46 protein-coding genes and 2 pseudogenes (1 of these 48 running past the window's edge) are annotated in these 57671 nt (G+C 70.3%); 23 read left to right on the top strand and 25 right to left on the bottom strand.

Translation table 11 applies throughout. The features are described 5' to 3' along the window. Positions 1-94: 94 nt before the first annotated feature. Positions 95-934, top strand: coding sequence for an MBL fold metallo-hydrolase (locus ADL12_RS40370; RefSeq protein WP_244188238.1), 840 nt, complete (start codon positions 95-97; stop codon positions 932-934). Between the two features lie 21 nt (positions 935-955). Here ADL12_RS40370 and ADL12_RS40375 read toward each other — a convergent pair whose 3' ends face one another. After that, the gene (locus ADL12_RS40375; RefSeq protein ID WP_062712773.1) at positions 956-1576 is read right to left on the bottom strand and encodes a DedA family protein; all 621 of its coding nucleotides are present in this window, start codon (positions 1574-1576) and stop codon (positions 956-958) included. Then, positions 1573-2346: an MBL fold metallo-hydrolase gene (locus tag ADL12_RS40380; protein ID WP_062712775.1), complete on the bottom strand. Its 774-nt coding sequence runs from the start codon at positions 2344-2346 to the stop codon at positions 1573-1575. Before ADL12_RS40380 ends, ADL12_RS40375 begins: the two co-directional genes overlap by 4 nt. A gap of 84 nt (positions 2347-2430) precedes the next feature. On the opposite strand from ADL12_RS40380, the gene ADL12_RS40385 reads away from it, so the two are divergent. The 6 genes from ADL12_RS40385 (at position 2431) to dnaK (ending at position 10575) form a co-directional block, all read left to right on the top strand. Next, positions 2431-2838: a hypothetical protein gene (locus ADL12_RS40385; RefSeq protein WP_062712777.1), complete on the top strand. Its 408-nt coding sequence runs from the start codon at positions 2431-2433 to the stop codon at positions 2836-2838. 129 nt (positions 2839-2967) lie between these two features. Then, the gene (locus ADL12_RS40390; RefSeq protein ID WP_079052543.1) at positions 2968-5085 is read left to right on the top strand and encodes a phage holin family protein; all 2118 of its coding nucleotides are present in this window, start codon (positions 2968-2970) and stop codon (positions 5083-5085) included. 134 nt (positions 5086-5219) lie between these two features. Continuing rightward, the gene (locus tag ADL12_RS40395) at positions 5220-6281 is read left to right on the top strand and encodes an ATP-binding protein (RefSeq protein WP_062712781.1); all 1062 of its coding nucleotides are present in this window, start codon (positions 5220-5222) and stop codon (positions 6279-6281) included. Continuing rightward, positions 6278-8086 carry a vWA domain-containing protein gene (locus tag ADL12_RS40400; RefSeq protein ID WP_062712783.1) on the top strand — a complete coding sequence of 603 codons (1809 nt, stop codon included), beginning with the start codon at positions 6278-6280 and terminating at the stop codon, positions 8084-8086. The genes ADL12_RS40395 and ADL12_RS40400 overlap by 4 nt, the downstream gene beginning before the upstream one ends. 58 nt (positions 8087-8144) lie before the next feature. After that, on the top strand, positions 8145-8573 hold the full coding sequence (locus tag ADL12_RS40405; protein ID WP_062712859.1) for an OsmC family protein: 429 nt from the start codon (positions 8145-8147) through the stop codon (positions 8571-8573). Between the two features lie 133 nt (positions 8574-8706). Beyond that, positions 8707-10575 (top strand): molecular chaperone DnaK, encoded by a 1869-nt coding sequence (gene dnaK / locus ADL12_RS40410; RefSeq protein ID WP_062712786.1) that lies wholly within the window; start codon positions 8707-8709, stop codon positions 10573-10575. A 10-nt stretch (positions 10576-10585) separates the two neighbouring features. Here dnaK and narI read toward each other — a convergent pair whose 3' ends face one another. The 6 genes from narI to ADL12_RS40440 form a co-directional block, all read right to left on the bottom strand. After that, positions 10586-11308: a respiratory nitrate reductase subunit gamma gene (narI, locus tag ADL12_RS40415; RefSeq protein ID WP_062712788.1), complete on the bottom strand. Its 723-nt coding sequence runs from the start codon at positions 11306-11308 to the stop codon at positions 10586-10588. Continuing rightward, entirely contained in the window at positions 11305-11799 is a 495-nt protein-coding gene (narJ, locus tag ADL12_RS40420; protein WP_062712790.1) for a nitrate reductase molybdenum cofactor assembly chaperone, read from the bottom strand. Before narJ ends, narI begins: the two co-directional genes overlap by 4 nt. Further along, a complete protein-coding gene (gene narH / locus ADL12_RS40425) occupies positions 11799-13421 on the bottom strand; it encodes a nitrate reductase subunit beta (protein WP_062712792.1) in 1623 nt (540 codons plus the stop codon). The genes narJ and narH overlap by 1 nt, the downstream gene beginning before the upstream one ends. Further along, positions 13421-17065 carry a nitrate reductase subunit alpha gene (locus ADL12_RS40430; protein WP_062712861.1) on the bottom strand — a complete coding sequence of 1215 codons (3645 nt, stop codon included), beginning with the start codon at positions 17063-17065 and terminating at the stop codon, positions 13421-13423. The genes narH and ADL12_RS40430 overlap by 1 nt, the downstream gene beginning before the upstream one ends. A 416-nt stretch (positions 17066-17481) precedes the next feature. Next, on the bottom strand, positions 17482-18297 hold the full coding sequence (locus ADL12_RS40435; RefSeq protein ID WP_062712794.1) for an SAM-dependent methyltransferase: 816 nt from the start codon (positions 18295-18297) through the stop codon (positions 17482-17484). 114 nt (positions 18298-18411) lie between these two features. After that, positions 18412-19275: a helix-turn-helix domain-containing protein gene (locus tag ADL12_RS40440; protein WP_208614714.1), complete on the bottom strand. Its 864-nt coding sequence runs from the start codon at positions 19273-19275 to the stop codon at positions 18412-18414. Positions 19276-19501: 226 nt separating this feature from the next. Between ADL12_RS40440 and ADL12_RS40445 the strand changes: the two genes are divergently transcribed. Next, a complete protein-coding gene (locus ADL12_RS40445; protein WP_062712798.1) occupies positions 19502-19927 on the top strand; it encodes a hypothetical protein in 426 nt (141 codons plus the stop codon). Here ADL12_RS40445 and ADL12_RS40450 read toward each other — a convergent pair. Next, positions 19909-20739: a helix-turn-helix domain-containing protein gene (locus tag ADL12_RS40450; RefSeq protein WP_062712801.1), complete on the bottom strand. Its 831-nt coding sequence runs from the start codon at positions 20737-20739 to the stop codon at positions 19909-19911. The two genes, ADL12_RS40445 and ADL12_RS40450, sit on opposite strands and share 19 nt — an antisense overlap. 30 nt (positions 20740-20769) lie before the next feature. Between ADL12_RS40450 and ADL12_RS40455 the strand changes: the two genes are divergently transcribed. The 3 genes from ADL12_RS40455 to ADL12_RS40465 all read left to right on the top strand — a co-directional run bounded on the left by ADL12_RS40455 (position 20770) and on the right by ADL12_RS40465 (position 23016). Beyond that, positions 20770-21876, top strand: a complete 1107-nt coding sequence (locus tag ADL12_RS40455; protein WP_062712804.1) for an ADP-ribosylglycohydrolase family protein — start codon at positions 20770-20772, stop codon at positions 21874-21876. An 88-nt stretch (positions 21877-21964) separates the two neighbouring features. Then, positions 21965-22267, top strand: a complete 303-nt coding sequence (locus ADL12_RS40460) for a 4a-hydroxytetrahydrobiopterin dehydratase (RefSeq protein WP_062712805.1) — start codon at positions 21965-21967, stop codon at positions 22265-22267. Between the two features lie 5 nt (positions 22268-22272). After that, a complete protein-coding gene (locus ADL12_RS40465) occupies positions 22273-23016 on the top strand; it encodes a class I SAM-dependent methyltransferase (protein WP_062712808.1) in 744 nt (247 codons plus the stop codon). Here the strand turns inward: ADL12_RS40465 and ADL12_RS40470 are convergent. Continuing rightward, positions 22985-23461: a hypothetical protein gene (locus tag ADL12_RS40470; RefSeq protein ID WP_062712810.1), complete on the bottom strand. Its 477-nt coding sequence runs from the start codon at positions 23459-23461 to the stop codon at positions 22985-22987. The genes ADL12_RS40465 and ADL12_RS40470 overlap by 32 nt on opposite strands. Beyond that, positions 23458-23937 carry a hypothetical protein gene (locus tag ADL12_RS40475; protein ID WP_062712812.1) on the bottom strand — a complete coding sequence of 160 codons (480 nt, stop codon included), beginning with the start codon at positions 23935-23937 and terminating at the stop codon, positions 23458-23460. Before ADL12_RS40475 ends, ADL12_RS40470 begins: the two co-directional genes overlap by 4 nt. Positions 23938-23976: 39 nt before the next feature. Between ADL12_RS40475 and ADL12_RS40480 the strand changes: the two genes are divergently transcribed. Together ADL12_RS40480 and ADL12_RS40485 are read left to right on the top strand one after the other, a co-directional pair. Then, positions 23977-24927: a helix-turn-helix transcriptional regulator gene (locus tag ADL12_RS40480; RefSeq protein ID WP_062712814.1), complete on the top strand. Its 951-nt coding sequence runs from the start codon at positions 23977-23979 to the stop codon at positions 24925-24927. A gap of 40 nt (positions 24928-24967) precedes the next feature. After that, positions 24968-26842, top strand: coding sequence for a rhamnogalacturonan lyase (locus ADL12_RS40485; protein ID WP_062712816.1), 1875 nt, complete (start codon positions 24968-24970; stop codon positions 26840-26842). Positions 26843-26895: 53 nt separating this feature from the next. On the opposite strand, the gene ADL12_RS40490 is transcribed toward ADL12_RS40485, so the two are convergent. Both ADL12_RS40490 and ADL12_RS40495 read right to left on the bottom strand, forming a co-directional pair. After that, positions 26896-29583 carry a cellulose binding domain-containing protein gene (locus ADL12_RS40490; RefSeq protein WP_062712818.1) on the bottom strand — a complete coding sequence of 896 codons (2688 nt, stop codon included), beginning with the start codon at positions 29581-29583 and terminating at the stop codon, positions 26896-26898. A gap of 272 nt (positions 29584-29855) precedes the next feature. After that, positions 29856-32771, bottom strand: coding sequence for a glycoside hydrolase family 48 protein (locus tag ADL12_RS40495; protein ID WP_062712820.1), 2916 nt, complete (start codon positions 32769-32771; stop codon positions 29856-29858). 251 nt (positions 32772-33022) lie between these two features. Between ADL12_RS40495 and ADL12_RS40500 the strand changes: the two genes are divergently transcribed. The 4 genes from ADL12_RS40500 to ADL12_RS40515 all read left to right on the top strand — a co-directional run bounded on the left by ADL12_RS40500 (position 33023) and on the right by ADL12_RS40515 (position 38593). After that, on the top strand, positions 33023-34492 hold the full coding sequence (locus ADL12_RS40500; protein ID WP_208614715.1) for a cellulase family glycosylhydrolase: 1470 nt from the start codon (positions 33023-33025) through the stop codon (positions 34490-34492). A gap of 46 nt (positions 34493-34538) precedes the next feature. Further along, positions 34539-36257, top strand: a complete 1719-nt coding sequence (locus ADL12_RS40505; protein WP_062712822.1) for a glycoside hydrolase family 6 protein — start codon at positions 34539-34541, stop codon at positions 36255-36257. Positions 36258-36911: 654 nt separating this feature from the next. Further along, the gene (locus ADL12_RS40510; RefSeq protein ID WP_062712824.1) at positions 36912-37808 is read left to right on the top strand and encodes a class I SAM-dependent methyltransferase; all 897 of its coding nucleotides are present in this window, start codon (positions 36912-36914) and stop codon (positions 37806-37808) included. An 83-nt stretch (positions 37809-37891) separates the two neighbouring features. Further along, a complete protein-coding gene (locus ADL12_RS40515; RefSeq protein ID WP_062712865.1) occupies positions 37892-38593 on the top strand; it encodes an SDR family oxidoreductase in 702 nt (233 codons plus the stop codon). Positions 38594-38675: 82 nt separating this feature from the next. Here ADL12_RS40515 and ADL12_RS57350 read toward each other — a convergent pair. Next, positions 38676-38896: pseudogene (locus ADL12_RS57350) on the bottom strand (glycoside hydrolase family 75 protein); the annotation flags it as partial. A gap of 91 nt (positions 38897-38987) precedes the next feature. Here ADL12_RS57350 and ADL12_RS40520 point away from each other — a divergent pair. Then, positions 38988-39599, top strand: coding sequence for a hypothetical protein (locus ADL12_RS40520; RefSeq protein ID WP_062712826.1), 612 nt, complete (start codon positions 38988-38990; stop codon positions 39597-39599). A gap of 83 nt (positions 39600-39682) precedes the next feature. Here the strand turns inward: ADL12_RS40520 and ADL12_RS40525 are convergent, their stop codons facing one another. The 3 genes from ADL12_RS40525 to ADL12_RS40535 form a co-directional block, all read right to left on the bottom strand. Continuing rightward, entirely contained in the window at positions 39683-40519 is an 837-nt protein-coding gene (locus ADL12_RS40525) for an aldo/keto reductase (protein ID WP_062712828.1), read from the bottom strand. A gap of 166 nt (positions 40520-40685) precedes the next feature. Next, the gene (locus tag ADL12_RS40530) at positions 40686-42512 is read right to left on the bottom strand and encodes an AMP-dependent synthetase/ligase (protein WP_062712831.1); all 1827 of its coding nucleotides are present in this window, start codon (positions 42510-42512) and stop codon (positions 40686-40688) included. Between the two features lie 713 nt (positions 42513-43225). After that, positions 43226-44089 carry a LysR substrate-binding domain-containing protein gene (locus tag ADL12_RS40535; protein WP_062712833.1) on the bottom strand — a complete coding sequence of 288 codons (864 nt, stop codon included), beginning with the start codon at positions 44087-44089 and terminating at the stop codon, positions 43226-43228. Positions 44090-44283: 194 nt separating this feature from the next. Here ADL12_RS40535 and ADL12_RS40540 point away from each other — a divergent pair, with 194 nt between their 5' ends. Continuing rightward, entirely contained in the window at positions 44284-45321 is a 1038-nt protein-coding gene (locus ADL12_RS40540; protein WP_062712835.1) for a bile acid:sodium symporter family protein, read from the top strand. Here the strand turns inward: ADL12_RS40540 and ADL12_RS40545 are convergent. The 3 genes from ADL12_RS40545 to ADL12_RS55245 form a co-directional block, all read right to left on the bottom strand. After that, positions 45257-46492, bottom strand: a complete 1236-nt coding sequence (locus ADL12_RS40545; protein ID WP_062712837.1) for a DUF4185 domain-containing protein — start codon at positions 46490-46492, stop codon at positions 45257-45259. The two genes, ADL12_RS40540 and ADL12_RS40545, sit on opposite strands and share 65 nt — an antisense overlap. Before the next feature lie 10 nt (positions 46493-46502). Further along, entirely contained in the window at positions 46503-48392 is a 1890-nt protein-coding gene (locus ADL12_RS40550; RefSeq protein WP_062712839.1) for an exo-alpha-sialidase, read from the bottom strand. Between the two features lie 133 nt (positions 48393-48525). Then, complete coding sequence (locus tag ADL12_RS55245; protein ID WP_167364465.1) at positions 48526-48669, bottom strand: hypothetical protein; 144 nt, start codon at positions 48667-48669, stop codon at positions 48526-48528. On the opposite strand from ADL12_RS55245, the pseudogene ADL12_RS57360 reads away from it, so the two are divergent. Beyond that, positions 48631-48829: pseudogene (locus ADL12_RS57360) on the top strand (MarR family winged helix-turn-helix transcriptional regulator); the annotation flags it as partial. The gene ADL12_RS55245 and the pseudogene ADL12_RS57360 sit on opposite strands and share 39 nt — an antisense overlap. Before the next feature lie 71 nt (positions 48830-48900). After that, complete coding sequence (locus ADL12_RS40560; protein WP_062712843.1) at positions 48901-49428, top strand: isochorismatase family protein; 528 nt, start codon at positions 48901-48903, stop codon at positions 49426-49428. Positions 49429-49540: 112 nt separating this feature from the next. Here the strand turns inward: ADL12_RS40560 and fdhD are convergent, their stop codons facing one another. From fdhD to ADL12_RS40585, 5 genes are read right to left on the bottom strand one after another with little or no spacing between them, the layout of a single operon-like run. Further along, entirely contained in the window at positions 49541-50389 is an 849-nt protein-coding gene (gene fdhD / locus ADL12_RS40565; protein ID WP_062712845.1) for a formate dehydrogenase accessory sulfurtransferase FdhD, read from the bottom strand. A gap of 7 nt (positions 50390-50396) precedes the next feature. Next, a complete protein-coding gene (locus tag ADL12_RS40570) occupies positions 50397-51257 on the bottom strand; it encodes a 2Fe-2S iron-sulfur cluster-binding protein (protein WP_062712847.1) in 861 nt (286 codons plus the stop codon). Continuing rightward, entirely contained in the window at positions 51254-53086 is a 1833-nt protein-coding gene (locus tag ADL12_RS40575; RefSeq protein WP_062712849.1) for an NAD(P)H-dependent oxidoreductase subunit E, read from the bottom strand. The genes ADL12_RS40570 and ADL12_RS40575 overlap by 4 nt, the downstream gene beginning before the upstream one ends. 5 nt (positions 53087-53091) lie before the next feature. After that, positions 53092-55047: a molybdopterin oxidoreductase family protein gene (locus ADL12_RS40580; protein WP_062712850.1), complete on the bottom strand. Its 1956-nt coding sequence runs from the start codon at positions 55045-55047 to the stop codon at positions 53092-53094. After that, complete coding sequence (locus ADL12_RS40585) at positions 55044-56015, bottom strand: 2-dehydropantoate 2-reductase (RefSeq protein ID WP_062712852.1); 972 nt, start codon at positions 56013-56015, stop codon at positions 55044-55046. Before ADL12_RS40585 ends, ADL12_RS40580 begins: the two co-directional genes overlap by 4 nt. A gap of 257 nt (positions 56016-56272) precedes the next feature. Here ADL12_RS40585 and ADL12_RS40590 point away from each other — a divergent pair, with 257 nt between their 5' ends. Both ADL12_RS40590 and ADL12_RS57895 read left to right on the top strand, forming a co-directional pair. Then, positions 56273-57604: an OFA family MFS transporter gene (locus tag ADL12_RS40590; RefSeq protein ID WP_062712854.1), complete on the top strand. Its 1332-nt coding sequence runs from the start codon at positions 56273-56275 to the stop codon at positions 57602-57604. Beyond that, positions 57579-57671 carry the 5' portion of an MFS transporter small subunit gene (locus ADL12_RS57895; RefSeq protein ID WP_274245889.1) on the top strand. Its footprint extends 36 nt past the window's final position, so only the first 93 of its 129 coding nucleotides appear in the window; its start codon is at positions 57579-57581; its stop codon lies off the right edge, out of view. Before ADL12_RS40590 ends, ADL12_RS57895 begins: the two co-directional genes overlap by 26 nt.

Genomic DNA, 57671 nt, shown 5'->3' on the forward strand with positions numbered 1-57671 from the left:
CCAGCCCCGATAACTCGCCGACATCCGCAGACACCCGCACCACCCCCCGGGAAGCACTACGCAGCAGCGTACGCCCGCAACTAAAACAACGGCATTGGGCCTAGCCGACATCCCGCGGCTGCCCTTCGAACCGGCCCCGCTGCCCCGGGTGGACGCGCGCACGGTCGCCGTCTCCTGGGCGGGGCACGCCAGTTGGGTCGTGCGGATCGGCGGACTGACCGTCCTCACCGACCCCGTCTGGTCGCGCCGCATCCTCGGCACCCCGACCCGCATCACCCCCGTGGGCATCGCCTGGAGCGCCCTGCCGCGTGTCGACGCGGTCGTCATCTCTCACAACCACTACGACCACCTGGACGCCCCCACCCTGCGCCGACTCCCGCGCGACACCCCCGTGTTCGTGCCGGCCGGCCTCGCGGGCTGGGTCCGTCGCCGCAGGTTCGCGCAGGTCACCGAGCTGGACTGGTGGGAGGCGGCCGAACTGTCCGGCGTCCGCTTCGACTTCGTGCCCGCCCACCACTGGTCCAAGCGCACCCTGACCGACACCTGCCGCAGCCTGTGGGGCGGTTGGGTGCTCACCGCCCCCGACGGACAGCGCGTGTACTTCGCGGGCGACACGGGCTACGGCCACTGGTTCGCCCGCATCGGCGAGCGCTACCCCGGCATCGACCTCGCCCTCCTCCCCATCGGCGCCTACGACCCGCGCTGGTGGCTGAGCGACGTCCACTGCGACCCGGAGGAGGCGGTCCGCGCCGCCCAGGACCTCGGCGCGCGACGGATGGCACCGATGCACTGGGCGACGTTCGTGCTTTCGGCGGAGCCGGTCCTGGAACCGCTCACGCGCGTGCGGACGGCGTGGGAGAAGGCGGGGTTGGACCGGGAGGACTTGTGGGACCTACCGGTTGGTGGCTCACGGGTGCTTGATATTGCCGGGTAACCCGCACCCCGCGACGAAACATCACTTGGCAGATCGAACCCGCTTCCAAACACTCGGCGCCGCACTGATGACCAGCGTCAACGCAACGGCCGCGACCACACCCTCCCACGGCTCCGGAAACAGCGACCCCCCAAGAATCCCGATCAACTGGTACGTCACAGCCCAGGCCAGGCAGGCCGGCAAGTTACCCCGAGCAAATCGCCGCACCGGCCACTTCGCCAGCAGACAGGCCAGCATCACCGGCAGCCGCCCCGCCGGCACCAGCCGGGACAACACCAGCACGGCCACCCCGTGCTCGGCGAGCTTCCCCTGCGCCTGCGTGAGCCGCTCCTCCGGCGCGCGCGAACGCATCGCCTCCAGCCAGCGCGATCCGTTCTTCGAGCGCATCCCGCGCCGCCCCAGCCAGTACAGCGTCACATCGCCCAGGAACGCGGCCGTCGACGCCGTCACGAACACCAGCGCCAGCGCGAACGGCGCCGTCTGGTGGAACGCCACGACCGCCGCCGAACTCACCAGCGCCCCGGTCGGCACGATCGGCACCAGCGCCCCGATCAGCACCAGCAGGAACAGCGACGGATAGCCGATCGCCTGCTGCGTCGACTCCGGCGGCACCGTCGTGGCGGTGGCGGCCAGTATCGTCACCGGGCCACCCCCAGGCGCACGCTCTCCCCGTGCGCGAGCCGGTGCACCGACACGCCGGGGGCACGCTCCGCCGCGAGCCGCACGAACTCGTCGCCCGGCGCATGGAATTCATGGGGGCGCACGGCGTCCATGCCGATCGGCCAGTACGTGCCGTAGTGCACCGGCACCGCACTGTGCGGCACGAGCCGGGCCAGCGCCTCGACGGCCCGCCCCGCGTCCAGGTGGCCTTCCCCGAGATACGGTCCCCAGCCGCCCACCGGCAGCAGCGCCACGTCGACCGGCCCGACCTCCTTCGCCATCGACTCGAACAGGCCGGTGTCCCCGGCGAAGTACGTACGCCCCTCGCCCTCGATGACATAACCGAGGGCGGGAGAGCGGTGCGGGCCGACGGGCAGCCGCCGCCCGTCGTGCCGCGCGGGCACGGCCCGTACGGCCAGCTCGCCCACCGTGGTCACGTCCCCGGGCGCCATCTCGGTCACCCGCAGATGCGTGAGCCGGCGCAGCGCAGGCACCGCGCGGAGCGCGCCCCGGGGCACGAGCAGGCGGGTGCCCTGCGCCAGCCTCGCCAGTGACGGAACGTGGAGGTGGTCCGCGTGGAGGTGGGAGACCACGGCGACGTCCGCACGCCAGGCGCCCGGCGGCGGCAGTGCGCCCCGGCGACGGCGCAGGTGTGCGAGCCGGCGCGCGAACAGGGGGTCGGTGAGGACGCGTACGTTCGAATCGTCGACCGTGCAAGTGGCGTGACCCCACCAGGTGATCTCCACCGGCACCTTCTTTGCCTCCTTCGCGCGACTCCCCGAAGCGTACGGGCTGGAGTAGGGTCGGCGGCGAAACCCGGAGGTGAGGGGGACGCCATGGGGTCATCCGTAGTGCGCGTGACGGCGATCGCCAGTCTGACGCCTCTCGAAGAGCTGGACGCCGACCCCTTCCTGGTGGACTCCCGCAGCCAGCACGCGATGTGCGCGCGCTGGGCCGCCGAGCACGGGTACGTCGTCGCGCGCGAGCTCCTCGTACGCCGGTTGCGAGCGGACCACACCGTACTGTGGGAGGGCGTCCGACCCGGCCTCGACCTGTTCGTGGCGCCCAGCCGGAGGGTGCTGGAGAGCGCGTTGTCCTCCGTCGATGAGTTCACTGCGGAGTGCGCCCGGCGGGGGGCGCGGGTGGAGATCGTGGGGCGCGCGGAGCCGTTGTACGACGCCCAGATGAAGGCCCGGGTGCACCGGAGGCTGTCGATGCCGACGGCCGGGTACGACGGGCGTTGAGTGCGCCGCCGGCAGCGTTGCCGAACCGCAGCCTGAGAAGGAACCGGTGGGGAGTGTGACGCGTTGTGTCAGGCTGGGGCGTAAAGGCCCGTTTCGGGGCGGCGAGCCGGGACGTGAGGTGAGCTGGGCGTGCGAGGTGGGCGTTGGCGGCGGGTCGCCAGTCAGGTCGGGCGGAGCGTCACCGTGTGGGCGGTCTCCACCGTCACGATACTCGTGCTCGCCGGGATCCTGCCCGACTTCCAGCTCCAGTCCGCGGACGGTGACAGCGCCACCCGTATCGCCGTCACCGCGGCCCTCGGCGCCGGCGCGTTCGGTCTGCTCTCGGCGATCTTCTGGCCCCTCCTCGTGCGGCTCCTGCTGCTGGTGCCCGCCCTCGTGCTCGGCCTGCTGGTGTTCTTCCTCAACGGCTCGCTCCTCATCGTCGCCCTGCGCCTCGTCCCATCCGGCGACAGCGAGGCCGCCCCCGAGACCGCCGTCATCGTCGCCGCCGTGATGTCCGCCGTCGCCTCCGCCACCGGCGCCGCCCTCGCCGTACGGGACGACGACGCGTACCGGCGCAGGCTGTACCGTCTCGCCGACCGCCGCCGTAGAGCGCTGCCACCCGGCCCGTCCAGCCCCGGCACCGTCTTCCTGCAGCTCGACGGCGTAGGCCACGACGTCCTGCGCGACGCCGTCGGCAAGGACCTGATGCCGACCGTCGCCCGCTGGCTCGGCGACAGGAACAGGGACAGCGACAGGAACAGGGACGGTACCGGCGCCGGTGCCCGCCCCACCCACCGGCTCACCCCCTGGCGCACCGACTGGTCCAGCCAGACCGGCGCCAGCCAGCTCGGCATCCTGCACGGCAGCAACCACGACGTCCCCGCCTTCCGCTGGTACGAGAAGGCCGGCCGCGAGGTGATGGTCTGCAACCGCCCCACCAGCGCGGCCGAACTCCAGCGCCGGGCCATCGACCGGACCGGTGACAGCGGACTGCTCACCGCCGACGGGGCCAGCCGCGGCAACCTCTTCAGCGGCGGCGCCGACGAGCAGGCCCTCGTGCTGTCCATCGCCACGAAACGCCGCAGCCGCGAGAACCGCTCCCGGGCGGGCTACTTCGCCTACTTCTCCGACCCGGCGAACGCCGTGCGCACCGCCCTGTCCTTCGTCGCCGAGGTCTGCCGCGAGATCGGCCAGTCCACCCACGCCCGAGCCCGCAAGGTCCGGCCGAGGGTCTCCCGCGGCGGCCTCTACCCGTTCGTCCGTGCCTTCGCGACCGTCGTCGAGCGGGACGTCGTCGTGGCCGCGGTGATGGGCGACATGCTCGCCGGGCGCACCTCCGTCTACGCCGACCTCGTGGCGTACGACGAAGTGGCCCACCACTCCGGACCGTGCAGCCGGGACGCCGAGAAGGTCCTCGAACGCCTCGACCGGGCCCTGGCGTTGATCGAGAAAGTCGCCGAGCACGCGCCACGGCCGTACCGGATCGTCGTGCTGTCGGACCACGGCCAGAGCCCCGGCGAGACCTTCCGCGCCCGCTACGGTCTCGGCCTAGGCGACCTGGTGCGGGCCGGCTGCGGGCTGCCCGTGCCGCGCAAGGCGCAGCGCACCCACAGCGGCGCCGAGGCCCGCGCGGCCGTGCGCGCGGCGCTGCGCCGGCCCGTCGAGGAGGGCGGCGAGGAGCATCGCCCCTCCCGCCGACGCTCGGAGCCGCTCGTGCTCGCGTCCGGCAACCTCGGCCTGGTCTCCTTCCCGGACGTGCCGCACCGGATGACCAAGGAGGAGATCGACGCCCGCCACCCGGCCCTGCTCACCACCCTCGCCAACCACCCCGGCGTCGGTTTCGTACTCGTCCGCAGCGAGGAGCACGGCGGGGTCGTGCTCGGCGCGTACGGCGCGCAGATCCCGCTGGACCGACTCGACAACGATCCGGGACCGTTGGAGGTCTTCGGGCCGGGCGCCGCCGACGCCGTACGCCGCACGCACTCCTTCCCGAACGCCGCCGACATCATGGTCAACTCCGCATACGACCCGGCCGACGGCGGCGAGGTCCTCGCCTTCGAGGAGCAGATCGGCTCGCACGGCGGACTCGGCGGAGCGCAGGGCAAGCCCTTCCTCATGTCGCCGCTCGCCTTCTCCGCGCCGGTCGACGACGGGGAGGACCTCGTCGGCGCCGAGCACGTCCACCGCGTGCTGCGCCGCTGGCTGCGTGAATCGAACGGCCCCCAGGTGCCCTTGGAGGCGGAGCCGGAGGAGCGGGCCGCCTGAGTGCCGGGCGCTGTCAGCGCCGGTCGCGCAACAAATCGGATGACGGCCGCAACCATCAATTGAGAACCTCGACGGCGAGCAACCACATCCGCGAGAGCGGCGCCGGTTTAGGCGCAAAGAGGGGAGTCCCTGCCTTGCAGGCAGCCGTAACTGTCACGCCCGCCCGTATCCCCGACCTCCTTCTCGGCCTCGCCACCGTGCGGCCGGTCTTCATCTGGGGCGCCCCCGGCATCGGAAAGTCCTCCCTCGTCCGGGACTTCGCCGAGTCGCTGGGGCTGGAGTGCGTGAGCCTGCTCGGCACTCAGCTCGCGCCGGAGGACCTGATCGGCGTGCCGCAGATCCGCGACGGACGGTCCGTGTTCTGCCCGCCCGAGGCCATTGCCCGCGACGAGCCGTACTGCCTGTTCCTGGACGAGCTGAACGCGGCCACCCCGGATGTGCAGAAGGCGTTCTACTCGCTGATCCTGGACCGCCGTATCGGCAACTACGAACTCCCCAAGGGCTCGATCGTCATCGGCGCCGGCAACCGCGCCACCGACAACGCCCTCGCCCGCCCCATCGCCTCCGCCCTCGTCAACCGCCTCACCCACATCCACCTGGAGGCGTCCGCCAAGGACTGGCTGACCTGGGCCGCGAACAACGGCATCCACCCGTGGGTCCTGGACCACCTCACCGACCGGCCCGACCACCTGTGGTCCAAGCCGCCGAAGACCGAGGAGCCGTTCTCCACGCCCCGCTCCTGGCACATGCTCTCCGACGCGCTGCACTCCTTCGGCCGCGACCTCGACGAGGAGACGCTGAAGGTGCTCGCGCACGGCACGCTGACGCCCGTGCACGCCACCGCGTTCTGCGGCTACGTCAAGATCGTGCGCAGCCAGTTCGGCATCGAGGCGATCATCAAGGGCGACGCCCGCTGGCCGCACCGCATGGCGGAGCGCGACCTGCTGTACTACCTCGCCGAGTCCTTCCGCGGGCGGCTCATCAAGGAGCTGCCGGTCAGCAAGGAGCACATGTCGGCGAACGGGCGGCAGACCGCGTACCGCGCCAAGTCGCTGCTGGTGCAGCTTGCGGAGATCTCCGTCGAGGTCGCCCAGAGCGTCATCGCCTCCGACGCCGACGGCAACCCCGTCCTGCCCGCCTGGTTCCTGGTCGAGGCGGCGCGGGACATGCCCCGGCTGGTCGAGGCGCGGCGATGAGCCGGACTCCCGCCAACCGAACTCCCGCGAAGAAGAAGCGGGATGTCGCGGGCGAGGCGTTCGCCGAGGGGATGCGGCTGGTGCGGGCCAACCCCGCGCTCGCCGCCGTCGAGTTCAGCGTCTGCCGCGACGAGAAGTGCGACACGGCGCTCCGGGACGGACTCGTCCGCGTCTCCTCCAGCGGCACGCTGCACGCCCACCCGACGCGCATCGCCGATCCCGCCGTGTGGGCCTGGTCGATCGCGCATGCCGTCCTCCACCTCGGCTTCGGCCACGTCCCGGCGGCGAAGGGGGAGCGCGAGCAGCCCGACCGCTACGACATCGCGGCACGCTGCGTGACCGTCAACCGCTTCCTGCTGTCCTTCCCCATCGGCCGTGCCCCGGACGACCAGCCCCTGTCGTACCCGGACGGCGACGAGGAGCGACTCGCCGCGCACTGGCGACGCAACGGGCTCCCGGCCGCGTACGAGCGCTGCGGTACCGCCGGCGCCGAGCCCGACCAGCTGCTCGTGGAATGGCGCGGCTGGTACAACCAGCCCCCGGACCATCAGCTGGCCTTCGCCACCGCGCTGACCCGCACCGTCTCCACCGCGATGGACATGGCGGGCGGCCGCCGCGACTCCATGGACGGCGAACCCGTCAAGAAGCGGCCCTGGCAGTGGGCGCTGGAGTGGTTCATCACCTCCTACCCGCTGCTCGGCGGCATCGCGGCCGGCATCAAGCTGGTCGCCGACGCCGAACTCGCCCGCGCGCACGGCATCTCCGTCGCCGCCGTCAACGCCGAGGCCGGTGAGATCTACATCAACCCGCTGCGGACCTTCGAGGACGAGGAGTGGCGGTTCATCCTCGCCCACGAGATGCTGCACGCCGCCCTGCGCCACGGCGACCGCTGCGGCGCCCGCGACCCGTACCTGTTCAACGTCGCCTGCGACTACGTCATCAACGGCTGGCTGCGCGAGATGCAGGTCGGCGAGATGCCCCACGGACTGCTGTACGACGCGCAGTTCACGGGCCTGTCCGCCGAGGAGGTGTACGACCGGATCGTCGGCGACCTGCGCCGGATGCGCCGGCTGGCCACCCTGCGCGGCAAGGGCGTCGGCGATGTGCTCGGCGCCCCGCTCGGCCGGCCCGGTGACACTTGCGACCTCGACGAGTTCTACCGCCGCGGCCTCTCCCAGGGCCTGGACCTGCACCAGCAGCAGGAGCGCGGCTTCCTGCCCGGCGGCCTGGTCCAGGAGATCCGCGCGCTCAGCCATCCGCCGCTGCCCTGGGACGCCCGACTGGCCCGCTGGTTCGACGAGTTCGTGCCACGCCCCGAACCGGTCCGGACGTACGCCCGTCCCTCGCGCCGCCAGTCGTCGACCCCCGACATCCCGCGCGCGGGCCACTATTTCCCGCCCGAGGAGATCGCCCGCTGCACCTTCGGCGTGGTCCTGGACACCTCCGGCTCGATGGGAGCCGTCCTGCTCGGCAAGGCGCTGGGCGCGATCGCCTCGTACGCCGAGGCCCGGGACGTACCGGCGGCGCGCGTGGTGTTCTGCGACGCGGCACCGCACGACGCCGGCTATGTGCCGGTGACGGAGATCGCGGGGCGGGTGCGGGTGCACGGGCGGGGCGGTACGGTCCTGCAGCCCGGGATCGATCTGCTGCAGCGCGCGGACGACTTCCCGCCGGGCGCGCCCGTCCTGGTCATCACGGACGGCTGGTGCGACGTGCTGCGGGTGCGGCGCGAGCACGCGTACCTGATTCCGCAAGGTCGTCGTCTGCCGTTCACCCCGCGTGGGCCGGTCTTCCGGGTGCAGTGAGCCGGAATGTGATCGGATGGTCCCCCAAGGAAACAGCAAGAATTCGGAAGGACTCACCGTGGCAACCACGCGCTCCGCACACACCGTCTGGGAAGGCAACCTGCTTGAGGGCAACGGTGTCGTCAACTTCGACTCCTCCGGTGCCATCGTCGCGCAGCCGGTCACCTGGGCCTCGCGCGCCCAGGAGGCGAACGGCAAGACCAGCCCGGAGGAGCTGATCGCCGCCGCGCACTCCAGCTGCTTCTCCATGGCGCTGTCGCACGCCCTGAACGGCGCGGGCACCCCGCCCACCAAGCTCGTCACCTCTGCCGACGTGAGCTTCCAGCCGGGTGAGGGGATCACCGGCATCCACCTCACCGTCGAGGGCACGGTTCCCGGCATCGACAACGACACGTTCGTCGCCGCCGCGGAGGACGCGAAGAAGAACTGCCCGGTCAGCCAGGCTCTGACCGGTACGACGATCACGCTGTCGGCCAAGCTGGCGTAGCGCTCCGCCGGCGGCTGAGCGCCCGCTCAGCCGCCGTTTGGGACTCGTCCCCCAGGTCACCCGTCCCATTGACAAGAACCCGCTCAAGTTTTGTGCTGGAGTTCAAGGGGCGCCCTGGCGGAAGGGGACAGCGATGGCACGCGCGGTCGGGATCGATCTCGGGACCACGAACTCGGTGGTCGCCGTCCTGGAGGGCGGCGAACCCACAGTCGTCGCCAACGCGGAGGGGGCCAGGACCACACCGTCGGTCGTGGCCTTCGCCAAGAACGGCGAGGTCCTCGTGGGTGAGGTGGCCAAACGGCAGGCGGTGACGAACGTCGAGCGCACCGCCCGCTCCGTGAAGCGGCACATGGGCGACGGGAACTGGCGCTTCCCCGACCAGGGCGACATCGACGGCACCCGCTACCGGGCGCAGGAGCTGTCCGCCCGGGTGCTGCAGAAGCTGAAGCGGGACGCCGAGTCCTATCTCGGCGAGGACGTCACCGACGCGGTGATCACCGTGCCCGCGTACTTCGACGACGCCCAGCGGCAGGCCACCAAGGAGGCCGGGGAGATCGCGGGCCTGAAGGTCCTCAGGATCATCAACGAGCCCACGGCCGCCGCCCTCGCCTACGGGCTCGACCGGGGCGAGGAGCAGACGGTGCTGGTCTTCGACCTCGGCGGCGGCACCTTCGACGTCTCCCTGCTGGAGATCGGCGACGGCGTCATCGAGGTCAAGGCCACCAACGGTGACACGCACCTGGGCGGCGACGACTGGGACCAGCGGATCGTCGAGTACCTCGTGAAGAAGTTCAAGGGGTCGTACGGCATCGACCTCGGCAACGACAAGATGGCGCTGCAGCGGCTGCGCGAGGGTGCCGAGAAGGCCAAGATCGAGCTGTCCAGCTCCTCCGAGACGACGATCAACCTGCCCTACATCACCGCCTCCGCCGAGGGCCCCCTCCACCTCGACGAGAAGATGACCCGCGCCCAGTTCCAGGAGCTCACCGCGGACCTCCTCGACCGCTGCAAGACCCCCTTCCACCAGGCGATCAAGGACGCCGGCATCAAGCTCGCCGCGATCGACCACGTCATCCTCGTCGGCGGCTCCACCCGCATGCCCGCCGTCACCGACCTCGTCAAGGAACTCACCGGCAAGGACCCGCACAAGGGCGTCAACCCCGACGAGGTCGTGTCCGTCGGCGCGACCCTCCAGGCGGGCGTCATCCGCGGCGACGTCAAGGACGTCCTGCTCCTCGACGTCACCCCGCTGTCCCTCGGCATCGAGACCAAGGGCGGCATCATGACGAAGCTCATCGAACGCAACACGACGATCCCCACCCGGCGTTCGGAGATCTTCACCACGGCCACCGACAACCAGCCCTCCGTCGGCATCCAGGTCTACCAGGGCGAACGCGAGATCGCCGCGTACAACAAGAAGCTCGGCGTCTTCGACCTCACCGGCCTGCCGCCGGCCCCGCGCGGCGTCCCGCAGATCGAGGTCGCGTTCGACATCGACGCCAACGGCATCATGCACGTCTCCGCCAAGGACCTGGCCACCGGGCGCGAGCAGAAGATGACGGTGACGGGCGGCTCGGCGCTCCCGAAGGACGACATCGACCGCATGATGCGGGAGGCCGAACAGTACGCCGAGGAGGACCGCAACCGCCGCGAGGCGGCCGAGACCCGCAACCAGGCCGAGCAACTCGTCTACCAGACCGAGAAGTTCATCCGCGACAACGAGGACAAGATCCCGGCGGACACCAGGACGGAGGTCGAGTCGGCGGTCACGGACCTCAAGCAGCAACTGGAGCAGAACGCCGAGACGAGCGCCCTGCGCACGGGAATCGAGAAGCTCGCCACCGTCAGCCAGAAGATGGGCCAGGCGATGTATGCCCAGACCCAGCAGACCCCGACGGGCAGCGCCAACGGCACGGAGCAGACCTCACCGCAGGACGACGAGGGCGTCGTGGACGCCGAGATCGTCGACGACGAGAAGGACCAGAAGGGCGGGGCGGCATAGGGCGCCCCGCCTAGGATCCGGCCCGCTCCCAGCCCCGCCGCTCCGGCCGCGGCCCCAGCTGCTCGGGGTCGCGGCTGCGATACACCACATACGGCCGGAACAGGTACTGCACCGGCGCGCTGAACATGTGCACCAGCCGGGTGTACGGCACCAGCGCGATGAGCGCCATGCCGAACACCGCGTGGACCTGGTACAGGACTGGGACGCCTGCCATCAGGTCGGGGTCCGGGCTGAGGGTGAACAGGCTGCGGGCCCAAGGGGCGATGGACTGGCGGTAGTCGTAGCCGTTGCCGGAGGTGTGGGACAGCTTGGCGACCATGCCCAGCACGATCGCCGCGACCAGCACGAGGTACATGAGCTTGTCGTTGACGGTGGTCGCGCGGAACACCGGTGCCCGGGTGCGGCGGCGGTAGATCAGCAGCGCGATCCCGCCGACCGTGACGATGCCGGCTGCCGTGCCGCCGTAGAGGGAGAACAGGTGGTAGGTGCGCTCGTTCACGCCGACGGCGTCCGTCCACGACGTGGGGATGAACAGGCCGACGAGGTGGCCGACCAGCACGAACAGGATGCCGTAGTGGAAGGCGGGCGAGGCGATGTTGAGGAGCCTCGACTCGTACACCTGGGATGAGCGTGTGGTCCAGCCGAACTTGTCGTAGCGGTGCCGCCAGGCGAGGCCGGCGACGAGCAGGGCGAGGGTGACGTAGGGCAGGACGCCCCACAGGAGGGTGGTCATGGGCGTGCCCCCGTGGGTTCGGCGGGAAGTGTGGCGCACACGGCGTCCAGGACGGAGGCGTACGGTGTGCCGAAGTCGGTGAGCCGGGTGCGGAGTTGCTCCACGCACTCCCGGTTCTCCAGAAGGAGGCCGGTGTTGCCGGTGCGGGCCGTGAACTCCAGCACCGCGGGCAGGAAGTCGGGCAGTTCCTCGCCGGTGAACTCCAGGCCGTGCGCACGGTAGACGTCCTTGAAGCGGACCAGCGACATGCCGCGCCGCCGGGTGTCGCCGTCGCGCCACCAGCTCAGGTAGAGGCTGTGGTGGTTCTTGAAGTCGAAGACCTGGACGTAGTGGGCGGCCAGCTCCTGTGGGGGAGTGACCATCGCGTGGTCGGTGAACTCGCGTAGTTGCGGGGCGGCTTCACGCAGGAGTGGCAGGCGGGCGCGGAAGTCGTCGTCGGGGTAGGTCAGGCAGAGCGCGGCCGCCTGGTAGAGCACCTCGAAGGACGGCATCAGGCCTCCTCGGTGTCGGCTGTGGGGGTCGTGTGCGCAGGGTCGTCCGCGGTCTGCCGTCGCCGCAGGATGTGGAAGTTCTCCACCGGCATCAGCGGCAGCAGTTTGCGGCCGGAGTCCTGTCCGAAGGGTCCGTCCCCGCCCATCCCGGGCCCGCCGTCGTAGTCGAGGCTGCACCCCTGCGGGAGCGCCGACTCCTCCAGGCGCCGGGCGTCCCCGACGGCCGCCGTCGGAATCACGTACCGGTCCTCGTACTTGGCGATCGCCAGCAACCGGTACATCTGCTCGATCTCGTAGACACCCATGCCCACGGCGGCCGGCACCGAAGGATCCGGCTCCTCACCGAGGTTGACCGCCCGCATGTGGGAGCGCATCGCGGCCAGCTTCTCCAGCGAGGACCGGACCGGGCCGACGTCACCGGCCGTGAACAGCTCCGCCAGGTACTCCAGCGGGATGCGCAGGCTGTCGATCGCGCCGAACAGGTTGCCCGCGTCCTCGCCGTCGTGCCCGGTCTCCGACAGCGCGTCCACCACCGGCGACAGCGGCGGGATGTACCAGACCATCGGCATCGTCCGGTACTCCGGATGCAGCGGAAGCGCCACCCGGTACTTGCTGATCAGCGCGTGCACGGGCGAGCGACGGGCGGCCTCCAGCCAGTCGTACGGGATCCCCGCCTCCTCGCACGCCCGCCGCACCCCGCTGTCCTCGGGGTCGAGGAACACATCCAACTGCGCCTCGTACAGGTCCCGTTCGCTGCGCACCGAGGCGGCGGCCGTCACCTTGTCGGCGTCGTACAGGATCACTCCGAGGTAGCGCAGCCGGCCCACGCACGTCTCCGAGCAGACCGTCGGCAGACCGACCTCGACGCGCGGATAGCACAGCGTGCATTTCTCGGCCTTGCCGGTGCGGTGGTTGAAGTACACCTTCTTGTACGGGCATCCCGTCACGCACATGCGCCAGCCCCGGCACCGGTCCTGGTCGACGAGGACGATGCCGTCCTCCGCCCGCTTGTACATCGCGCCGGACGGGCACGACGCCACGCAGGACGGGTTGAGGCAGTGCTCGCAGATGCGCGGCAGATAGAACATGAAGGTCTGCTCGAACTCGAACCGCACCTTGTCCGAGGCCTGCCTGCGTGCCTGTTCGACCATCGGGTCCAGGTCGCCGTGCGCCGGGGCGCCCGCGAGGTTGTCGTCCCAGTTCGACGACCACTCGATCTTCATCGGTTTGCCGTCGAGCTGCGAGATCGGCTGTGCCACCGGGAAGTCGTCGCCCAAGGGGGCGTCGGTGAGGTTCTTGTAGTCGTACGTCCAGGGCTCGTAGTAGTCCTTGATCTCCGGGAGTTCGGGGTTGGAGAAGATCCCGGCGAGCTTGCGCAGCCGCCCGCCGGCCTTGAGTTTCAGCGCGCCGCGCCGGTTCAGCTCCCAGCCGCCGCGCCAGCGCTCCTGGTCCTCGTAGCGGCGTGGATAGCCCTGGCCGGGGCGGGTCTCGACGTTGTTGAACCAGACGTACTCCATGCCGCTCCGGTTGGTCCACGCCTGCTTGCAGGTGACCGAGCAGGTGTGGCAGCCGATGCACTTGTCGAGGTTCATCACCATCGCTATCTGGGCCATCGGACGCATCAGTACTCGACCTCCTGGCTGCGGCGGCGGATCACCGTCACCTCGTCGCGCTGGTTGCCCGTCGGGCCCAGGTAGTTGAACGCCCAGGAGAGCTGGGCGTAGCCGCCGACGAGATGGGACGGCTTGAGGATCAGCCGGGTCAGCGAGTTGTGGATGCCGCCGCGCTTGCCGGTGGTCTCGGCCTTCGGGACGGCGATCGTGCGTTCCTGCGCATGGTGCATGTAGACGGTGCCGGACGGCATACGGTGCGAGACGACGGCCCGGGCGACGACCACGCCGTTGCGGTTGACCGCCTCGACCCAGTCGTTGTCGACGACGCCGATCGCGTCCGCGTCCCGCGGCGACATCCAGATGTTCTGGCCGCCGCGGGAGAGGGCCAGCATGAACAGGTTGTCCTGGTACTCGGAGTGGATGGACCACTTGCTGTGCGGGGTGAGGTAACGGACCGTCACCTCCCGCTGTCCGTCCGGGCCGAGGCTCGGTTCGCCGAACAGCTTGTTCATGTCCAGGGGCGGCCGGTAGACGGGGAGCGCCTCGCCCAGCTCGTGGATCCAGTCGTGGTCGAGGAAGAAGTGCTGGCGGCCGGTGAGGGTGTGCCAGGGCTTGAGATGCTCGGTGTTGAGGGTGAAGGCGGTGTAGCGGCGCCCGCCCGACTCGCTGCCCGACCACTCCGGCGACGTGATCACCGGCACGGGTGCGGCCTGCGTGTCCGCGTACGTGACCCGCCTGCCCTCGTGGTCGGCCGCCAGGTGTGCCATCTCCTGCCCGGTGCGGGTCTCCAGCGTGCGGAAGCCCTGGGTGGCGAGGCGCCCGTTGGTGGTACCGGAGAGGGCGAGGATGGTGTTCGCCGCCTTCACGGCCGTGTCGAGACAGGGGCGGCCCTCCGGTGTCACGCCGTTCAGCCGCCGGAGGTCCTCGACCTCCTCGTCCGGCTGCAGCGTGATTCCCTTGGCGGGCAGGCCGAGTTCCTCGACCAGCGGCCCCAGTGCGGCGAACTTCGCGCCGATCGCCGTGTAGTCCCGCTCCACGACGGTCAGGTTCGGCATGGTCTTCCCGGGCACGGGGTCGCACTCGCCGCGCTTCCAGTCCCGGACGACCCCGCCCGGCTGGGCGATCTCGCCCGGGGTGTCGTGCTGGAGCGGAGTCGCGACCAGGTCTTTCCGCACGCCCAGATGGTCGACGGCGAGCTCACTCAGCCGCTCGGCCAGCGCCTTGAACGTGTCGAAGTCGGTGCGCGCCTGCCAGGGCGGATCCACGGCCGGGGTGAAGGAGTGCACGTAGGGGTGCATGTCCGTGCTGGACAGGTCGTGCTTCTCGTACCAGGTCGCGGCGGGCAGCACGACGTCCGACAGCAGCGTGGACGAGGTCTGCCGGAAGTCCAGCGACAGCAGCAGATCGAGCTTGCCCTCGGGCGCCTCGTCGCGCCAGGTCACATCCCGCGGCCGTACGTCCTCGGACGCCTCCTCCGCCTGAAGGGAGGAATGCGTGCCGAGCAGGTGCCGGGTGAAGTACTCGGCGCCCTTCGCGGACGAGCCCAGCAGGTTGGCCCGCCACAGCGTCAGCACACGCGGCCAGTTCTCCGGCGCGTCCGGGTCCTCGCAGGCGAAATTCAGGGTGCCCGCGCGCAGTTCGGCCACCGCCCGCGCCACCGGATCACCGAACACCTCGCCCAGCTCCAGCGGATTGCGGTCGAAGGTCGGATAGGACGGCATCCACCCCGCACGCGCCGAGAGCCCGAGACAGTCCGCGCCCGTCATCCCCCGGAACCGGCCCGCACCGAGCGGCGAGGCCAGCACGTCGGCCGTGAACCGGTCGTAGCGCCACTGGTCGGTGTTGAGGTACCAGTACGCCGTGCCGATCATCTGACGCGGCGGCCGTGACCAGTCCGACGCCGCCGCGAGCGTCGCCCAGCCGGTCACCGGACGGCACTTCTCCTGGCCGACGTAGTGCGCCCAGCCGCCGCCGTTGCGGCCCTGGCAGCCGGTGAGCTGGAGCAGGGCGAGGAAGGCGCGGTAGATCGTCTCGGAGTGGAACCAGTGGTTGGTGCCGGCCCCCATCAGGATCATGCAGCGGCCCTTCGACCGCTCGGCCGTCCGCGCGAACTCCCTCGCGATCCGCACGCACTTGGCCGCCGGGACGGAGGTGTGTGCCTCCTGCCAGGCGGGCGTGCCGGGCGCGTCGGCGTCGTCGTACGACACCGGCCAACGGCCGGGCAGCCCGGGTCGCGCCACCCCGTACTGCGCGAGCAGCAGATCGAAGACCGTCGTCACCAGCCGCCCGCGCACACCGCCGAGCTTCGTCGCCGGGACACCACGCCTTACGACGTCCCCGCGCCCCTGCCCGTGCGGTCCGCCCTCGGTGTCGAAGCGGGGCAGCAGCACCTCGACGCCTGCGGCGACCTCACTGCCGTACAGGCTCAACATCGGGCGTGTATAGCCCAGTTCGAGGTTCCACTTGCCGATGCCCGACTCGGCCCAGCGGAAGCCGAGCGAGCCGTTCGGGGCGACCGCGCGGCCCGTCACCTCGTCCAGCACGACCGTCTTCCACTCGGCACTCTCGGCCGCCTTCCCCAGGTCCGAGGCGCGCAGGAACTTCGCGGGGACGTACGCGCCGTCCCGCTCCTCCAGGGTCACGAGGAACGGCAGGTCGGTGAACTGCCGTACGTAGTCCGCGAAGAACGGTGTCTCGCGGTCGACGAAGAACTCCTTGAGGACGACGTGCCCCATCGCGAGGGCCAGCGCGCCGTCCGTGCCCGGGTGCGGGTGCAGCCACTCGTCGGCGAACTTGGCGTTGTCGGCGTAGTCGGGGGCGACCACCACGACCTTCTGGCCCCGGTAGCGGGCCTCCGCCATCCAGTGCGCGTCAGGCGTGCGGGTCACCGGGACGTTCGAGCCCCACATCATCAGATACGCCGCGTCCCACCAGTCGCCCGACTCCGGTACGTCGGTCTGGTCGCCGAAGACCTGCGGGGAGGCGACGGGCAGGTCGGCGTACCAGTCGTAGAAGGACAGCATCGGGGCGCCGATGAGGGAGTGGAAGCGGGCGCCGGCCGCGTGCGACACCATCGACATCGCCGGGATGGGGGAGAAGCCGGCGATGCGGTCGGGGCCGTACGTCTTGATGGTGTGGACGTGTGCGGCGGCGACGATCTCGACCGCCTCGTCCCAACTCGCCCGCACCAGGCCGCCCTTGCCGCGGGCCTGCTGGTAGCGGCGGCGGCGCTCGGGGTCGTTCTGGATGTCCGCCCAGGCCAGGACGGGGTCTTGCAGGCGTTCCTTCGCCTCCCGGTACAGCTCCAGGAGCACACCGCGGATGTACGGGTAGCGCACCCGGGTGGGGGAGTAGGTGTACCAGGAGAAGGCGGCGCCGCGGGGGCAGCCGCGGGGCTCGTACTCGGGGCGGTCGGGGCCGACGCTCGGGTAGTCGGTCGCTTGCGTCTCCCAGGTGATGATGCCGTCCTTGACGTACACCTTCCAGCGGCAGGAGCCCGTGCAGTTCACGCCGTGCGTGGAGTTCACGACCTTGTCGTGGCTCCAGCGGTCCCGGTAGAAGGCGTCCGCCTCCCGCCCGCCGGTCAGCCGGATGCTGTGCAGATCGGGCGCGGGCGTGCCCGGCCGGAAGAACCTGCCGGCCTTCAGCAGCACCGCGCCCGGCTCGACGGGCGGCTCGACGGGCGGCTCGGCGGGCGGCTCGTCGGGCGGTTCGGCCGACGGCTCGGGGGGCGGGGTGGGCGGTATCCGGGTGTCGGTCACAGGTGCTCCCTTGCTTGCCCAGGGCCCGTCTGGCACATTCCCGCCTGCCCCGCGACGCCTGGCACGCACGCTCGCCGCGTTGCCGAACCGCCCACGTGGCTCCTCCCCCACGCTCGAACCGGCTTCGCTCGGCTCGCGCGGGGGCACCCCCATCGAGTTGCGATCGCACGCACCAGACGCCGCGGGGCCCGCCCTCCGGGCGGACGACGGGAATGTGCCAGACGGGCCCTAGTCCCGAACCTAGGGCGGAGCGCGGGAGCGCACCCCTTCACGGCACCCGTACGGGTCCCTGCACGGCCCCGTATGGGTCAGACCTTGCGGGCGACCCCCGCGTACACGGGCACGATGCCCTCCGCCTGGGCCGCCACGTCCTCCGGCTCCGGTCGCCAGCCGTAGACGGGGATGACGCCCGGTCCGAGCAGCTCCAGGCCGTCGAAGAAGCGGGAGAACTCGGCCAGCGACCGGGGGAAGAAGGGGGTGCCGCTGTGCCGGAAGTGGTTCGCCGCCTTCTCGATGGCCTCCGGGCTGAGGTCAGGGGTGACCTGGGACAGGATCAGGTAGCTGCCCGGGGCGAGCGCGGCGACGTAACTGCCGAGCAGGCCGTACACGTCGTCGCCGTCGGGATCGTCGCCCAGGTAGTGGGTCAGCGCGACCAGCGACAGCGCGACCGGCTCGGCGAAGTCCAGCACCTCACCCGCCCGGCCCAGGAGGGCATCGACGTCGCGGACGTCGGCGTGCACGTAGTCCGTGCTGCCCTCGGCAGTGCCGTGCAGCAGCGCCTCCGCGTGCCGCAGCACGATCGGGTCGTTGTCCGCGTACACGACCTTGGACTCCGGGGCGACGCCCTGTGCCACCTGGTGCAGGTTGGGCTCGGTGGGGATGCCCGTGCCGATGTCCAGGAACTGGCGTATCCCGGCCTCGGCGGCGGTGCGCACGGCCCGGTGCATGAACCGGCGGTTGGCGCGCGCCCCGCGCAGGACCGTGCCGTCCACGGCCAGGATCTTCCGGGCCAGCTCCTCGTCCACCGGGTAGTTGTCCTTGCCGCCCAGCCACCAGTCGTAGACGCGGGCCGGGTGCGGCCGGCTGGTGTCGACGCGGGTGGGCGCGGTCTCGGATCCGGTCATGCGGTGTGTTCTCCTCGGTTCTCGGCTGGAACGGAGCTGGGGGAGCCGCTCGGAAGTCGCCGCACGGGGCGCGAAGGTTGCCGCGAAGGGCCGGAAAGGACCGCCGTACGCCGCTCAGAAGTCCTCGCGACGCTCCCGCAGGATCTTCTTCGTGCGCTCGGCCGACGCGGCAGCCGTCGACATGTGGTCCAGGACCTCCAGATGCGCGGCGACCTCCTTGCGGGAGTCGAGATACAGGGCGCCGGTCAGGTACTCGGTGTAGACCATGTCGGGCAGCTCGGGCTCGGCGAAGCGGAACAGGGTGAACGGTGCGTACGTCCCCGGGTGCGGGCCGGAGGCGAACTCGGCGATCTGCAGGGTGACCCGGTCGCGCTCGGCGAACTCCAGGAGCTTGTCCAGTTGGTCGCGCATCACCTCGCCGCGGACACTCACCGGGCGCCGCAGCACCGTCTCGTCCATGATCACCCACAGGTGGGGCGGGTCGGGGCGCTCCAGCAGCCGCTGCCGTTCCATGCGCAGCGCCACATGCCGCTCGATGGTCTCCGGCCCCGTCTGGCCGATCGTCCCGGCCTCCATCACGGCATGCGCGTACTCCTGCGTCTGCAGCAGTCCGGGCACGAAGTGGGGCTCGTAACAGCGGATGATGCGGGCGGCGCCCTCCAGGCTGACGTACAGGCTGAACCAGTCCGGCAGCACGTCGTGGAACCGCTGCCACCAGCCGGGCAGGTTGGCCTCCTCGGCCAGGGTGACGAACGCGGCCGCGTCCGGCTCCGGCACGCCGTACGTCTCCAGGAGCACCTGCACGTACGGGATCTTCAGCGCGACCTCGGCGGTCTCCATCCGGCGTACGGTCGCCGAGGCCACCCGCAGGACCCGTGCGGCCTCGTCACGGCTCAGGCCGGCCGCCTCGCGCAGTTCCTGCAGGCGTTTGCCGAGCACCACCTGGCCCACGGTGGGGGCTGGTCGCCGCTCGCTCACGCCACGTCCTCCCCTACCCGCCGAAAGTACGGAGGCAGTGTGCCATGTTCCGGGTGCCATTGGGGTCGCCACTGAGGGTGTTGTGCTCAGCCCCGCTTTACCCCACAGGTAATCGACCGTGCTGACCGTCCGCGGGATCGTTGGGTCACCGGGTTCCGGGCGGCGCACTCCGTTCCGGAGCCCGGTCCTGGGACCGCAACTCGACCTCGACGGAGGGTGATTCGTCATGTCCGCCACCTCGCTTGCCGTGCTCGCCCGGACTTCCGACCCGCGGACCGTGCTGCGCCGTTTCCTGGCCCTGGACGCGGTGGTGACCGGGGCGAACGGGGCCGCGTATCTCGTCGCGTCCGGCCCGCTCGGCAGCCTCCTCGGCGTCGACTCGACCCTGCTGCTCGGGCTCGGGGCGTTCCTCGCGGTGTACGCGGCCGGCGTCGGCCTGCTCGCCGCACGTGCCCGCCCCGCCGCGTTCCCGGTGCGGGCCGTGATCGAGGCCAACCTCGCCTGGGCCGCGCTGAGTCTCGTCGCCCTCGCGGTGTGGCTGTCGCCGACCACGGCGGGCGCGGTGTGGACCGTCCTCCAGGCGCTCACCGTGGCCGGGTTCGCCGGATTGCAGTACGCAGCGCTGAAGGCACGTCAGGGCATCAGCGACTGAAGGTACTTGACCGTCGCCGGGTCGGCCGGGAGGAGCGTCTCGATGGCCAGCTCGGCGACGGTCACGTCCATCGGGGTGTTGAAGGTGGAGATGGAGGAGATGAAGGACAGGACGCGGCCCTCGTGCTCGATCTGCAACGGCAGCGCGAAGTACGGGACGGGCTCGGCCGGTTCGGCGCCCGGTGTCTCCTCCGGCACCGGGTACGCCGCCACCTCCTCGTACAGCCGGCGCAGCGGCTCGGAGCGGTGCAGTGCGATCTGCCGGTCCATCTGGGCGAGCAGATGTCCGCGCCACTCACGCAGGTTGCGGATGCGCGGCGCGAGACCCTCCGGGTGCAGGGTCAGGCGCATCGCGTTCAGCGGGGGCGCGAGGAGGTGCTCGGGGATGCCGTCGAGCAGCGTCAGGATGCCCCGGTTGGCCGCGTGGACGTTGTACATCGCGTCCACCACGAGCGCCGGGTAGGGCTCGTAGCCCTGGATCAGCCGCTCCATGCCCGCCCGCAAGGCGTCCAGCGCCGGATCGTCCAGCGGGGTCTCCGGGTAGCGCGGGGCATACCCGGCCGCCAGCAGCAGCGCGTTGCGCTCGCGCACCGGCACGTCCAGGTGCTCGGCCAGCCGCAGCACCATCTCCTCGCTCGGCCGCGAACGTCCCGTCTCGATGAAGCTGATGTGCCGCGCCGAGGAGTCGGCCCGCAGCGCCAACTCCAGCTGGCTGACCCGCCGTTGCTCCCGCCAGGCCCGCAGCAACGGGCCCACGCCCTGGTCGGCGGGGGTGGTGGCGGGCGCGGCGTTGCCGGACGGGACAATGGTCATGAGTACGACCGTAGTCGAGGAGTGCGTGGAATGACCGAGCCGTGGATGTCGTCCCTGGCGGGCGAGGCCGTATATCGCGCCCGGGTGCGTGGCTGTCTCCTCGGCGGAGCCCTGGGGGACGCCCTCGGCTACCCGATCGAGTTCAGCTCGCTGGAGCGGATCCGCGCAGCCCACGGCGACCGCGGAGTGACCGGACTCCTCTTCCCCGGCGACAGCGACGTGGCCCGGATCAGCGACGACACGCAGATGACCCTCTTCACCGCCGAGGCCCTCATCCAGGCCCATCGGCGCGAGCGACTGAAGGGCATCGGCGGCGGATGGGCCCTCCTGGTGCGCTGGGCATACGAGCGCTGGCTGGAGACCCAGCGTCACCCCGGCCCCGAGCACGCCGCCCCGCCGCAGAGCGGCGCCCCCGAGGGCGGGCTCATCACCCAGGCCTGGCTGTACGCCCGCCGCGCCCCCGGCAACGCCTGCGTGTCCGGCGTCGCTCTGGGGGTGCCCCCTCTGGGGGAGTATGCCCCCGACCCGGGGCTCGCACTCGACGGCAGGCCCGGCCAGGTCAACCCCGACTCCAAGGGCTGCGGCGCGGTCATGCGCTCGGCCCCCTTCGGCCTCACCAACTCCGCCGACGGGGCCTTCGCCATGGCCGCCCGCGCCGCCCAGATCACCCACGGCCACCCCACCGGCTACTACGCGGCGGGCGCCCTGGCCGCCATCGTGGCCCACCTCGTAGCGGGCGACACCACGGAGGGCGCGGTCCTGCGCACGCTACGGCTCCTGGCCCGCCACCCTGGCCACCAGGAGACCTCGGCCGCGCTCACCGAGGCCCTCGACCTGGCCGAACAGGGCTCACCCACCGCCGAGAAGGTCGAGTCCCTGGGAGAGGGCTGGGTCGCCGAGCAGGCCCTCGCCATCGGCGTCTACTGCGCGCTCGTCACGCCCTCCGTGCCGGACGCCCTGCTGCTGGCCGTCAACCACTCCGGTGACAGCGACTCGACCGGCTCAGTCTGCGGCAACCTCCTGGGCGCCCGGTACGGCGACCACGGCCTCCCGCACGACTGGGTGGAGCGGGTCGAGGGCCGGGCACAGATCGCCGCGCTCGCCGACGACCTGGCGGCCGAAAGCGTGCGCCGCTGACCCGCGGGGAACCCGTCTGATCAGCGCCGCGGCGCCCAGGCTGTGGCAGTCTGAAGACGAACCCCCCACTGCAGGAAGGAACGAGGCCATGCCCCTCGAACCGCTGTCGCAGAAGGAGATCGAGGACCGGCTCGCGGAGCTGCCGGGCTGGTCGCTGGACGGCGACCGCATCGCCCGCTCCTACCGGCTGCCCTCGCACTTCGCGGCCACGGCGATGGTCGTGCACATCGCCCAGGTCCAGGAGGAGCTCGACCACCACTCCGACCTCACCCTCGGCTACCACACGGTGTCCCTGACCGTGAACACGCACACCGTCGGCGCCGTCACCGAGCGCGACTTCGCACTCGCCCGGAAAATCGAGGATCTCGCTCCTGGCCACGGGGCACACTGACGGGTGTGCTGGACTACGACAAGGAAGCGGAGCGGTACGACGCCTCGCGCGGCGGCGAGCCCCGGGCGGCAGCCGCGGCGGAGGCAGTGCTGGGGCTCCTGCCGGACGGGACCCGGCGCCTGCTCGACGTCGCCTGCGGCACCGGCATCGTGACGCGTCGGCTCGCCGCAGCGCGGGACGGCCTGTGCGTGACCGGCGTCGACCTCGCGCCCGGCATGGCCCGGCAGGCCGCCGCCCGCCTGCCCGGCGCCGTCGTGCTGGCCGACAGCCGTCGGCTGCCGATCCGGGACGGCCGGTTCGACGCCGCCAGCAGCGTGTGGCTGCTGCACCTGGCGCCGACCGCCGAGGACGTGCGGACCATCGTTGGTGAGTGCGCCCGGGTGCTGCGGCCCGGCGGGGTGTACATCACCACGGTCGACAAGGCCGCCGCGCACAACGTGGGCAGTGACATCGATGCCGTGCTGGCCTCGCGCCCGCGCCGCCCGGCCCGGGACGAGGCGGCGCTCGTCGAGTCGTACGCCCTCGACCACGGCCTCGTCCCGGCCGGGCGGGCCCGCTTCACGGGCCGCGGCCAGGGACGCAGCCCCCGCCGCACGATCGCCGACCTGCGCCGGGGCTGGTTCGTCGCCCTGCCGCCCGGCGGCGCGCTCGCCGACGGGTTCGCCGCCCGTCTGGCGGAACTCCCGGACCAGGACCGGCCCCGGCCGGACCCGGTGTTCAGCCTCCGGGCGTTCCGGAAGCCCGAGTGAAGTCCATGGTCCAGTTGGTCAGCCAGGTCTGCCCGCCGTCGACGGAGAAGGCCTGCTCCCAGCGGGCCGACGTCGCCGAGACACCCGACCAGACGAACCGCACCCGCACGTCCTTGCTGTCGTAGGTGTCGTCGCCGTAGAACACCCCGCGGTCGCCCTCGAAGCGGCCGATCACCGGCGGGAACAGCTTGCCGCTGCCGCTGGAGGACCAGTTCAACGACCATCGCTCGGTCTCCCGGTCGAACAGGCGCAGCGTCAGCCCCTTCGAGCCCAGGTACGGCATGTCGATCTCGTCGACATTGGCGGCGCCGTCGAACAGCGGCCAGCAGCGGTTCGTGGCCGGGAACTCCTCCCAGTCGCTGTCCGGGTCGAGGAAGCCGGTGCGGCGGCGGTTGAGGACCTCCCAGTCGCCGTGGAAGAAATCGAAGTCGTGCGGGCTGCTCATGTGCGGTCTCCAGTGGTTCCATCGGGCAGGGAATCGGCCAAGTAGGCCGTCAGGTCCGGGACTTCGGGCGTGAGCAGGTGCCGTACCCAGGCGTCCCGTTCGTGCAGGATCGGCGGCAGTTCCCAGACACAGCCGATCCACGGCAGGTCGGGCGTGACGAAGTGGGTCGGGTCGTTGTCCGGGCAGCCGAGCACCGGCTGGCCCGCCGCGGCGCCCTTGAAGTGCAGGACGTTGTCCCACACCCAGCTGTAGGCGTTCAGGTAGGCGCCGTCGTCGCTGCCCCGGTGCAGGACGACGAAGGTCGCCGGGGGCGTGCCGTCCGGCTCCGGCAGCAGCTGCGGCAGGATCTCGTACGCCGCCTTCTCCACCTCGGGCGCGATGCCCGCGGGGTCGGCGGTGACGTGGTAGCGCTTGATGTGCCGCCCGGCCACCTCGATCGGCGGGGGCACGGTGAGCAGTTTCTCGCTGAAGGGCATGTCAGGACGCTAGGACCGGTCCCCTGACATCCTGTGTCAGTGAAGTCCAGCCGACTCGTCTCCATCCTCCTGCTGCTCCAGACCCGCGGCCGGATGACCGCCGCCCAACTCGCCGAGGAGCTGGAGGTGTCGGTCCGCACGGTCTACCGGGACGTCGAGGCGCTGAGCGCGGCCGGTGTCCCGCTGTACGGCGACGCGGGCCATGCCGGGGGCTATCGGCTGCTGGACGGCTACCGCACCCGCCTCACCGGACTGACCGCCGACGAGGCCGAGGCACTCTTCCTCGCCGGCGCCCCCGGCCCCGCGGCCCAGCTCGGCCTCGGCTCCGTCCTGGCCGCCGCCCAGCTCAAGGTCCGCGCCGCCCTGCCGCAGGAACTGCGCATCCACGCCGACCGGATCAGCGGCCGCTTCCACCTCGACGCTCCCGGCTGGTACGCCGACGCCGACGAGACGCCGTATCTCCCCGCGGTGGCCGACGCCGTCTGGAACAGCCGTGTCCTCGACGTCCTGTACCGCCGCTGGCGTGAACCCACCGACGTGGAGCGCCGCCTGGAGCCGTACGGACTCGTCCTCAAGGCGGGTCGCTGGTACGTCGTCGCGGGCCCCGGGCCTCGCACATACCGTGTCGACCAGATCCTCCGACTCGCCGCAGCCGACGAGGAGTTCACCCGCCCCGACGGCTTCGACCTGGCCGCCTACTGGGCGGCGTACCAGCGCGACTTCCACGACCGGCTGCACCGCGAGGAGGCCGTGGTGCGGCTGGCTCCCGGCGTGACCCTCGACCACGCGGCCGATCACCGTACCGATACGGACGGCTGGACCCGGGTCACCGTCCCCATCGAGTCCGTCGACCGCGCCCACGCCGAGTTCCTGCGCCTGGGCACCGGCATCGAGGTCCTCGAACCGCCCGAGCTGCGCGAGAAGATCGCCCGCACGGCCGCCGAACTGGCCGAAATGTACGGCAACTTGGGGTCGAACGGCGGCGACTGAGGGAGCGGAACCCGTCCGTCCTCCCGAGGAGGTACGTCACGTGCAGCACCCGCGCAAGCACCGTAGACGCCGAGCCGCCCTCTCCGCGAGCCTCGCCACGGCCGCCCTGGTCGCCGCCGGACTCACCACACTGAACGGCGCCGGCGTGGCCGAGGCCGCCACCGCCCGCCAGGTCGAGGCCCTCGACCGGGGCGTCGTCAGCGTCCACACGTCCAGCGGCAACCTGGTCAGCTGGCGCTGGCTCGGCACCGACCCGAACGACGTCTCCTTCAACGTCTACCGGGCCGGTACGAAGGTCAACTCCACCCCGGTCACCGGCTCCACGAACTACTTCCACTCCGGCGCCCCCGAACAGGCCGACTACACGATCCGCGCGATCGTGAACGGCGTGGAGCAGGGCGACTCCGTGCATGCCGTCCAGTTCCGTACGGGGTACAAGGACGTCCCGATCAGCCCACCGGCCGGCGGTACGACCCCCGACGGAGTGGCGTACACCTACGAGGCGAACGACGCCTCCGTCGGCGACCTCGACGGCGACGGCGCCCTCGACATCGTCCTCAAGTGGCAGCCCACCAACGCCAAGGACAACTCCCAGTCCGGCTACACCGGCAACACCATCGTCGACGGCATCAAGCTCGACGGCACCCGGCTGTGGCGCATCGACCTGGGCCGCAACATCCGTTCCGGTGCGCACTACACGCAGTTCCAGGTGTACGACTACGACGGGGACCGCAAGGCCGAGGTCGCCATGAAGACGGCCGACGGCACGGTCGACGGGACCGGCGCGGTGATCGGCAGTTCGTCCGCCGACCACCGCAATTCGAGCGGGTACATCCTCTCCGGGCCCGAGTACCTGACCATGTTCAACGGACAGACCGGCAAGGCGATGGGGACGGTCGACTACGTCCCGGCCCGGGGAACGGTGTCCTCGTGGGGCGACTCGTACGGCAACCGGGTCGACCGGTTCCTCGCCGGCACCGCCTACTTGGACGGCGCCCGTCCTTCCCTGATCATGGCCCGCGGCTACTACACCCGCACGGTGATCGCCGCCTGGGACTGGCGAGGCGGCAGCTTCACCCGCCGTTGGACCTTCGACACCAACTCCTCCACCAACACCGGCAAGGGATTCGACGGCCAGGGCTCGCACAGTCTGTCCGTCGGGGACGTCGACGGTGACGGCAAGGACGAGATCGTCTACGGTGCGATGGCCGTCGACGACAACGGCAACGGCCTGTGGACCACGAAGACCGGGCACGGCGACGCCCAGCACCTCGGCGACCTCGACCCCGCGCACGCGGGCCTCGAGTATTTCAAGGTCTCGGAGTCGACCAGCCAGCCGGCGGAGCTGTACATCAACCCGGCCAACGGCACGGTCAACTGGAAACTCGCCGCCTGCTGCGACAACGGCCGCGGCGTCGCCGGGGACATCTGGGCGGGCAACGACGGCGCCGAGGTGTGGTCCGCCTCCGACACCTCCATCCGCGACGAGGCCGGCGCCACCAAGGGCCGCGAGCCGTCCTCCGTCAACTTCCTGTCCTGGTGGGACGGGGACCCCGTCCGCGAACTCCTCGACGGCACCCGCATCGACAAGTACGGCACGTCGTCCGACACCCGCCTGCTGACCGGCTCCGGTGTCTCCTCCAACAACAGCACGAAGGCCACGCCCGTGCTGTCCGGCGACATCCTCGGCGACTGGCGCGAGGAGGTCATCTGGCGCACCAGCGGCAACACGGCGCTCAGGATCTACTCGACGCCGTACGAGACGAACACGAAGATCACGACCCTGCTCCACGACCCGATGTACCGCACGGGCCTGGCCTGGCAGAACACGGCCTACAACCAGCCCCCGCACCCGAGCTTCTTCATCGGCAACGGCATGCCGACAGCGCCCCGGCCGACCGTCTACACGCCCTGAGCCGTGAACGGGGTGGGCGCGTGCCGGCGAACGGCACGCGCCCTCCGGCTCGCTCAACTCACCGTGCAGCTCTGGTCACCGAGCTTGAACGCGGTCGGTTTCGCGTTCGTGCCCGACCAGTTCCCCGTGAACCCGAAGCTCACGGACGCACCGGCCGCCACGTTGCCGTTCCAGCCGACGTTCTTCGCGGTCACCGCCGAGCCCGACTGGGTGTAGTCGGCATTCCACACCTGCGTGATCTGCTGCCCGCCCGCGAAGGACCAGCCGAGGGACCAGCCGCTCCAGGCAGTCGAGCCGGTGTTGGACAGCTGCACGTCCGCCTGGAAGCCGCCCGACCACTGGTTGGTGACCTTGTACGTCACCGCGCAGGCGCCGGTCGGCGTCGGGGTGGGGTCGGTTCCGCCACCGCCACCGCCACCGCCGTCCCCGTCCCCGTCTCCGCCACCGGTGTCGGAGGTGTCGCCGTAGACGACGCCCCGGCCGTTCGTCGAGACGTACACCCGGCCGTACACGCGCGGGTCACCCGTGATCGCCGCCCCCGTCCAACCCCACTGGTGGGCGTCGTCGTTGATCCGGGTCCAGGTCGCGCCTTTGTCCGTCGACCGGAAGATGCCGCGGACCCCGCCGATCTTCGCGCTGGTGTACAGCGTCTGGTACGACGCCCCCGTCGCCGCCTTGCCGAAGCCGATCGCGTCGGCCTCCTCGACGTTCGAGAGTTTCGTGAAGCTCGCACCGCCGTCGGTCGAGTGCCACAGCCCGTACGCCCCGTCCGTCGCACCCCCCGCCAGCCACACGTCCCCCTTCACCCCGGGCAGCGCCTTGAAGCGGACGCTGTCACCGCTCGGCAGCCCGGTCGCGGGGGACGCGGTGAAGGTCGCGCCGCCGTCCGTGCTGACGTAGAACTTCCCGGACTTGAAGCCGTAGAAGACCTTCGAGTCGACCCGGTCGGACTCGACGATCGCCCCGGCCGGAATGCCACTGGAGGCCGACCAGGAGTTGCCGAAGCCCGTCGCGTACTGCACGCCGGTCCCGCCGGGGCTCCACACGAACCGGCTGCCGTCGGCCGCCGCGGCCACTGTGCCACCCTCGCTGACACCCGAAGGGTCGGTCCCCGCGAACCAGTTGGCGCCGTTGTCCGTGGAGAACGCGATGTGCGGGCCCGAGTCCAGGTTGCCGACCCGGACGACAGTGTTGGGGTTCGTCTCGGCGAAGTCCAGGCTCGTGGTCGTGGTGAAGTTCGGCTGCGTGAACATCATCGACGGCACCTTGGTGAGGTCCGTGTGCCGGAAGCCGCCGATGTCACCCAGTGCGCTGAGCAGCGGTGCGCCCGAAGGTGGCGAGGCGAGGTCGTTGACCGCCGTCTCCTCCAGGCCCTGCACCATCGGCTTGATGGTGAACTGGCTCCCGCCGTCCCACTTCGTCAGATCCTCGGTGCCGTAGATCGTCGCGCCCGTCCCGTACATCATCCGGTTCGAGTTGAACGGGTCGATCTCCAACGCCTCGGTCATCCAGCCCAGCTTCGGCGTCTGCTCGGGCGGGGAAGGGTTCGCACCCCAGGTCAGCCATGGCGACGACGAGACGTCCATGGTGTAGCGGTTGGCGCGGTTGGGGTACGACGTGTAGTCCCACGCCTTCGTCCAGGTGCCGCCGCTGTCCGTCGACCGGAAGATCTGCGTGTCCGGCCACCAGGAGCTGTACGCCGTCGCCATCACCGTGCCGGGCTTCTGCCGGTCGACGGTCAGGCCGGCGAAGCCGTAGTAGGTGTCGGCCTCGGCGACCGGGCTGATGTTCGTCCAGGTGCCGGTCGCGGTCGCGTACCGCCACAGCTGGCCCTTGCCGCCGTCGTACGGCCCGCCCTTGTCGCTGTAGGCGAGGTAGAGGTAGCCGTCGGTCGCGTCCAGCACACCCTTGTGCGCGAGATAGCCGGTCGGCTGCCCGGCGACCCGCGACCAGGTTGCGCCCGCGTCGGTCGACCGGTACACGGCGTTGTCCTTGTCGGCGACCCCGACGTAGATCGTCTTCGTCGCGTTCCCGGACGTCCCCGTGGACTCGTCGAAGGTGACCCAGACGATGCCCTGGTTGTCACTGGCGTAGCCGCTCGTGTCGCTCGGATCCTGCACGTAGTTACCGACGTTGGGAAAGTTCGCCACCTGCGACCAGCTCACCCCGGAGTCGGTCGAGCGCCACAGCCCCTTGCCGCTGGGCGCGCCCAGATACAGCACGCTGTTCTTGTTCGGGTCGACCGCCAGCCGCTCGCCCATGCCGCGGCCCGGCATGTTGCCGCCCAGCTTGAACGGCAGGTTCGCCTTCTGCCAGCTGGCCCCCCGGTCGGCGGACCGCATGACCGCGCCGTTCTTCGGATCCCAGCTGTTCGTGTACGTCCCGACCGCCGCGTACACCTTGTTCGGGTCGGCCGAGTCGGACGCCAGGCTCACCACGCCCGTGTGCCCCCAGTCGTCCCAGCCGACGGAGTCGAGCAGCGGCGTCCAGGTCTTCGTCGACTCCTGCCAGCGGTAGGCGCCACCGATGTCGGTGCGGGCATAGGCGAGGTTCTTCTCGGTGCGGTTGAAGACGATGCCGGGGACGAAACCGCCGCCGTCGATGCGGGCGTTCTTCCAGGTGTAGGTGTCGGCGGTGATCGACACGTCCTTCGTGGCAGGGGCGGCGAGGGCGGGCGGGGTGCCCGCGAGCAGCCCGGCGGCGAGGGCCAGCGTGGCGGTAAGGATGCGGGTTCTTCGCACGAGGGGTCCTTTCCGGGGTGAGGGAGAGGATGGCAAGCGCTTTCCATCGATCGCGAGAGTTGCCGGGCGACCCCCAGTGCGGGAGGGGGCCGCCCGGCCGGTCGGCCCCGCCGTCAGGTGACGAGGCCACGTACGCGGAACTCTTCAGGCGGTTCCGAGGAAGAAGCGGTGCCTGCAGCGCCCCTTTTCTTGGGGGCGCGGGGAACTGCGCGACCAGCCACAACGGACCCGCAGTCGAAACACGGCCCAACCCGCGGAGCGCCCGGCGGGGACTATTCGAGAAGCTCCGCGTACGAACCCATGGCCAAGGCAATGTCCGCCTGAGCCCAGAACCGGTGATACGTGAACGAAGGCACCGCACCGCCCGCGAGATACGCCTCGATCTTCGACCAGGCCGGATCGTCCTCGTAGAACGACCGGATCGACTCGAAGGTCGACGACGAGCTGATCGCGTCCCCGTTCGGCATGGTCCCGGTCCACCCGCTCGGGATGTAGACCGCGTCGTCGAAGCGGTTGTAGTCGGCGCGGTTCTCCGGGACGGCGATGCCGAGGTCGTCCTGGTAGTTGTCCCACATGCCGTCGAGGAGCGCCTTGGCCGTGGTCGCGGCCTGTGTGTCACCGGAGCGGTCGGCGTAGTACGTCAGGGTCTTGGCGTACGCGGCCGCCACGCCGACGTCGTTGGTGTAGTCGGTGACGGTGACGTGAAGTCCGTTGTTGGCGCCAGGACTTGACGCGTTCCAGGTGTCGGGCTGGCCCGACCACTGGAGTGTCGCCGGGATCCGGAAGGTGCCGTCCGGGTTGACGGTCGTCTCGGACAGCGCCCAGTCGACCCACTTGTCGAGGACGGCCTTCGCGGCCGCGTTCCCCGTCTGCTGGTAGTACTCGGCCACCCGCTCCATCGACCACGCCTGGAAGCCGAACCACTGGTTGGACGGCGGGTCGTGGTAGACGGGCTGCTGGTCGTAGTACATGCCGTAGAAGGTCGACTTGCCCGCCGGCGGTGTCGCGTACCGGCCCGCCCAGCTGTTGGTCGCACCGCCCGCGATCGCGCCCTCGCTGGACTGCAGCCAGCGGTAGAACTCGACCTGCCGCTCAAGGGACTTGGCCCAGTCCGCCTGCCCCGTCGCCGACTTGGGCTTCAGGTCGGCGTAGTTGGACAGAGCGTACGCGGCCATCGGGTTCTGGTAGCCGCCGTGCGCGTGGCTGGAGCCGATGCGCCAGGCCCAGCCCGCCGAGGTGTCGGTGGCACCGCCCCAGGCGTAGTACCAGGACAGCAGGTAGAACGAGGCGTCCTTGCCGGTGCCCGCCGGGCAGGACGAGGCGCCCACACAGTTGCCGACCTTCTTGAAGTACTTGTCGTACATCGCGTAGCGCAGGTAGTCGCCCATCTTCGCGGCCTTGGCCACGGTCGCGGAGATCTGGCTGCCCTTGCCCTGCTCGTCGGCCCACTTGTCGGCCCAGTACGCGGCCTGCACCGCACGGGCGTCGGCGTCCGGGGCGTTGGTGAACTTCCACTGCTTGGCGTAGGAGGCGTCGCCGGTGAACAGGTCCAGATAGCCGTTCCTGCCGCCGTACTTGAACTGGTCGCAGGTGGGCTGCGGCACCGTCTCCCACACCGACTCCTGCGCTCCGCGCTGGAAGGTGTTGATGTACGACGGCCCGGTGTCCGTCGGCCCCGCCTCGCACTTGCCCGGCGAGTTGCCGTAGCCGTAGACGTTGTCGACGTCCTGCAGCCAGTGCATGCCGTAGATGTCGTCCGTGCCGTAGGCGGACTTCAGCTCACCGGCGATGGGGTCCGAGCCGACCGAGACCGACGTGTCGAGCTTCGCCGGGTACTCGTTGGGAGTGTCCAGCTCGGGCGCGTACGTCGCCGGCTTCGAGGCGTTGTAGAAGGAGTTGGTCGGCTGGTCGGCATGGGTCGGGATCATGTACTTCTCCATGATCTCCCAGGCCCCGTTGAACTTCGACCAGTCACCCGAGACCTTGCCGTACATCGCCTGCAGCCAGAGAAGGTAGCTGTAGGCCTCCGACGTGGTCTCGTGACCGTGGTCCGGCGCCTCGACGATCAGCGTCTCGACCGAGTGGTAAGGGATGCCCTCGGGTGAGAAGTAGCCGTTCGCCGGGTTGGTGATCTTGCCGTACAGCTCCAGGAAGCGGGCGTCGTACGCCTTCGTCGCCGCGATCTGGGTCGCCGTCACCGAGGCCTTCGCGTGGCCGGTGGCCGTCGACTCGAAGGTGGCAGCGCCGGTGCCGGAGGCGGCGGCGGTGATGGTCACCTTCTGGGCCGTGTTCCAGTTCGAGGGTGTGAAGGTGAGCGAAGCGCCGTCGGTCACCGACAGGCCCGAGTTGCCGCTCGCGCGTGCGGTGGTGACGGTCACGTCGGACGACGGCTGGGTCGACAGCTTGACGTCGTACGAGGCCGACTTGGCCTGCTGGACCGGGAGTTGGGTCTGAGAGGCCACCACGGCGGGACCCGAGGCGACCGTGATGCCGACCGGCGTGGACTCCGCGGAGGCGCCCAGGCTGTCGTACGCCTTCGCGAGGAGCGAATGACTGCCCACGGTCAAACTTGAGGCCGAGAGCGAGTACGGCGCCGTCGTGTCCGTGCCCAGCAGTGTGGTGTTGTCGTAGAACTCGACCTTGCTGATCGTCGCGCTGTCCGCGGCCGCGGCGGTGGCCGCGAGCGGGACGGCGTCGCCCTGGGAGTAGACGGCGCCCGCCGCCGGGCTGGTCAGCACGGTGATGGGGGGTTGGTGGGCGCCGGTGCAGCTGGTGCCGTTGATCGCGAAGTCCGTGGGGGCGGCGTTGCTGCCGCTGTAGGTGAACTGCGCGCCGGTGGTGACCGCGGCTCCTGCGGCGATCCGGCCGTTGTAGCCGGCGTCCTTCACCGTGACCGACTGGCCGGACTGGGACCAGGTGCCGTTCCAGCCGTTGCTGAGCTTCTGGTTGCCCGCGTAGCCGTACGTCAGGGTCCAGCCGTCGATGACGTCCGTGCCGCGGTTGGTGATCGTCAGATCCGCGGTGAAGCCGGAACCCCAGTCATTGGTCTTGTAGTCGACACTGCACTGAACTGTCGCTGCCTGAGCGGGTGTCGAACCCGTGCTCAGCATCGTCAAGGGAAGCGCCATGGCCGCGACGACGGCCGTCCACAACCGCCGTACGGTTCTGCGTCTGCGTGGGGGATGCACGTGCTGGTTCCTCCTTGCGGCTCGGAGAAGTCAAGGCTTGAACCAGTGGGAGCGCTCCCATAGTGGGGATGGGGGTGCAAGGGGTCAAGATGCTTGAAGAGTCGAAAAGATTCGACGGATTTAGTTGAGGGAAAGTCAGCAACTCCTCTGTCCTTTACTGTCACTTGGCGCTAGCTTCATCGACACCAGTGGGAGCGATTCCATCAGTCGACGCGTCCGTCACGACGCGCCTGATCTGCAAGGAGTCGCTCATGCGACACCCCCCGCGTTCAGTACTTTTAGCCGTCGCCGCCGTGGTCGCCCTCATCGGGGCCGTGACGGTGCCGGTGGTCACGGCGCAGGGAGCCACGCCCGCGTGCACGGTGGAGTACTCCGTCACCAGTCAGTGGGACAGCGGCTTCCAGGGTGCCGTGGCGATCACCAACAACACGGCCGCTGTGAGCAGTTGGAGTCTGACTTTCGACCTCGCGGGCGGCCAGAAGGTCACCCAGGGCTGGAACGCCAAGTGGTCCCAGTCCGGTACGACGGTGACCGCGACCAACGAGAGCTGGAACGCCGCGCTCGGCACCGGCGCGAGCGTCAGTGCCGGGTTCATCGCGTCCGGGTCGGGGAGCGATGCCGTACCGACGGCGTTCAAGCTCAACGGCACCACCTGCAATGTCGACCCCGAACCGTCGCCGACCGATCCGACGGGCCCTGGCGACGGCACGGTGCCGGCCTTGCACGCCTCCGGGAACAAGCTCGTGGACGCCGACGGCACGACCCGTCGTCTGCTCGGCGTCAATCGTTCCGGCGGCGAGTTCATGTGCGTCCAGGGCCGCGGCATCTTCGACGGGCCGGTCGACGACGCCGCCGCCAAGGCGATCGCCGACTGGAACGTCAACACGGTCCGCATTCCGCTGAACGAGGAGTGCTGGCTGGGCCTGTCCAACATCAAGCCCGAGTACGGCGGCGCGAACTACATAGCCGCCGTCAAGGACCTGGTGGCCAGGGTGAAGGCGCACGGCATGACGCCGATGCTCGAACTCCACTGGACCTGGGGCCAGTACACCGGCAACTCGGCGGGCTGCTCCGACGTGCACGCCGGCTGCCAGAAGCCGATGCCCGACATGCAGTACACGCCCGCGTTCTGGGCGTCGGTCGCCGGCACCTTCAAGGACGACCCGACCGTCGTCTTCGACCTGTTCAACGAGCCCTACCCGGACCGCGCGACGTCCACGACCACCCAGGCGTGGCAGTGCTGGCGCGACGGGGGCACCTGTCCCGGCATCGGGTACGAGGTGGCCGGCATGCAGGACCTCGTCGACGCCGTACGGGACACCGGCGCCGACAACCTGATCCTGCTCGGCGGGCTCGCCTACTCGAACGACCTGAGCCAGTGGCTGACGTACAAGCCCACCGACCCCGCGGGCAATCTCGCCGCGGCATGGCACGTCTACAACTTCAACACCTGCGCGAACGAGAGCTGCTGGAACTCCACGCTCGCCCCCGTCGCGGCCCAAGTGCCGCTGGTGGCCGGGGAGATCGGGGAGAACACCTGCGCGCACTCCTTCATCGACCAGGTCATGAAGTGGTTCGACGACCGCGGCCTGTCCTACCTGGGCTGGACCTGGAACACCTGGAACTGCTCCTCCGGTCCGTCCCTGATCTCCCACTACGACGGAACCCCCACGTCGTACGGCATCGGGCTGCGTGATCATCTGCGCGCCCTCGACGGATAACTCCCCCTGAACGGACAACCCCCTGACGGAGAAGGAACCCGCACTCATGAGTCGTACCAGAACAGCGATGCTCGCCGCCCTGGCACTGGTCGCCGGGGCCTCGGGGACCGCGCTCGCCGCGACCGTCCCCGCGGACGTCGGCACGGCAGCCGTCCCCTGCACCGTCGACTACACGGTGCAGAACCAGTGGGACACCGGCTTCACCGCCGCAGTGACGGTCACCAACAGCGGCGCCGCCAAGTCCAACTGGTCGGTGAAGTGGTCGTACGCCGGAAACCAGAAGGTCACCAGCGGCTGGAACGCGAAGATCAGCCAGAGCGGCGCGGCCGTCACCGCCACCAACGAGACCTACAACGGGACACTGTCGACCGGCGGTTCGGTCAGCTTCGGATTCCAGGGCACCTACAGCGGCACCAACGCCATCCCGGCCACCTTCACCCTCGACGGTGTGACCTGCAACGTCGACGGCGGCGGCGGACCCACGGACCCGCCCGACCCCGACCCCACCGGCCCGAAGGTCGACAACCCCTACTCCGGTGCCAAGGTGTACGTGAACCCGGAGTGGTCCGCGAAGGCCGCCGCCGAGCCGGGCGGCAGCCGGATCGCGGGCCAGCCGACCGGTGTCTGGCTCGACCGGATCGCCGCCATCAACGGCGTCAACGGCGGCATGGGCCTGCGCGACCACCTCGACGAGGCCCTCACCCAGAAGGGCTCCGGCGAGCTCGTCGTCCAGCTGGTGATCTACAACCTGCCGGGACGTGACTGCTCCGCCCTCGCCTCCAACGGCGAAATCGGCCCGACGGAGATCGACAAGTACAAGACGCAGTACATCGACCCGATCGCTGCGATCCTCGCCGACTCCAAGTACGCCTCGCTGCGGATCGCCACCACGGTCGAGCTCGACTCCCTGCCGAACCTCGTCACCAACGTCACGCCGCGGCCCACCGCCACGCCGAACTGCGACACGATGAAGGCCAACGGCAACTACACCAAGGGCGTCGGCTACGCGCTCAACAAACTCGGTGACGTCCCGAACGTCTACAACTACGTGGACGCCGGGCACCACGGCTGGCTCGGCTGGGACGACAACTTCTCGGCCACCGTCCAGACGATCAAGCAGGCCGCGACCGCCGAGGGCGCCACCGTGGACGACGTGGCCGGCTTCATCACCAACACGGCCAACTACAGTGCGCTGAAGGAGCAGTACTACACCATCAACGACTCCGTGAACGGCAAGTCAGTGCGCGAGTCGAAGTGGGTGGACTGGAACCGGTACGTCGACGAGCTCTCCTACGCCCAGGCCTTCCGCCAGGAGGCCGTGAACCAGGGCTTCCCCTCGGGCGTCGGCATGCTGATCGACACCTCCCGCAACGGCTGGGGCGGCACCGCCCGGCCGACCGCTCCCGGCGCCATGACCGACGTGGACACCTACGTCAACGGCGGCCGTATCGACCGCCGCATCCACGTCGGCAACTGGTGCAACCAGTCCGGCGCCGGCCTCGGCGAGCGCCCGCAGGCCAACCCGGCGGCCGGGATCGACGCGTACGTCTGGGTGAAGCCGCCGGGTGAGTCCGACGGGTCCAGCAGCGCCATCCCGAACGACGAGGGCAAGGGCTTCGACCGGATGTGCGACCCGACGTACACGGGGAACCCGCGCAACGGGAACAACATGTCCGGTGCTCTGCCGAACTCCCCGCTGTCGGGGCACTGGTTCTCGGCCCAGTTCCAGCAGCTGATGCAGAACGCGTACCCGCCGTTGTCGTGACGCGGTGAATCCGCGGTCCGCCGGGGTCAGCTCTCTCGGGACAGGCCCCGGCGGATCGCGAACTCCGCCGCCGAGCAGTCACCGCCGGCCGGCTCCAGCTCGTAGGGCGGTGTAGCTCGATCGTGTGATGGTCGGCTCGCAGGCTTGCGGCGTGCTGGTGTTAGCCGAAGTCGCGTTGCCGTGCGATCTGGACGCCGCACGCGGCGTCAGCGTCGGGGCCCTTGCTCCACCGGAGCGATGGATCAGGGCCTCTCCGTCGCCTCTGGCCGCTACCACGCCAGGCCGCGAGGGACTCCGCCCGCCCGGCTCGGACCACGGACGTCGCGGGGAGCGGCACGTGACGTACGCGCTGGGCGGTGCCGGGACCTCGGCCAGCCGTGAGGTGCAGTCGGGCCCGGACACCCCTTCTCGTCGATGGCAACGGGGAGTTGGCGGCGGCCGCGAACGGCCCCTGCGCCACACCGGCCACCCAGACCACCGGACTTCTTCCAGGTGCCGGGGTCATCTCGTCGTCCGTCGGGCCAACGTGGGTGATCGGTCATGCGGGTCGCATCCCATCTTTTTGCCGTCGTTTTTGCCGTTACGGCAATGACAGTGGCCCCGCGACGGTGCGTCGGCGCACGCTGGCCCCATCCGAAGGAGAGGCTGACGAGCATGGCGCACCACCACCACGGAGACCACCAGGCCGGTCACCATCACCACGATCACACCGATATCGACTGGAACGAGATGGCCCCGCTGCTGGAGGCCCAGGCGGAGCTGTTCACGCCCCTGTACGAGCACGCCATGGCCTGGCTGGCCAAGCGGCAGACCGAGCCCGGGCTGGTCGTGGACGTGGGCAGCGGGCCCGGCGTCGTCGCTTGTCTGCTCGCCGACACCTTCCCCGGCGCCCGGATCGTCGCCGTCGACGGATCCGCACCGCTGCTCGAGCGGGCCCGGGCGCGGGCCGAGCGACGGGGCGTCGCCGACCGCTTCGGCACCCTCGCCGGTGAACTCCCGGACATCCTCGACGACTTGGACTACCCCGCCGATCTGCTCTGGGCCGGCCGCAGCCTGCACCACCTCGGCGACCAGCGCGCCGCCCTCGCCGCGTTCGCCGCCCGCCTCACACACGGCGGCACCCTGGCCCTCCAGGAGGGCGGCCTGCCGGCCCGGTTCCTGCCCCGCGACCTCGGCTTCGGGCGGCCCGGACTGCAGGCCCGTCTCGACGCGCTGGAGGAGGAGTGGTTCGCCGCGATGCGGGCGGACCTGCCCGGCTCCGTCGCCGAGACCGAGGACTGGCCTGCGCTGCTCACTGCCGCCGGCCTCAGGCCCACCGGCACCCGCACCTTCCTCCTCGACCTGCCCGCCCCGACCACGGACCGGGCCCGCGCCTACGTCGTCGCCTCCCTGACCCGCACCCGCGAGGGCCTCGGGGACCACCTCGACGCCGATGACCGCGCGACCCTCGACCGGCTCCTCGACCCGGACGACAAGGCGAGCGTGTACCACCGGCCGGATGTGTTCGTCCTCGCGGCGCAGACGGTGTACACGGCAGCTCGGACGAAGTGAGCCTTGACTTCGAGAACTCTCCAAGTGATGGAATCCCCGTCGTCCGAACGAAACGCAGGGGGATCACCATGACCGGCTCAACCGTGACCGACTCTCCGGTCGCACTCATCACCGGCGGCGGCAGCGGCATCGGCGCCGCGGTCGCGCGACAGCTGCTGGACGCCGGGTACCGGGTCACCGTCACCGGCCGCGGCGAGGCGCGGCTGCGGGGCTTCGCCGAGGAACTCGGGGATCCGGAGGGCCTGTTGACGATCGTCGGGAACGCAGCCGAGTACGGCGATGTACAGGCGGCCGTCGACACGACGCTCAAGGCGTTCGGCCGACTCGACACAGTCGTCGCCAACGCCGGCTTCGCCACCCACGACTCGGTCGCCGAGGGCGACCCGTCCGGCTGGAGCGAGATGGTGCTGACCAACGTCCTCGGCCCGGCCCTGCTCATCCGGGCCTCCATTGATGCCCTCAAGGAGACCCGCGGCCGGATCGTCCTCGTCGGCAGCGTCGCCGGGTTCGTGCCCGGGCCGGGCAACATCTACGGGGCGACGAAGTGGGCGGTGACCGGGCTCGCCGAGAACACCCGGCGGCAGGTGACCGATTGGGGCGTCGGCGTGACCCACATCGCGCCCGGCCGCGTCGAGACACCGTTCTGGGACAGCTACGGCAGCCTGCCGCCGGGGCATCTGCTGACCGCCGGCCAGATCGCCGACTCGGTGGTGTGGGCCATCCGGCAGCCCGAGGGCGTCGACATCAACACCGTCGTCGTACGGCCGATCGGACAGCCCAACTGACGTACCGCTGCTGTCAGTTGCCGAGCTTCACTCGTTCCCGCCTCACTCGTTCCGGCCTCAGTTGTCCCGGATGAAGTCCTCCGCCAATTGTCGCCGGGTCGGGGTCGATGCCGAGTGTCTCGGCGGTGGCGTAGGAGGCCTCGCTGATGATCCCCTCAGGGCCGGTGTCGCCGACGGCGGCGGCCACGCCGCTGCCCTCGATGCCGGCCGCTGAGTGTCGGAGTGCAGCGGCAGGCCGTCGGCCTGCCTGAAGACGGCGCCGTTCTTGCCGCACACGGGGACGGTGGGCGAGGTCTCCTCGTCCTGACCTGCGCTGATTGCGGCGTCATGACCCCAGTAGAAGACTGGACATGCCGAAGATTTCGGATGTGGTCCCGGAATTCCGGGAGGTGTCATGTTCGTACGTGCCATCTACACGACCGGCGATCCCGCGAAGATCGACACGGCCATCAGGGCGATGAACTCGGAGGGGCGGGACTTGTTGGAAGACCGGCCGGGATACCGCGGAGCAAGTGTCTTCGTGGACCGGGCGCTCGGGAAACTGCTCGCGGCGAGTTGGTGGGCGTCGGAGGAGGGCCGGCGCAACAGCGACGAGGTGTTGCGCGAGCGGCGGATGGCCATGCTGGAGCCGTTCGCGGGAACACTGGCGGTCTTCAACTACGAGGCGCTGGTCTTCCATCAGGTCCGGCAGCCGCAGGCGGGCGGCGGGCTGCGGCTCACCAGGCTGGAGTTCGACCCCATGGACACCGATCTGCTGGCCGACACGTTCCGGGCGACGGTGGTGCCCAAGCTGGACACCCTCGCGGGGCTGGCCCGTGTGTCGCTGCTGGTCGACCGGGAGCGGGGGCGCGGCATGGTCGGAGCGGTCTTCGTCGACCAGGCGTCCCTGGCGGCGTCCCGCGCAGGCCAGGCGGCAGCCCGGCATGAAGGCGCGGCCAAGGCGCATGTGACCGTGACCGGGCTGGAGGAGTTCGAGGTCGTCTTCACCGATGTGCGCGGCGACTGACGCGCCTTGTACACGTCCGCCCGCCGCTCACAAGGCTGAGCGGCGGGCGGACGGTCGTGGCGAAGCCGGCGTCGAAGCCGACGTCAGGCCATGTCGAACGTCGCCGGGTCCGGGCCGATCCGTCGGTCCTCGTTCAGCGCGCTGATCGCCGCGAGGTCCTCGGCGTCCAGGCTGAAGTCGAAGACCTCGATGTTCTCCTTGATCCGCGACGGCGTCACGGACTTCGGGATCACGACATTGCCCAGCTGGAGGTGCCAGCGCAGCACGATCTGGGCCGGGCTGCGGCCGTGCTTCTGCGCGATGGCGACGATCGCCGGAACCTCCAGCAGCCCCTTGCCCTGGCCGAGCGGCGACCAGGCCTCGGTGGCGATGCCCTGCTCGGCGTGGTACTCGCGGGAGGCGTGCTGCTGCAAATGCGGGTGCAGCTCGATCTGGTTGACCGCCGGGACGACCGACGTCTCGCCGATCAGTCGCTCCAGGTGCTCAGGAAGGAAGTTGGACACACCGATCGCCCGGATACGGCCGTCGGCGTGGAGCTTCTCGAACGCCTTGTACGTGTCGACGTACGTGCCGCGGGCCGGCAGTGGCCAGTGGATGAGGTAGAGGTCGACGTAGTCCAGACCCAGCTTCCCCAGCGACACGTCGAAGGCGCGCAGCGTGGAGTCGTACCCCTGGTCGGAGTTCCAGAGCTTGGTGGTGACGAAGATGTCCTCGCGAGGGAGACCGGCGGCGGTGATGGCCTTGCCGGTGCCCTCCTCATTGCCGTAGATCGCCGCTGTGTCAATGCTGCGGTACCCGGCCTCCAGCGCCGTGCTGACCGCCTGCTCCGCCTCGTCGTCCGGCACCTGCCAGACACCGAAGCCCAACTGGGGCATCTCGACGCCGTTGTTGAGGGTGATCGGGGGGACCTTGCTGCTCACGAGCTCTTGATCCTTACGGTTGTCGTCAGGTGGTACTCATATCGTCAACGATCACGAGGCGTGATGCATTCCTGACGGCGGAATCCGATGGAAAGTGTGCGCCGACCGGACGCGTCACCGTGTATGGATATGTGAACACAAGTATAGATATCTGAACCCAGCCAGCTCAGGCCCGGTACAGCGCCTCGACCTCGTTGGCGTACGCGTTCTCGATGGCCTTGCGCTTCAGTTTCAGCGACGGCGTGAGCAGTCCGTGCTCCTCGGTGAAGGGCTGCGCGAGGATACGGAAGGTGCGGATCGACTCGGCCTGCGAGACAAGGGTGTTGGCGGCGACGACCGCGCGCCGCACCTCGGTCTCCAGGTCGGCGTCGCGGACCAGCTGGGCCGGGGTCATCTGGGGCTTGTCGCGCATCATCAGCCAGTGTTCGACGGCCTCCTGGTCGAGGGTGACCAGGGCCGCGATGTAGGGGCGGTCGTTGCCGACGACGATGCATTGGGCGACCAGGGGGTGGTCCCGGACGCGCTCCTCCAGCACGCCCGGCGAGACGCTCTTGCCGCCGGACGTGACCAGGATCTCCTTCTTGCGGCCGGTGATGGTGAGGTAGCCGTCCTCGTCGAGGGAGCCCAGGTCGCCGGTGGCCAGCCAGCCGTCGTGCAGGGTCGCGTCGGTGGCCTTCTGGTTGTTGAGGTAGCCCTGGAAGATGTTGGCGCCGTGCAGCCAGATCTCGCCGTCGTCCGCGATGTGCACGGTCATGCCCGGGATGGGCTGGCCGACGGTGCCGTAGCGGGTGCGGTAGGGCGGGTTGGCGGTCGCGGCGGCCGTGGACTCGGTGAGGCCGTACCCCTCGTAGACGTGGACGCCGGCGCCCGCGAAGAACAGGCCGAGCCGCCGGTCCATGCCCGACCCGCCGGTCATCGCCTGCTTGATGCGGCCGCCCATCGCGGCCCGCATCTTGGAGTAGACCAGCTTGTCGAAGAGCTGGTGCTGCATGCGCAGGCCCGCCGACGGTCCGGGGCCGATGCCCCACGCCTTGGCCTCGATGGCTTCCGCGTACTTCACGGCGACCTCGACGGCCTTCTCGAAGGCGCCCGACCTGCCCTCCTTCTCGGCCTTGCGGCGGGCGGCGTTGAATACCTTCTCGAAGATGTACGGCACGGCGAGGAAGAACGTCGGCTTGAACGCGGCGAGGTCCGGCAGCAGGGCGGCCGCGTTCATCTGCGGCTGGTGGCCGAAGCGGACCTTGCCGCGGATCGCGGCGACCTGCACCATCCGGCCGAAGACGTGCGCGAGCGGCAGGAACAGCAGGGTCGCCGCCTCGTCGCCCTTCTTGGAGTGGAACACCGGCTCCCAGCGCTGGATGACCGTGTCCGCCTCGTACATGAAGTTGCCGTGCGAGATGACACAGCCCTTGGGGCGGCCCGTCGTGCCCGAGGTGTAGATGACCGTCGCGACGGAGTCGGGGGTGACCGCCTGCCGGTGGCGGTGAACCACCTCGTCGTCGAGGGGGGCGCCGGCGTCGTACAGCTCCTGCACGGCGCCCGAGTCCAGCTGCCACAGCTGTTGCAGCCGGGGCAGCCGGTCGATGACGGTGGCGATCGTCATCGCATGGTCCTCGTGCTCGACGATCGCCGCCGCGCACTCGGCGTCGTACAGCGTCCAGAAGCACTGTTCCGCCGACGAGGTGGGGTAGATCGGCACCACCTGGGCGCCGATCGTCCACAGGGCGAAGTCGAAGAGCGTCCACTCGTACCGGGTGCGGGCCATGATCGCGACGCGGTCGCCGAACCGGATGCCCCGGGCGAGCAGGCCCTTGGCCAGGGCGAGCACCTCGTCCCGGAACTCGGCGGCGGTGACGTCCCGCCACTGTCCGTCCTCGTCCTTGCGGCCGAGGGCGACATGCAGCGGATCCTCCTGGGCATGCTCGAAGACGACGTCGGCCAGGCCGCCCACCGGCGGTGCCAACGCCAACGGAGGGTTGGTGAACTCGCGCAAACCCCGCTCCCCGCTCCGAATGCCTTGGCTGAAGCTCCGCTCAGCGCCGTGAAAGCTACCCCAACCGCGTTTCGGACGGGAGGGGGCCGGAAATCGACGGGTGCTCAGGTACGCACTGCTCAGCGCGGGAAAATGCGCTCACATGGGGAAGGGTCGGACAGAAAACTGACCGTTGAGTAAGTTTCGGGCCCGTAATCTCCACCGAATCTGTACGAACAGATTACGGGGTACGGGCCCTGTTGATCATGTCATCCCCGGCGCGCCGCCGGCGTCTCCTCCGGCGTCTCTTCCGTCGTCTCCTGTGTCAGCGTACGAGTCGCCGAACCTGTCACTGCGGTCTTCGTCACAGCCCCCTGACCAGGACGAGTACCAGCACTCCGGCCACCATCGCCGTCGACCCCGCCGCCACCGCCACCGCGTCGAGCGTGTCCTGCATCCTGCTCGGCAAGCTGCCCCGCACCCCGCGCGTCCTGGAGATCCGGGCCCACCAGATGCCGCACCGCTTCTACGGCGGGCCGACCGGCTGGCTGCGCAAGTTCCGGGTGCTCACGGACGACCAGGTCGTGTATCTCGACGTGGAGTACTGGTCCGCGTCCATCGGCTACCCCTTCGCCGCCCACGGCGAGATCGCCCACGCCGCGGCGACGGCGGGCCCCTGCAACATGGTCGCGACCGTGGTCGTCAGGAACTCAGCTGACGTTCCGGCGACGTCCTCAACGCCGGTGCAGCCGGTCCCCGCCCGCCAGGATCGCCGCCGCCAGTGCGTCCGCCGCGCCCTGTGCGGACGTGCGGCGGTGGCCGTGGACCAGCACGAAATCGACCCGGCCCAGCTCCGGCAGCCCGGCCCGGTCGGGCACGCGCACCAGTCCCGGCGGAATCAGCCCTCGTGAGTGCGCCATCACGCCGAGCCCGGCCCGTGCCGCCGCGACGAGGCCGTTGAGACTGCCGCTCGTGCACACGATCCGCCACTCACGCCCCTGCCGCTCCAGCGCCTCCAACGCGAGCGCCCGCGTGATGCCCGGCGGCGGATAGACGATCAACGGCACCGGACGATCCGGCTCCAGGCGGAGCCGCTCCGCGCCGATCCACACCAGCCGGTCGTGCCAGACCGGCTCGCCCCGTGGATCCTCGGGGCGCCGCTTGGCGAGCACCAGGTCCAGTTTTCCGGCGGACAGCTGCTCGTGCAGGGTGCCCGAGAGTTCGACCGTCAGTTCCAGGTCGACCTCCGGGTGGTCGTGGCGGAAGCCCTCCAGGATCTCCGGCAGGCGGGTCAGGACGAAGTCCTCGGACGCGCCGAAGCGGAGCCGGCCGCGCAGCCGGGTGCCGGTGAAGAAGGCCGTCGCCTGCTCGTGCACCTCCAGGATCCGGTGGGCGAAGCCGAGCATCGCCTCGCCGTCCTCGGTCAGCTCCACGGAGTGGGTGTCCCGGGTGAACAACGGCCGCCCGGTGGCGTCCTCCAGGCGACGTACGTGCTGGCTGACGGTCGACTGGCGCAGGCCGAGGCGACGGGCCGCCTGCGTGAAGCTCAGCGTCTGGGCCACGGCGAGGAACGTACGCAGATGGGAGGGGTCGTACACGCCTCCAGGCTAGCGCGCGGTTATCGCGGAACGTGATGGCAGTCAGAGTGGTATGCCGGATTCCCGATCGCTGATCGCCGGAGGACGATGGAGAGGGCACGTCCGTGCCGGGAACACGAAGTTCGGCGAAGCGACAGCCGAGTACGACAGCGAAGTAGTGGAGCACAGTGAAACGCCTGCAATGGCCGCGTTGGATGCCGATCGACCCGTACATCCTGCTGCTGCTCGGGACCGTGGGCCTGGCGGCCCTCTTCCCGGCGCGTGGGACGGCCTCCGACGTGGCGTCCGGTGCCTCCACGGCCGCGATCGCCTTTCTGTTCTTCCTCTACGGCGCCCGGCTGTCCACCCGTGAGGCGCTGGACGGCCTGAAGCACTGGCGGCTCCATGTCACAGTCCTGGCCTGCACCTTCGTCGCCTTCCCGCTCCTGGGCCTGGCCGCCCGCGGCCTGGTCCCGGTGATCCTGACCCACCCGCTCTACCAGGGCCTGCTCTTCCTCACCCTCGTGCCGTCGACCATCCAGTCGTCGATCGCCTTCACCTCGATGGCCCGCGGCAACGTGCCCGCCGCGATCTGCGCCGGCTCCTTCTCCTCCCTCGTCGGCATCGTCATCACCCCGCTCCTCGCGGCGGCCGTGCTCGGCAGCAGCGCCGGTGGCTTCTCCGCCGACTCGGTCGTCAAGATCGTGCTGCAGCTGCTGGTGCCGTTCGTCGCCGGGCAGCTGCTGCGCCGCTGGATCGGAGGCTTCGTCGCTCGGCACAAGAAGGTGCTCGGGCTGGTCGACCGCGGCTCGATCCTGCTGGTCGTCTACACCGCGTTCAGCGAGGGCATGGTCCAGGGCATCTGGCACCAGGTGAGCCCGATACGGCTGGCCGGCCTGCTCGCCGTCGAGGCCGTGCTGCTGGCCGTGATGCTCGCGCTGACCTGGTACGGCGCCAAGGCGCTGCGCTTCGACCGCGGGGACCGGATCGCGATCCAGTTCGCCGGGTCCAAGAAGTCCCTCGCCGCCGGCCTGCCCATGGCGAGTGTCCTGTTCGGCGCGCACGCCTCGCTGGCTGTGCTGCCGCTGATGCTCTTCCACCAGATGCAGCTGATGGTGTGCGCGGTCATCGCCAAGCGCCGGGCCCACGACGCCGAGGCCGAAGCCGACGTCGACGCCCCGGAGCCGGTCACCGAGTCGGCGTCACCCGCAGCGTCACGAACCGCGGTCGGTACAGGGACACGTTCCGGTTGAGCTGCGCCGCGGCGGCGCCCGTCTCCAGCCAGTTGACGTCGTAGCTGACGACGAGACGTCCGGCGTCGCTCAGCTCGGGGTGCGTCTGCGGGTTGTACGCGGCGACCTGGCCGCCCTGCGGCAACGACGGGCTGAAGTCCTTCGTCGGCCCGTGCCACGGCCCGGTGGGGGAGCAGGCCCAGTACGACGTCACGGTCGTCAGCCCCTCGGTACCCGCGGCCATCGTGAACAGGACGTACGTCCCCCGGACCCGCGCCACCGAGAACGCGCTGCCCACCCCCTTGCGCTGCCCGTCCCCGAGCACCGCGCCCGGCCGGGCACCCGCCCGGGCCCAGCGGGAGCCGTTCCAGTACTGCCAGGCCCCCGGCTCGGCCAGCCGGCCCTCGGGCACGCGCGCGACGTACGCGTGCGAGGTCGGCCGGGACGCGGCCTGGCCGTCGTCGCCCCCGAAGACGTACGTCCAGCCGTCCTCCTCGACCAGCGTCGTGCCGAACAGGACCCGTCGGGACGGATCCGGCACCAGTTGCTGGTCGAGGACCTTGACGACCGACTCGACCCGCAGGTCGGGCAGCGAGAGCGTGGCGACCTCGGTGGCGGTGGGCACGCCGTAGATCCACGGGGACTGCCCGGCCGTGCGCACCCACAGCAGCACCCGCAGGACCTGCTCGGAGGAGCCGGGGGAGTGGGGCTCGACGCGGGCCGCCACCGGCCAGCGCCACTGGTTCGGGGCGGGGTCGGGGAAGAGCGGGGTGGGCAGGGTGCGCTCCAGGCGTCCGTCGCGCATGACGACCGCCGAGTTGCGCACCAGGGGGGCGGTCGTGTCCCGCCAGGTGTGGGACTCGCCGAACGGGTTGGGCGGGGCGTACACCTGGCCGAGGTAGGTGTCCGAGAACAGCCACAGCAGCCGGCCGTCCGGCAGGCGCACCGAGTGGGTGCCGTCGCCGCCGGTCCAGTCGTCGGTGCGGGAGGGGTCGTCGCCGTAGCGGGCGAACTCGGTGGTGAGGCCGTCGTCGGCCTTCCAGGACGCGACCGAGTGCGGTGCGCACGCGCCACCGCCCTCCCGTTCGCCGTCGTCCGGGAGGGCGGTGAGCAGCACGGCCCCGAGAACCAGGGCCAGCAGGAGTCCGAGGCCGGTTCCCGTGCGCTGCCGTGCTCGTGTGTCGTCGGGCACGCCCGGGACGTTAGTGGTCTCGGCGCACCTGGTCCATGGGCAGCCACAGGACGGTACCGGCGGTGGCCGAACTCTTGCGGTCGGTGACCTGTGCCGCGGTGCTGATTTCCGCGTCGCCGAGTGCCCGGTTCCACACGTGGACGTCGTCGATCGCGCCGGTGAGGAAGGCCCGGCTGTCCATGCGCTGGCCGACGTGCACACCGAACGGCGAGTTGCGGCTGACCGAACCGGGCACGTCGGCGGTGCTGATCGCCGTACCGTCCAGGAAGAGCGTCAGCCGACCTCCGCCCCGCCGCAGGGCGAGGTGGTGCCACGCGCCGTCGTTGTGGGCGTCGGCGGCCCACACGGACGCGGTGCGCACGGTCCCGAATCCCTGCCGGGTGGTGATCAGGGCGCGCACCCGGTCGTTGTCGGGCTCGCCGCGCAACCAGACCTGGGGCTGGGTGGAGCCGATCCCGCCCATCCACAGGAACGGCTGCTCGCCGGCGGTGGCGGAGTACCGGAAGAACAGCCAGACGGTGAATTCGCCGTCACCGAGCGGAAGTTGGTTCCGATACGGCAGGCGTACGGCGTCGTCGTCGCCGTCGAACTCCAAGGCGTTGCCGAACACGCCGTCCGTCGTCTCCGGGCCCCCGAGGACGGTCGCGCGGGGTGCGCTCGGGGCGAGGTCGGGGGTGGTCGGGTCGGGGCCGCGGCGCGGTCCGAGCCAGGCCTCGTCGAAGCGGGCGAAGCGGATCTCGTCGCGCGCGTCGACGGTGCCGCCCTCGTACATCAGGCCCACCGTGGACGGGTCGATGTCCACCATGTCGGAGTAGCCCGACCAGTCCGTGGTCACGACCCTGCCGCGGTCCACGCTGTCCCAGGTGGTGCCGCCGTTCCAGGACGACCGGATCATCATGGTCCGGCGGCGGTCGGGGTCGCCGGGCGCGGACAGCAGGAGCCGGTTGCCCAGGCGGAGCGTGGCGCCCTGGACCTGGGGCGTGTACAGGTCCGGGATGTCCCGGAAGGGGCCGGTGAAGCTGTTGCCGCCGTCGCGGCTGTACGTCTGGGAGCGGTGGCCGAGGTCGGTGCCGTCCTGTTCCCGGCCGCTGATGAGGATCGTGCCGTCGGTGCGCTCGGTTAGGGTCACTTCGGACGGCTTCTGCCGGAAGGTGCCGTCGGCCGCGGCGATGGGCCAGGAGTCGGTGGCGCCGACCCGCCAGTGGTCACCGCCGTCGTCGCTGACGATGAGGGCGGCGTGGTTGGCGGTGACCCGACTGCCGTCCCAGGTCTCGGTGTTGACGCCGAAGACGAGCCGCCCGGCGTGCTTGCCCCTGGTGAGCTGGATGCCGTGCACGGGGCCGGTGGCGTACCAGGAGTTCCAGTTCGCGGGCAGTATCTCGTCGCTCAGATCGCGCGGCTCGGACCAGGTCCGGCCGTCGTCGTCGCTGTACTGGAGATGGGGGATGCGCTCGCACGGGACGGAGCAACTTCCGCTGTCCGTACGGCCCGTGTTGTACGTCTCCGCCAGCAGGATGCGGCCGGTCTCACGATCCACGATCGGCGCCGGGTTCCCGTGCGTGTCGCCGTCGCCCTCGTTGACGACCTGGAGCGGGCCCCAGGTGCGACCACCGTCCGTCGACCGCTTGAGAACGATGTCGATGTCGGCGGCGTCACCGCAGTTGAGCACCCGCCCCTCGGCGAACGCCAGCAGCGTGCCGTCCTTGGTCTTCACGATCGCGGGGATCCGGAAGCAGGCGTACCCGGGGTCCTGGGCGGCCTTGAAGAGCACCTGCTGCTCGAACAGCGGTGTCCGGGTGGCCGGTTGGGACGGCGCCGAACCTAAGGTCGCGGCCGTCGCCATAGTGGCGACGGCCGCGACGAGGGCAGCTCTGAGACGTGCGCGAACTCTTGACGGCATGGTGCGGCCCGCCCTTCATCGTCTGGGTCATGTGTCCAGGCAACTGAACATTCGGACATCCCACGTCCAAGATGCGCATTACAGACGTTAGTTGGGCCATCGCACACATCACAAGAACCGTGCACGTGTCACGTCACGGATGGAGTACTGCTTTCCCTCGGTTGACCCGCGACTCGACCGCCGCGTGCGCCTCGGCAGCCAGGTCGCCGCCGACCGAGTCGAGGACGTAGTCCACGGGGCTCCCCAGCTGGCCGCGGAGGGTATGAAGATGTGGCATCACGTGGTGCTCTTCGCCGTCCGCGACCTCGCCCCCGTCGCGCAGGCCGACCTGGGGCCGCAGCGTCCAGCTCGACCCCAAGGACCTGGTGGGGATCCTCAACGACCTGCAGTCCGCCGGCTTCGTCGTGCGCGAGCCCGCCCCCGGCGACCGCCGCCGAACGTGACCGGTTCATGGACCTGTTGATCCGGATCTCCGGTACGCAGAGCTGACGGCGGATAACGTTCCGTCATGACCGCACCACTCGCGCTCGAAGGCGCACGCACCGCCCTTGTGCTCGTCGACCTGATGGACCGCATCGTCGCGCTGCCCCTGGAGCCCCGTAAGGGAACCGAAGTCCTTGTGACCTGCGAGGAGTTGGCCGCCAGGTTCCGCTCCGCGGGCGCGCCCGTCGTGCTCGTCCGCGTCGAACGCCCCTCGGTCGCCGAGCAGCCGCCCGGCAGCGGGCTGGTGGCAGGACTGCTGAAGGAGGGCGACATCGAGATCGTGAAGCGCACGATCGGCGGCTTCCAGGGCACGGGCCTGGACGACCGCCTCCGCGAACGCGGCGTCACCACCCTGGTGTTCGGCGGCATCGCCACCAACCTCGGCGTCGAGTCCACCGCCCGCGCCGCCGGCGACCTCGGCTACGAGCTGGTCTTCGTCGAGGACGCGATGACGGCGTTCACGGCGGCGGAGCACGAGGCTTCGGTCCGGCTCGACTTCCCGAGGCTGGGCTCGGTGGTGCGGGCGTCGGACGTGAGCTTCAAGGCCACCTGAGCCGAAAGCGCGGGCGCGCGGAGGCCCGAGCCGTCAAACAGCGGGGCCCCTTGACGGCGCAGGGGGCGCTCCCCGCCGGTCGGGGCCCCGCCGCCGTGTCGCGGGGAGCCGGTCAGGCCTGGGCGGCCGCGGTCCGCAGGGCGAGCCGGTGTTCGCCCGCGTACACGTTCATGGAGCTGCCCCGCAGGAAGCCCACCAGTGTCAGACCCGTCTCCGCGGCCAGGTCCACCGCGAGGGACGAGGGCGCCGAGACCGCCGCCAGGACCGGGATGCCGGCCATGACCGCCTTCTGGGCGAGCTCGAAGCTGGCCCGGCCGGAGACGAGAAGGACCGTGCGGGACAGCGGCAGGTCGCCGTTCTGCAACGCGCGGCCGACCAGTTTGTCGACCGCGTTGTGCCGGCCCACGTCCTCCCGTATGTCCAGCAGCTCGCCGTCCTCGGTGAACAGGGCCGCCGCGTGCAGGCCCCCGGTCCGGTCGAAGACCCGCTGGGCCGCGCGCAGCCGGTCGGGGAGGCCCGCGAGCAGGTCGGGGTCGAGCCGGACCGGGGGAGTGTCGGCTATCGGCCAGCGGGCCGTCGTACGTACCGCGTCGAGGCTCGCCTTGCCGCACAGGCCGCAGGACGAGGTCGTGTAGACGTTCCGTTCGAGGGTGATGTCGGGGATGACCACGCCCGGGGCCGTCTTCACATCGACCACGTTGTAGGTGTTCGATCCGTCGACCGTGGCGCCGGCGCAGTACACGATGTTCTGAAGGTCCTCCGCCGCGCCCAGCACCCCCTCGCTCACCAGAAACCCGGCGGCCAGTGCGAAGTCGTCGCCCGGAGTGCGCATGGTGATCGCGAGCGGCTTGCCGTTCAGCCGGATCTCCAGCGGTTCCTCGGCGACGAGCGTGTCCGGCCGGGTGGTGACCGCCCCGTCCCGGATCCGGATCACCTTGCGTCGTTCCGTGACTCGTCCCATGTGTCTCTCAGTCCCGGTTCTGTACGTGCTGGTAGCCGAAACGGCCCTTGATGCAGAGGTTGCCGTGGGTCACCGGGTTGTCGTGCGGCGAGGTGACCTTCACGATCTCATTGTCCTGCACGTGCAGAGTGAGGTTGCAGCCCACTCCGCAGTACGCGCACACCGTCGTCGTCTCGGTCTGCTGCGACTCGTCCCACGTACCCGCCGCCCGCATGTCGAACTCCGACTTGAACGACAGCGCGCCCGTCGGGCACACCTCGATGCAGTTCCCGCAGTACACGCACGCCGAGTCGGTCAGTGGAGCATCGTGTTCCACGGCGATCCGCGCGTCGAATCCCCGGCCGGCCACCGAGATCGCGAAGCTGTTCTGCCACTGGTCCCCACACGCGTCCACGCACTTGTAGCAGAGGATGCACTTGTCGTAGTCGCGTACGTACAGGTCGTTGTCGATCTTCGGTTCCTCGTTGAGGCGCGCCGCGTCGGGACCGAACCGGTCCGGCTTCGCCTCGTACTCCTTGATCCATTCGGCGACCCGCGGGGTCGTCGACATGTCGACCGACGAGGCGAGCAGTTCGAGGACGATCTTGCGGCTGTGCCGGGCACGCTCGGTGTCGGTCTTCACCTCCATGCCGGGCTCGGCCTTGCGCGAGCAGGCCGGGACCAGGGTCCGGGACCCCTCGACCTCGACGACGCAGACCCGGCAGGCGTTCTTGGGCGCGAGGGTGTCCCCTTGGCACAGGGTCGGGATGTCCTTCCCGGCCGCTCGACACGCGTCGAGGATCGTGGAGCCCTCCGCCCCGCGCACGCGCTCCCCGTCGAGGGTGAACTCCAGCAGCCGGCGCGGGATCCCCAGCGGTACCACGGTCATTCGTACGCCCCCAGACGGTCGATGGCGGATTCCACGGCGTTCCACGCGGTCTGGCCGAGACCGCAGATCGAGGCGTCCCGCATCGCGCGGCCGACCTCTCTGAGCAGGGCGATGTCATCGGCGGTCGCCGCGCCCGTGCGCTCCACGATCCGGTGCAGCGCCTCCTCCTGCCGTACGGTCCCGACCCGGCACGGCACACATTGCCCGCACGACTCGTCGCGGAAGAACTCGGCGATGCGCAGCAGCAGCCGGGGCAGCGGGACCGTGTCGTCGAAGGCCATGACCACGCCCGAGCCGAGCGCCGTGCCCGCCTCCCGCGTGCCCTCGAACGTGAGCGGGATGTCCAACTCGTCGGGCCGTACGAAGCCGCCGGCCGCACCGCCCAGCAGCACCGCCCGCAGCCGCTTCCGTATCCCGGCCAGCTCCAGCAGCTCACCCAGGGTCGCGCCGAAGGGGAGCTCGTAGATGCCGGGCCGCTCCACACTCCCGGACACGCAGAACAGCTTCGGCCCGGTGGATTTCGCCGTGCCGACCGCCGCGTACGCCGGTGCGCCCATGGTCAGGATCGGCAGTACGTTGACCAGCGTCTCTACGTTGTTCTCCACCGTCGGCTTGCCGAACAGCCCCTTCTCCACGGGGAACGGCGGCTTCGAGCGCGGCTCGCCCCGGTAACCCTCGATCGAGTTGAAGAGAGCCGTCTCCTCGCCGCAGATGTACGCGCCCGCGCCCCGCCGGATCTCGATGTCGAAGGCGTATCCCTGGCCGAGGATGTCGTCGCCGAGCACTCCACGCGCGCGTGCCTGCGCGAGCGCGTGTTCCAGGCGGTGCAGGGCGCGTGGGTACTCGCCACGCAGGTAGAGGTAGCCCCGGTGGGCGCCGGTCGCGTACGCCGCGATGGTCATCGCCTCGACCAGCGCGTACGGATCGCCCTCCATGATCACGCGGTCCTTGAAGGTGCCCGGCTCGGACTCGTCGGCATTGCAGACGACGTAGTGCGGATGGTCGGGCTGCGACGCCGTGGCCTGCCATTTGCGGCCGGTGGGGAAGGCGGCGCCGCCGCGCCCGACCAGGCCGGAGTCGGTGACCTCGCGGATGACTCCGGCGGGACCGAGCTCGAAGGCCCGGCGCAGGGCGGTGTAGCCGCCGTGGGCGCGGTAGTCGTCCAGCGACGCCGGGTCGACGACGCCGACGCGCCGCAGCAGGGTCAGCGAGGGATCCCCCGCCTGCGGTACGGCCATCGCCGCCGGCGGCTCCTCGGGCGCCGAGTCCGGGGCGCTCGCGGCGAGGACGGCGTCGTGCACGGTCGCCGGCGCCGAGACCGCCGTACGCACCGGATCCCCGGCCTTGATCGCGAGCGCCGCCGGAGCCCGCTCGCACAGGCCGAGACACGGACTGCGCTCGACCGACACACCACTGCCGAGCCCGAGCTGTGCCTCGATCCCGGCGCACAGCTCGCTCGCCCCGGCGGCCGCGCACGCGAGGTCCGTGCAGACGTGGAGCACGGTGGCGGGGCGCGGCTTGACCGAGAACATGGCGTAGAAGGTGGCGACGCCGTACGCCTCCGACGGCGGTACGGTCAGCCGCCTGCACAGGTAGTCCAGGGCGCCCTCGCTGATCCAGCCGACCCGGTCGTTGATCGCGTGCAGCCCCGGCAACAGCAGGTCGCGGCGGTCCCGGGCCTCGCGTCCGCCGCGCGCCCACCTGAGGTCGGCGGCCCGCATCTCATCGCGGGTGGCGCCCTCCCAGGAGGACACCGGCGGGCCCAACAGGGCGTCGACGGCCGCCCGTTCGTCGTCCGTCGGTTTGCTGTCGCCGAAGTGCAGGTCCACTTACGTCACCTCACGTTCGTCACTACGGTCGCCACGGGGAGCTTCTCGATGCGGATCGCCGACGCCTTGAACTCCGCCGTCCCCGCGATCGGGCAGTTCGCCTCGATCGTCAGCTGGTTGGTGTCCACCTCGTCGGGAAAGTGCATGGTCATGAAGGCCAGCCCGGGCCGTAGCGCGGTGTCGATCCACACCGGCGCGACGACCGACCCCCGCCGCGAGGTCACCTGGACCTCCTCGCCCACCACGACCCCGTACCGCTCGGCGTCCTCCGGGCACAGCTCGACGAACTCGCCACGCCGCAGCGGTGAGGCGAAACTCCCGCTCTGCACACCGGTGTTGTAGGAGTCGAGCCGCCGCCCGGTGGTGAGCCGGATCGGATACTCCTCGTCGGTGAGGTCGACCGGCGGATCGTGCTGGACGATCCCGAAGGGCGCCGACATCCCGCGCCTCGTCGGGTCCTTCTCCCACAACCGGCCGTGCAGGTAGGTCGGTTCGAGTTCGTCGGTGCTCGGGCACGGCCACTGGATGCCCTGGTGCTCCTCCAGGCGTTCGTACGTCATCCCGTAGTGGTCCGGCGAGACGGACCTGAGCTCGTTCCACACGGCCTCGGCGTCGGCGTACTTCCACTCGTGGCCGAGCCGCGCGGCCAGCTCGCAGATGATGTCGATGTCCTCACGCGCCTCGCCGGGTGGCGTGACGGCCCGTCGCACCCGCTGAACCCGGCGCTCGCTGTTGGTCGTTGTGCCGTCGGTCTCGGCCCATCCGGCGGTCGCGGGGAGGACGACGTCGGCCAGCTCGGCCGTCTTCGTCAGGAAGATGTCCTGCACGACGAGGAAGTCCAGCTGCCGCATGCGCCGTACAGCCTGCTCGCTGTCCGCCTCCGACTGCGCCGGGTTCTCGCCGATGCAGTAGACGGCCTTGAGCGTGCCCTCCTCCATCGCCTCGAACATCTCGGTGAGGTTGAGCCCGTAGTGCGGCTGGATGACGGTGTCCCAGGCCGACTCGAACTTCAGCCGGGAGTCGGGGTCGAGGATGTCCTGGAAGCCGGGCAGACGGTTGGGGATGGCGCCCATGTCGCCGCCGCCCTGCACGTTGTTCTGGCCGCGCAGGGGTTGCAGGCCCGAGCCGTAGCGCCCCACGTGCCCGGTCAGCAAGGACAGGTTGATCAGCGCGCGGACGTTGTCGGTGCCGTTGTGGTGCTCGGTGATGCCGAGGGTCCAGCACAGCTGGGCGCGCTCTGCGCGGGCGTAGGCATGCGCCAACTCCCGTATGGCGGCGGCCGGTACGCCCGTCACCTTCTCGGCGAGGGACAGCGTCCACGGCTCGACCAGGGCCTTGTACTCCTCGAAGCCGCTCGTCGCCCGCTCGATGAACGCCACGTTCGCGAGGCCCGCGTGGATGATCTCGCGGCCGATCGCATGCGCCATCGGAATGTCCGTGCCGACGTTCAGCCCGAGCCAGCTCTCCGCCCACTCGGCGGTGGAGGTGCGGCGCGGATCGACGGCGTACATCCGGGCGCCGTTCCTGATCCCCTTCAGCACGTGCTGGAAGAAGATCGGGTGCGCGAAGCGGGCGTTGGAGCCCCACATCACGATGACGTCGGTGTGCTCGATCTCCTCGTACGAGGAGGTCCCTCCGCCGGATCCGAAGGCCGCCGACAGGCCTGCCACGCTGGGCGCGTGACAGGTGCGGTTGCAGGAGTCGACGTTGTTGGTGCCCATCACGACGCGGGCGAACTTCTGGGCGACGTAGTTCATCTCGTTGGTGGCGCGGGCGCAGCTGAACATGCCGAAGGCGCCACGGTGTCGTTCGATGCCCCGGGCCGCCCGGTCCAGTGCCTCCTCCCAGCTCGCCTGCCGGAAGGGCTCCTCGCGTGAGTCCCGGACGAGGGGATGGGTGAGGCGCGTGTAGGTCTTCGGGGTCCGGTCGCGTTTCCTCGTGCGGCGTGCGTCAGCGTTCATGCGGCGCTCCTCAGCGCGAGCAGGTCCGAGATGGCGTGCACGGTGCGCAGGGTGGGCACCGGCACGCCGGTGATCTCCGCCAACTCGACGACCGCCGCGAGGAGAACGTCGAGTTCGAGCGGCTTGCCGCGCTCCAGGTCCTGGAGCGTGGACGTGCGGTGGTCGCCGACCCGCTCCGCGCCCGCGAGCCGGCGCTCGATGGAGACACCGACCTCGCAGCCGAGGGCCTCGGCGACCGAGAGTGTCTCGGTCATCATGATCTCGATGACCTTGCGGGTGCCGCCGTGCAGGCACATCTGCCGCATGGTGGCGCGGGCCAGCGCGCTGATCGGGTTGAAGGAGATGTTGCCGAGCAGTTTGAGCCAGATGTCGTTGCGCAGGTCGGGTTCCACCGGGCACTTGAGGCCGCCGGCCACCATGGCCTCGCTGAACCCGAGACAGCGCCCGGAGACGCTGCGGTCGGGCTCGCCGATGGAGAACCGGGTGCCTTCCAAGTGCCGTACGACACCCGGTCCTTCGAGTTCGGTCGCCGCGTAGACCACGCAGCCGACGGCCCGTTCGGGCGCGAGCACCGCACTGACCGCGCCGTCCGGGTCCACGCTCTCGACGCGGTGGCCGTCGTGCGGGCCGCCGTGCCGGTGGAAGTACCACCAGGGGATGCCGTTCTGGGCAGCGACGACTGCCGTGGTGTCGTGCACAAGGGGCTTGATGAGCGGCCCGCACGCCGCGTACGAGTTGGCCTTCAGCCCCAGGAAGACGTAGTCGACCGGGCCGACTTCGGCCGGGTCGTCGGTGGCGTGCGCGCGGGCGGTGAAGTCGCCGCGCGGACTGAGCACCCGCACTCCGTGCTGCCTCATGGCCGCCAGATGCGGTCCACGGGCGATGAGATGCACGTCGGCGCCCGCGCGATGGAGCGCGGCTCCGACGTAGGCGCCGATGGCACCGGCGCCGAGGACTGCAACTTTCACTTCGGAACGCTCCGTTCGGTCGAGGGAGTACCGCGGAGGTGGCTGGGAAGCGCCGACTGGCTGGGAAGCTGCTACCGAATCCTGTCGACGGAATATTGTCTACAGTATGGATAGGGGGTCAGCAAGGGTTCGTGCACGGCGTTCGATACGGCTTCCGTACGGCGTTCGACCGTTCGTCGCGCCCGGCATACCGTTCATCGCATACCGTCGACGCGCCGCCTTCTCAACTCCGCTGCTGCTCCCTACCGTTCGGGATCATGAGTCCCCCTGTCGCTCCCCCGGGATGGAGCCGCTGGCTGGTTCCGCCCGCCGCTCTGTCGGTCCATCTGTCCATCGGCCAGGCCTACGCCTGGAGCGTGTTCAAGCCCCCGCTCGAGTCCGCGCTCGGCCTCAGCGGCACCCAGAGCGCGCTGCCGTTCCAGCTCGGCATCGTCATGCTCGGTCTGTCGGCCGCGTTCGGCGGCACGCTGGTGGAGCGCAACGGGCCGCGCTGGGCGATGACCGTCGCCCTGATCTGCTTCTCGTCCGGCTTCCTGCTCTCCGCGCTGGGCGCGGCCACCGAGCAGTACTGGCTGATCGTCCTCGGCTACGGCTTCGTCGGCGGGATCGGCCTCGGCATCGGCTACATCTCGCCGGTCTCCACGCTGATCAAGTGGTTCCCGGACCGGCCAGGCATGGCCACCGGCATCGCCATCATGGGCTTCGGTGGCGGCGCTCTCATCGCCTCGCCCTGGTCGGCGCAGATGCTGGAGTCGTTCGGCGCCGACAGCTCCGGGATCGCGCTGGCCTTCCTGGTGCACGGGCTGTCGTACGCCGTCTTCATGCTGCTCGGTGTGCTGCTGGTCCGGGTGCCGCGCACCGAGAAGCCGGTCGGTGACGGGCCCAGCGTCTTCGACGGACCGCAGGTGTCCGCCCGCAACGCCGTGCGCACGCCGCAGTTCTGGTGTCTGTGGATCGTGCTCTGCATGAACGTGACCGCGGGCATCGGCATCCTGGAGAAGGCCGCGCCGATGATCACGGACTTCTTCGCGAACACCTCGACAACGGTGTCGGCGTCGGCCGCGGCCGGCTTCGTCGCCCTGCTGTCCGCCGCCAACATGGCGGGCCGGATCGGCTGGTCGTCGACCTCCGACCTGATCGGACGCAAGAACGTCTACCGTCTGTACCTGGGCGTGGGCGCCCTCATGTACGGGCTGATCGCGCTGGCCGGCGACTCGTCGAAGCCGCTTTTCATCCTGTGCGCGCTGGTGATCCTGTCCTTCTACGGCGGTGGCTTCGCGACGATCCCCGCGTATCTGAAGGACCTCTTCGGGACCTACCAGGTGGGCGCCATCCACGGGCGGCTGCTCACCGCCTGGTCCACGGCCGGTGTCCTCGGGCCGCTGATCGTCAACTGGATCGCCGACCGGCAGGAGGAGGCGGGCAAGGACGGCTCGTCCCTGTACACGATGTCCCTGTTCATCATGATCGGGCTGCTCGCCGTCGGCTTCGTCGCCAACGAACTCGTCCGGCCCGTCCACCCCCGCCACCACATCCCCACCCCGGAGTCGAAGGAGGCCCCCGATGTCCAGCGACAGCAGCCCGCCTAGCCGACGGGGGCTCATCGCCTTCGCCTGGGTGTGGGTGGGAGTGCCGCTCGCCTACGGGCTGTACGAA

Origin of the sequence: Streptomyces regalis, assembly GCF_001509475.1 — a bacterium.
Classification (GTDB): domain Bacteria; phylum Actinomycetota; class Actinomycetes; order Streptomycetales; family Streptomycetaceae; genus Streptomyces; species Streptomyces regalis.

Excerpts from the sequence above, each read along its gene's own strand:
- ADL12_RS40385 (WP_062712777.1), top strand. The coding sequence starts at position 2,431 with ATGGGGTCATCCGTAGTGCGCGTGACGGCGATCGCCAGTCTGACGCCT.
- ADL12_RS40400 (WP_062712783.1), top strand. The coding sequence starts at position 6,278 with ATGAGCCGGACTCCCGCCAACCGAACTCCCGCGAAGAAGAAGCGGGAT.
- dnaK (WP_062712786.1), top strand. The coding sequence starts at position 8,707 with ATGGCACGCGCGGTCGGGATCGATCTCGGGACCACGAACTCGGTGGTC.
- narI (WP_062712788.1), bottom strand. The coding sequence starts at position 11,308 with ATGACCACCCTCCTGTGGGGCGTCCTGCCCTACGTCACCCTCGCCCTG.
- narJ (WP_062712790.1), bottom strand. The coding sequence starts at position 11,799 with ATGCCGTCCTTCGAGGTGCTCTACCAGGCGGCCGCGCTCTGCCTGACC.
- narH (WP_062712792.1), bottom strand. The coding sequence starts at position 13,421 with ATGCGTCCGATGGCCCAGATAGCGATGGTGATGAACCTCGACAAGTGC.
- ADL12_RS40435 (WP_062712794.1), bottom strand. The coding sequence starts at position 18,297 with ATGACCGGATCCGAGACCGCGCCCACCCGCGTCGACACCAGCCGGCCG.
- ADL12_RS40445 (WP_062712798.1), top strand. The coding sequence starts at position 19,502 with ATGTCCGCCACCTCGCTTGCCGTGCTCGCCCGGACTTCCGACCCGCGG.
- ADL12_RS40450 (WP_062712801.1), bottom strand. The coding sequence starts at position 20,739 with ATGACCATTGTCCCGTCCGGCAACGCCGCGCCCGCCACCACCCCCGCC.
- ADL12_RS40455 (WP_062712804.1), top strand. The coding sequence starts at position 20,770 with ATGACCGAGCCGTGGATGTCGTCCCTGGCGGGCGAGGCCGTATATCGC.
- ADL12_RS40460 (WP_062712805.1), top strand. The coding sequence starts at position 21,965 with ATGCCCCTCGAACCGCTGTCGCAGAAGGAGATCGAGGACCGGCTCGCG.
- ADL12_RS40470 (WP_062712810.1), bottom strand. The coding sequence starts at position 23,461 with ATGAGCAGCCCGCACGACTTCGATTTCTTCCACGGCGACTGGGAGGTC.
- ADL12_RS40475 (WP_062712812.1), bottom strand. The coding sequence starts at position 23,937 with ATGCCCTTCAGCGAGAAACTGCTCACCGTGCCCCCGCCGATCGAGGTG.
- ADL12_RS40500 (WP_208614715.1), top strand. The coding sequence starts at position 33,023 with ATGCGACACCCCCCGCGTTCAGTACTTTTAGCCGTCGCCGCCGTGGTC.
- ADL12_RS40505 (WP_062712822.1), top strand. The coding sequence starts at position 34,539 with ATGAGTCGTACCAGAACAGCGATGCTCGCCGCCCTGGCACTGGTCGCC.
- ADL12_RS40510 (WP_062712824.1), top strand. The coding sequence starts at position 36,912 with ATGGCGCACCACCACCACGGAGACCACCAGGCCGGTCACCATCACCAC.
- ADL12_RS40520 (WP_062712826.1), top strand. The coding sequence starts at position 38,988 with ATGTTCGTACGTGCCATCTACACGACCGGCGATCCCGCGAAGATCGAC.
- ADL12_RS40540 (WP_062712835.1), top strand. The coding sequence starts at position 44,284 with ATGCCGATCGACCCGTACATCCTGCTGCTGCTCGGGACCGTGGGCCTG.
- ADL12_RS40550 (WP_062712839.1), bottom strand. The coding sequence starts at position 48,392 with ATGCCGTCAAGAGTTCGCGCACGTCTCAGAGCTGCCCTCGTCGCGGCC.
- ADL12_RS55245 (WP_167364465.1), bottom strand. The coding sequence starts at position 48,669 with ATGCCACATCTTCATACCCTCCGCGGCCAGCTGGGGAGCCCCGTGGAC.
- ADL12_RS40560 (WP_062712843.1), top strand. The coding sequence starts at position 48,901 with ATGACCGCACCACTCGCGCTCGAAGGCGCACGCACCGCCCTTGTGCTC.
- fdhD (WP_062712845.1), bottom strand. The coding sequence starts at position 50,389 with ATGGGACGAGTCACGGAACGACGCAAGGTGATCCGGATCCGGGACGGG.
- ADL12_RS40570 (WP_062712847.1), bottom strand. The coding sequence starts at position 51,257 with ATGACCGTGGTACCGCTGGGGATCCCGCGCCGGCTGCTGGAGTTCACC.
- ADL12_RS40580 (WP_062712850.1), bottom strand. The coding sequence starts at position 55,047 with ATGAACGCTGACGCACGCCGCACGAGGAAACGCGACCGGACCCCGAAG.
- ADL12_RS40590 (WP_062712854.1), top strand. The coding sequence starts at position 56,273 with ATGAGTCCCCCTGTCGCTCCCCCGGGATGGAGCCGCTGGCTGGTTCCG.